This window comes from Streptomyces sp. enrichment culture (genome assembly GCF_964273255.1).
Lineage (GTDB): Bacteria > Actinomycetota > Actinomycetes > Streptomycetales > Streptomycetaceae > Streptomyces.
The window spans coordinates 570241-627039 of record NZ_OZ186835.1 but is presented as its reverse complement, the minus strand read 5'-3'; the positions used below and the strand labels follow the sequence as shown (position 1 = coordinate 627039).

Here is a 56799-nt window from a genome sequence, read left to right as displayed (position 1 = left end):
CCAGGCCGTCGACGCGCTCGACCGGGTCCACCCCGACGGCCAGCGGATGCTGTTCTCGGCCACCCTGGACGGCGACGTCGACCAGTTGGTCCGGCGCCACCTCCGCGATCCCGTCGTCCACTCGGTCGACCCCGCCGAGGGCACCGTCACGACGATGCGGCACCACCTCCTCGTCGTCCACGGCCCCGACCGCTACGCCGTCTGCACGGAGATCGCCGCCCGTGACGGCCGCGTCCTGCTGTTCCTCGACACCAAGCACGCCGTCGACCAGCTCACCCGCCACCTGCGCGCCTCCGGGGTGCCCGCCGGGGCCCTGCACAGCGGCAAGTCCCAGCCCCAACGCACCCGCACCCTCGCGCAGTTCAAGGACGGCCACCTCACCGCCCTGGTGGCGACGAACGTCGCCGCCCGCGGACTGCACATCGACGACCTCGACCTCGTCGTCAACGTCGACCCGCCCACCGACCCCAAGGACTACGTGCACCGCGCGGGCCGCACCGCCCGCGCCGGCGAGTCCGGCACCGTCGTCACGCTGGTGCCGGCGGGCGGACGCCGTGAAGCGGCCCGCGTCATCGCCGAGGCCGGCATCGAGGCGGGCGTCACCGAGGTGCGCTCCGGTGAGGCGGAACTGAGCCGCATCACCGGCGCCAGGACCCCCTCCGGGTCCCCGCTCGACGGCGGGCCCGCCGCCCCCCGGCCCAAGAACACCAACCGTCCCTTCCGCGGGCTCGGCACCAGCAAGGACACCTCGCGCGGCGGCGGCAGGCCGTCCCGCAAGGCGGGCGAGGCCCGCAAGCTGGCCGAGGCCCGGAAGGCGGCCCACGTGCGGCGCAACGGCTGAAGGGCCTGCCCCGCGAACACCGGCACGGCAGGCTGTGCCGGCACCACCCCCGAACCCAGGAGGCACCATGACCACAGAGCCCGTCCCCACCGAAGGTTCGGAGCCGGCCGCCCCCGGGACGCCCCCGCTGGAGCCGGACGGCGATGGCACCTACGACCTCAAGCGCAAGTTCCGTGAGGCCCTGGAGCGCAAGCGCGGCACGCAGGGGAAGGCGGCCGAGTCCGGCGCCGGCCCGAACGCCTCGAAGGTCCGTGGGGCGCACGGACCGGCCGCGAACCAGCGGTCGTTCCGGCGCAAGAGCGGCGGCTGAGCCGACCGGCCACGGAGGCCCGGGTGCGTACCCGGGCCTCCCCGCGGGTCAGCTCCGGTCCCGCTCCAGCCCCGCCACGAACCCGGCCCAGGCGCTCCGCGCGAACGCGAGGCACGGACCCCGGCGCTCCTTGGAGTCCCGTACGTGTATGAGGGCGGGGTCGGCGGCGACCTCGACGCACGCCCCGCCCTCGCCGCTGCTGTAGCTGCTCTTGAACCAGTCCAGCCGTGCCGGCCGTTCAGCGTTCATCGGTCTCCCAGCATCGTCTCGATCAGGGCCAGCGACTCCTCCGGGGTGAGTGCCTGCGCCCTGATGCTGCCGTAGCGTGCGGCAAGGGTACGTACCGCACCACCACCCACCCTGATCGCTCCGTGTACCGGGGACGAACCGGCGAGGATCCCGCCGGGGCACGGCCGGATATCCGTACGGCACACCATCCGCACCGGGACAGTCACCCTGCGTACGGCCCCGAGGGCTCCCCACGGTAGGGCGACTCGGTCACCCTCGGTGAGGTGAAACAGGAAATCGTCACCGCACCTGATGAACCGACGGTGGGCGCCGCTCACTTCCGCACCGTGTTCGCCGCCACGGCGCGCGGCGCGCACACCGCGCGCCACGCCGCCGAGCGGTGGCTGACGGACCGGCGGGGCGGGCCGGAGGCCGACGACGAGAGCACGGCCACGGCCCGCCTCCTCGTCGCCGAACTGACGGCGAACGCCGCCCTGCACGGCCGGGTCAGGGGCCGCCACGCACGCCTCGCCCTGACCCTGACGGCCACCACCCTGCGCATCGAGGTCACCGACGCGCGGGGCGAACGCCGACCCGTGCCCGTGTCGTCCGCGGGTGCCGACGGCGAGTCGGGGCGGGGCCTGCTCCTGGTCGCCGCCCTCGCGGACGCGTGGGGCTGCGAGCCCTGCCCGCCGGGCGGCAAGACGGTGTGGGCCGAATGCGCCCGGCGTGAGGGCTGACCGGCGTCAGTCGTCGTACGACAGGCCGTGCCCGGAGCGGAAGAGGATCCGGTCCGGATCGTCGGCCCGGGGGACGGGCACGGGCAGCCGGCCGCGCGGGTCGACACGGCCGGCGATCACCCGGGCGGCGGCGCGCAGTTCGACCTCGGTCCAGCAGTAGGAGGCCAGGGAGGCGGGGACGTCACCGAGGTGGGCGATGTCGTAGGGGTTGCGCACCGCGAGGTGGACGACGGGCACGCCCGTCGCGAGCAGCCGGGTCACCAGCGTGCGCTGGGTGCTGGTCGCGCCGACGTTGTCGGTGGTGACGATCACCGCGTCCCGGCCCCGCGCGGCGGACACCGCCTCGTCGATCTTCGCCGCGTCGGGGGTGCGGCCGGTGGCGAGGTGGGTGGTGCTGTAGCCCAGTTCGTCGAACGCCCTGGCCAGTTCCGGCACGGTGGTGCGGGTGCCGTCGGTCGGGAAGGCCGGGCCGGCGCCGACCACGAGCAGCTTGCGGTGCCGGCGCCGCAGCGGGAGCGTCCTGTCCCGGTTGACCAGCAGGGTGGTGGTGCGCTCGGCGATCCGGGCGGCGGCGAGGCGGTGCGCGCGGGCGCCGACCACCCGGTCGACCTCTCTGCGCGACACGTAGGGGCTGCCGCTGAGCAGACCGGCCTTGTCCTTCACCCGAAGGATGCGCAGCACGGACTCGTTCAGCCGGTCCTCGGTGATCTCCCCGCTGCGGACGGCGGCCAGGACGCCGTGGTAGGCGACGTCGATGTCCGGCGGGAACAGCAGCTGGTCGGCGCCGGCCTTGAGGGCGAGGACGGGCACGCGGTCGTCGCCGTACTTGGTGCGCACCCCCTGCATGTTGAGGGCGTCGGTGACGATCACGCCGTCGAAGCCGAGTTCGCCGCGCAGCACGCTCTGAAGGATCGTGGGGGACAGGGTGGCCGGGTCGTTGCTGGCGTCGAGCGCGGGCACCTGGAGGTGCGCGGTCATGATCGAGTCGACGCCGGCGGCGATGGCGGCCCGGAAGGGCGGGGCGTCGATGCGTTCCCACTCCTCTCGGGTGTGGGTGATGACGGGCAGCTCGGTGTGGCTGTCCTGCCCGGTGTCGCCGTGGCCGGGGAAGTGCTTGGCGCAGGCCACGACTCCGGCCTGCTGGTAGCCCGTCACCTGGGCGGCCACCATGCGGCCGACGTCGCGCGGATCGGCGCCGAAGGAACGGATGTTGATGATGGGGTTGGCCGGGTTGACGTTGACGTCGGCGACCGGGGCGAAGTTCTGGTGGATGCCCAGGGCGGCGAGTTCGGTGCCGGAGATGCGCCCGGCGGTGCGCGCGTCGGACAGCGAACGGCCCGCGCCGAGCGCCATCGCCCCCGGCAGCTGGGTGGCGCCGTCGCCGACCCGGACGTTGGCCCCGTGCTCCTGGTCGATGGAGATCAGCGACGGGACGGGGGTGGGCAGGGCGAGGGAGGCCCGCTGGATACCGTTCGTCAGGTCCGCGATCTGCCGGGGGTCGTGGATGTTGTTCGTCCAGCCCTGGAAGTAGATGACACCGCCGAGGTGGTACTTGGCGATGAGTTCGGCCACGGTGCGGACACCGAGTTCGCTGAGGTTGCGCTCCTGGTCGAACTGGCTGGGGGAGGTCGCCGACGAGCCGTAGAAGTACGGCACGAACAGCTGGCCGACCTTCGCCTCGGTGCTCATCCCGGAGAGGATCTTCTTCAGGCGCCGGTCGCGCCGGTGGGCGGCCGCGGGGGTGGCCGTCGCGCCCACGACACCCGTGGCGCTCGCGGCGACCACGGCCGCGGACGCGATCACTGTTCGTCTGGACGGGCTTCGGTCCTGCATGCGGGCATGCTCCTTCCAGCCTTGCTGGTCAGGGGAGTTGCGGGAATCACCAGGGGAGCCGAACAGCGCGCAACGTAGCCCGCGGATCCTGGGCGGGGCAAGAGGTCTAGACACAATAGGTCTAGACAAAGTGAGGCTGCTGCCGCCCCGCGCGTTGCGCGCCGCACCTCTGGCCGGATAACGCCTCGGCGATCACCGGCCCCCTCGGCCAGACTGGTTGCCTCACGCCACATGCGCACCGCCCCGCGGTGCACCGTGCCCGGGAGGCCCTGATGCTGTCGGACCCCACTCCGGACGAGGACGGCGCAGCGGCCCGGCCCGGAGAGCGACGGCCTCCCGGCGGCCGCGCCGGGCTGCGCGGCGACCTGCGGTCCGCCCTCCCCGACGCCACCGCGGCGGTGGTGGTCACGGCGCTCGTCTTCGCGCTCCTGTACGCGCGCATGGAATCGGGCGCCTCGGACACCGTCGCCGTCATGCCGTTCATGGACGATCCCCGCACCTACTGGATGTACCTGCTCAGCCAGGCGTTCGGCTGGTCGGCGCTGCTGTGGGCCTGGGGCACGGTCATGCTCGGTCTCCTGCTGCCGGGCCCCCGGCCGGCCCGCCTGCCCGTCTCCCGACCGGTCCTGGAGCGCTGGCACCGCACCACCAGCCTGTCGACGACGGCGCTGATGCTGGCCCACGCCCTGATGTTCGCGGCGGAACTCGTCCGCTACGAGTCCGAGGTGGGGTGGGCGAAGCGCCTGTGGGTGGCCTTCGCGGACACCTTCGTGCCCGGCTGGTACGACTCCGGCACCGGCCGGATCGCCATCCCGATCGGACAGGCCGCCCTCTACCTCGCGATTCCGCTGGGCCTGCTGTTCTACGTCCGCCACCGCATCGGAGCCAACACCTGGCGCCGGCTGCACCGCTTCGTCATCGCCGTCTACGTGCTGAGCGTCTGGCACACCCTGCTGTACGGGACCAACGTCTGGTTCGGAGCATGGCCGCGCACGCTGCTGTGGCTGCTGCAACTGCCGATCGCCGTCCTGCTGTTGCTGCGCCTGCTGAGACCGGCCCGGCGGGCCGAGCGGCTCGGCTCCCCGGGCGGAGGCGGGCGCGGGGGCCGGCCGGGCTGGTGGCTCCGGGCGGCAGGACGGGTCGCCGTCGCAGCCGTCGTCCTGGGGCTGCTGGCCGTCGTGGTGTCCGGCCGTGACGGCGGACGGGACCGGCCGACGCATCCGCCCGCCACGGCCCCGCACGAGCAGGCGACCGAATGACCGCCCCGGGGGGCCCGCGACGCGCAGGACCCGGGATGGGATGATGCAGGAACCGTCGCAGGAGTGCAGAGGGAGGACCGAGCCGTGCAGGACGCCCGCGCCCCGGCCGCGTCCGTCACCGCCGCCCTGCACGACGTGGCCGGCCTCGGCGGGTTCTTCGATCTGCGGGCCGGCGGCCCGGACGACGGCTGGCACCCGGTCGCCCGCTCCTACGCGACGGGTTTCACCGACCTCGCCGCGGCGGTCGCCCGCCTCCACCGCACCACCGAGCCGCGCGTCGACGTCTCCATCGCCCAGCTCGGTCACGCCGCCCGCCTCTGGTCACCCGTCCTGGCCTGCGCCGTCCTGCACGGCATCGTCCTCGACCTGGAGGGACTCCAGCGGGCCGACGACGGCCCCGCCCTGCGGCTGCCACGGCCCGCCGGCCGGTACGCCGACCGGCTCGACGACGGCCCCGCGCGCGCCCTGTACGAGCAGGTGACCGGCCACCTGTCGGCCCTGGCCGACGGACTGCGCGTCAAGGTCGCCCCACGCCTGCTGGACGGCAACTCGGCGTCCGCGCTGGCCGGAGCGGCCCACGCCCTGCTCGCCCTGCGGCCCGCCGTACGCGGACCGCTCACCGCTCTCACGACCGAACTGCTGGGCACCGGACGCCTGGCGGGCACCGGCGTCCTCACCGGCCCCGACCTGGCGTTCCGCCGCGTGAGCTGCTGCCTCTACTACCGCGCGCCGAACGGCTCGAAGTGCGGTGACTGCGGGCTGGCCGACCGCCCGCCCCGGCGGGCCGCGCGCCGCGATACGTCCGTACGCTGAGCGGCCGGCCGACGGCCGCCGCGCCGCACGGCGCTGCTCACGTGCCGCCGGTCCCGCCCGGTCACTCGGCAGCGGGCGGTGTGGCCGGGGCGGCCGGGGCGGCCGCTGGGCCCGGCGGTCCGGCGGCGGGCGCGCCGCCCGTGAAGGCGTCCAGGATGCGTTCGGCGGCCAGGGTCGCCGTCAACCCGCCGTCCCGCACCTGCTGTTCGAGCCCGGGGGCGAGGGAGCGCACCGCCGGGTCGGCGTGCAGCCGGTCCAGGAGTTCGTCCCGGACCATCGCCCACAGCCAGTCGACCTGCTGGGTCCGCCGCTTGGCGGCGAGCCGGCCCGTGGAGTCCAGCAACGCCCGGTGCTGCTCCAGCCGTTCCCAGACCGCGTCGAGCCCGGTCGACTCGCGCGCGCTGCAACTGAGCACCGGAGGCGTCCAGAAGGCGTCCTTGCCGTGCATCAGCCGCAGCGCCCCGGCCAGTTCACGCGCCGCCGCGCGGGCGTCCCGCTCGTGCGGGCCGTCGGCCTTGTTGACCGCGATGACGTCGGCCAGCTCCAGCACGCCCTTCTTGATGCCCTGCAACTGGTCGCCGGTGCGGGCCAGGGTGAGCAGCAGGAAGGAGTCCACCATGTCGGCGACCGCCGTCTCGGACTGGCCGACCCCGACCGTCTCCACCAGCACGACGTCGTAACCGGCCGCCTCCATCACCACGATCGACTCGCGGGTCGCCTTCGCGACGCCGCCGAGCGTACCGGCCGTGGGGGAGGGGCGGACGAACGCCGCCGGGTCGACGGCCAGACGCTCCATCCGGGTCTTGTCGCCCAGGATCGAACCGCCGGTGCGGGTCGACGACGGGTCGACGGCCAGGACCGCCACCCGGTGGCCCAGCCCCGTCAGCATCGTGCCGAAGGCGTCGGTGAACGTCGACTTGCCCACGCCCGGCACCCCGCTGATGCCGATCCGCCGCGCCCGCCCGCTGTGCGGCAGCAGCTCCGTCAGCAGCCGCTGGGCGAGCGCACGGTGCCGGGGCCGGGTGGACTCGACGAGGGTGATCGCCCGGGCGACGACCGCCCGCCTGCCGTCGAGGACACCCTTGACGTACGCGTCCAGATCGAGGGCCATCACGTCACCGGCTCACAGCTCGTCGTGCCCGAGGGCATCCGCCAGCCGCTCCACCAGGTCACGGGCCGCGTCCGGGATGACCGTGCCGGGCGGGAACACGGCCGCCGCGCCCATCTCCAGCAGGACGGGCACGTCCTGCGGCGGGATCACCCCGCCGACGACGACCATGATGTCCTCCCGCCCCTCCTCGGCGAGCGCCTCGCGCAGCGCCGGGACGAGGGTGAGGTGCCCCGCGGCCAGCGACGACACGCCCACGATGTGCACGTCCGCCTCCACGGCCTGCCGGGCGACCTCGCCCGGCGTTTGGAACAGCGGGCCGACGTCCACGTCGAAACCGAGGTCGGCGAAGGCCGTCGCGATCACCTTCTGGCCCCGGTCGTGACCGTCCTGGCCCATCTTGGCGACCAGGATGCGCGGCCGCCGCCCCTCGGCGTCGGCGAAGGCGTCCACCACCGTCCGGGTGCGTTCCACGGCCGGTGACTCCCCCGTCTCGTTGCGGTACACACCGGAGATCGTACGGATCTGCCCGGCGTGCCGCCCGTACACCTTCTCCAGGGCGTCGCTGATCTCACCGACCGTCGCCTTCGCCCGGGCCGCCCGCACCGCCAGCTCCAGCAGGTTGCCCTCCCCGCCGGCCGCCCGGGTCAGGGCGTCCAGCGCGTCGCGGCAGGCGGTCTCGTCCCGTTCCTCGCGCAGCCGCCGCAGCTTGGCGATCTGCTGGGCGCGCACCGAGGAGTTGTCGACCTTGAGCACGTCGATCTGCTCGTCCGTCTCCACCCGGTACTTGTTCACCCCGATCACCGGCTGCCGCCCCGAGTCGATCCGGGCCTGGGTGCGGGCGGCGGCCTCCTCCACCCGCAGCTTGGGGATGCCCGCGTCGATGGCCTGCGCCATGCCGCCGGCCTGCTCCACCTCCTCGATGTGCCGCCAGGCGCGGCGCGCGAGGTCGTACGTCAGCCGCTCCACGTAGGCACTGCCGCCCCAGGGGTCGATCACCCGGGTCGTCCCGGACTCCTGCTGGAGCAGCAGTTGCGTGTTGCGGGCGATGCGGGCGGAGAAGTCGGTGGGCAGGGCGAGCGCCTCGTCGAGGGCGTTGGTGTGCAGCGACTGGGTGTGGCCCTGGGTCGCGGCCATCGCCTCCACGCAGGTGCGGGTGATGTTGTTGAACACGTCCTGCGCGGTCAGCGACCAGCCGGAGGTCTGCGAATGGGTGCGCAGCGACAGCGACTTGGCGTTCTGCGGGTCGAACTGCCGCACCAGCTTGGCCCACAGCAGGCGGGCCGCCCGCAGCTTGGCGATCTCCATGAAGAAGTTCATGCCGATCGCCCAGAAGAACGACAGCCGCGGCGCGAACGCGTCCACGTCCAGGCCGGCCTCCCGCCCCGCCCGGATGTACTCCACCCCGTCGGCGAGCGTGTACGCCAGCTCCAGATCGGCCGTCGCACCCGCCTCCTGGATGTGGTAGCCGGAGATGGAGATGGAGTTGTAGCGCGGCATCCGCTGCGAGGTGTACGCGAAGATGTCGGAGATGATCCGCATCGACGGCTTCGGCGGATAGATGTACGTGTTGCGGACCATGAACTCCTTGAGGATGTCGTTCTGGATGGTCCCGGCCAGCTTCTCGGGCGGTACGCCCTGCTCCTCCGCCGCCACGATGTACAGCGCCAGCACCGGCAGCACCGCGCCGTTCATCGTCATCGACACCGTCATGCGGTCCAGCGGGATGCCGTCGAACAGCTGGCGCATGTCGTAGATCGAGTCGATCGCCACGCCCGCCATGCCGACGTCACCGGTCACCCGCGGGTGGTCGCTGTCGTAGCCCCGGTGCGTGGGCAGGTCGAAGGCGACCGACAGCCCCTTCTGCCCCGCGGCCAGATTGCGGCGGTAGAAGGCGTTGGACTCCTCGGCCGTGGAGAAGCCCGCGTACTGGCGGATCGTCCACGGCTGGTTCACGTACATCGTCGGGTACGGGCCCCGCAGATACGGGGCGACGCCGGGGAAGGTGTCCAGGAAGTCCAGGCCCTCCAGGTCCTGCCCGGTGTACAGGGGCTTGACGTCGATCCCCTCCGGGGTCTCCCAGAGCAGGTCGTCGCCGTCGGCGGCCTTCTTCACCGCCGCGCGCCACTCGTCGGGGCCGGCACCGGCGGACGGCGACCCCAGCCCGATCGTGGAGAAGTCGGGGACGGACATCAGGACACTCCCATGCGGTCGAGGGCTGCGGAGAGCACGGCGACGGCGTCACAGCCGGCGAAGACGTAGCTGTCGATGCCCGGGTACGCTCCCGGACGGCCCGCGAGGAACACGTGCTCGGCGCCCGCATCACGCAGCGCGGCGGCCGCGGTCGCGGCCTGCTCCTCGTACAGCGCGTCGCTGGAGCACAGGCACACCTCCCGCGCCCCGCTGTCCGCGAAGCCGCCCTCGGTGACGGGCTCGATGCCGCCGGCCTGGAAGAGGTTGGCGGCGAAGGTGAGCCGGGCGGTGTGCGCGGCGGCCGGGCCCAGGGCGGTCAGATGGATGCGCGGCCGGGCGCCGGTGGCGGCCAGGTGGGCGTCGGAGCGGGCCCGCAGCGCCTCGAACGCCTCGTCCCGCCGCACCCGCGGCAGGCCCCCGCCCGGCGGTTCGGGCACGGACGCGCGGACCACCGGCTTCTCGGCCAGGTGCGGGAACTCGCTGACCCCGGTGACCGGTTCCCGCCGCTTCGCCAGCTTCGCGCTGCGCACCGCCCAGGTCCCGGCGAGCCGTTCGCCGACCGTCCCGGAGCGCAGGGCGGCGGCCTGACCGCCCGCCTTCTCGATGTCCTGGAAGAACTCCCAGGCGGCGTGGGCGAGTTCGTCGGTGAGCCGTTCCACGTACCAGGAGCCGCCGGCCGGGTCGATCACCTTCGACAGGTGCGCCTCCTCGATGAGGATCGTGGAGGTGTTGCGGGCGATCCGGCGGGCGAACGCGTCCGGCAGACCCAGCGCGTGGTCGAAGGGCAGCACGGTCACGGAGTCGGCACCCCCCACTCCGGCGGCCAGGGTGGCGACGGTGGTGCGCAGCATGTTCACCCACGGGTCGCGGCGCGTCATCATCACCGGTGAGGTCACCGCGTGCTGGAGCTGCCCGCCCGCCCGCGGCTCCCCGCAGACCTCGGCCACCCGCGCCCACAGCCGGCGTGCGGCACGCAGCTTGGCGACGGTCAGGAACTGGTCGGCGGTGGCGGCGTACCGGAACTCCAGCTGCGCCAGCGCCTGCGCCGTGCTCAGCCCGGCCGCGGTGAGGTCGCGCACATAGGCCACCCCCGTCGCCAGCGAGCAGCCCAGTTCCTGCGCCGCGGACCCGCCGGCCTCGTGGTAGGGCAGCGCGTCCACGGTCAGCACGCGCAGACCCGGGTGCCGTTCGGCGCACCGCAGGGCCGTTTCCGTCACGGGCGCGGTGTCGAAGGCGCTGCCGGTGCGGGCCTCGTGGCCCAGGGGATCGGCCCCCAGGTTGCCGCGCACGGCGTCCGCGGCGACGCCCCGTTCCTCGTGCAGCGCCAGCAGCTCCCGCGCGGCCGGCTCGAACGCGGAGCCCGCCTCCAGCACGACGGGGGCCAGGTCGAGGAGGACACCGTCGAGGGCGTGACCGAGCGCGCCGAGCGGGAGGCCGGAGGGCTCGCCGACGGCCAGCCACAGGGAGGTGACCCCGTTCTCCAGGTCGGCGAGCACCGACGCCGGATCGGCCACCGTGTGGCGCTGCCGCACGTCCCAGCCGCCGACCCGGCTCCCCTCGGCCCGCCCGCCCCGCACGAAGGGCGGGAAGCCGGGCAGTCCCGGGTCGGGGGCGGCATCGCGCCGGGTGTACAGGGGACGCACCCGCAGGCCGTCCTCCAGCAGCGTGGACAGGGCGTCCTCCGCCTCGTCGTCCGGCGTCTCCCGGCCCGACCTGCGCAGCACACCGGCCACCAGGTGCTGCCACTGCTCGTGGGTCGCGTCGGGGAACTCGGCGGCCAGGCCGAGGCCGTCGTCAGGCAGGAGCGTCATGCTCGGATGTTAGGGCAGGCCGACAGGCGAGCAGCAGAGGGAACGTTGTGACCTTGTTCTCCCCGCCAGTGTGACGCGAACCGCTCCGGCGATCACCGGCCGCCCATGGCCTCACCTGCGCCTCACCGGCGTGCCGACAGGAGTGTCGGCGACATCCGTTGAGATGCCGCCGATCATGTCGTCACATGCGAGTCAAGAGCTGTGTCTGCCCGGCGTCACGCCCTCCTCACCCCGTCACCCGGGGTCCGCCGTGTTCCTTGCCCTGCGCGATCTGCGCTCCGGCCCTCCGGCCCCAGGCTCTTCTCCGGCCCCGCGGCCCTCCGCCATCGGGGTTCTCCGGTCCCGCGGCCCCCGGCCGCACGGCCCCGCCCCCACAGCCGGGGGCCGGTGGTGTGGCGGGTCCGGCCCACCCGCCGGACCCGCCACACCGGCTCCCCCTGGCTGCCGGCCCGCTGCCGGCCCCGTCGTACCGTCAGCGCCGCAGCGTCAGCAGGCCCGGACGGTAGGGCAGCAGGCCGTAGTCGCCGCCTGAGGCGGGGCTGCGGCCCTGGTACAGCAGCTGCAGCCGGCAGGGATCGACGGTCATGGTCTGATCGGGGCTGGTGCGGAGCAGCTCGCCGTGGCTGATGTCGTTGGTCCAGGTGGCGCCGCTGTTGGCCTTGCCGGCGAAGGGATTGCTCTCGGTCGCGGCCTGGGGCGTCCAGGAGCCGTTCAGACTCGTGGCCGTGAACGAGCGGAAGTAGCGGCCCTGCGAGCCGATCGCCTCGACGATCATGAGGTAGCGGTTCTGGCCCTCCAGCTTGTAGACCTGCGGGGCTTCGAACAGGTTGTTCGTCGTGTCGCTCATGACCACGGCCGAGGTCGAGCCGAAGCTGCCGGGGAAGTTCCCGATCGGCATGCTCGCCCGGTAGATGCGGCCGTTGTCGCCGGCGAAGAACAGGTACATGTTCGTGCCGTCACCGATGAGGGCCTGGTCGATGGGTCCGGTTCCGGAGTCGGGGATGCTCCCGGAGAAGAGCGTCTGCTCCGACGACCAGCCGTTGGGGTCGGTGGGGTTGTTCGACGTCCGGTAGGAGAAGGCGGTGCGGCCCCACTGGTAGGCGAGCACCCAGATGTCCTTCGGCGCGAAGTAGAACAGCGAGGGCGCCACGGTCGACGCCGACATCGCGTTCTGGCCGGCCGAGGCCATATCCGGCCAGTCGGTGAACAGGTCGAAGTTCATCGACCCCCACCGCGTCCCGGTGTCGTGCGTGGTCGCGTAGACGAGCTGCCGGCCGTTGTAGGGGGCGACGGTGAAGTCCTTGAGCGAGACCCAGCCCTGCCGGGGCTGCGCCAGCGCGCCCGTCGACGTCCAGCGGTAGCTCGACGGCAGCTCGCACGTGCCGGGTGTGCCGGGATCGCCGGCGCCGACCTCGACGAGCCGCCACTGCTGGTTGGTCCCGCCCCAGTCGTCGTACTGGACGATGTTCGCGTTGTCGGCGGTGGACCCGCCCTGCACTTCGAGCGCCTTGCCGCTGTGGCGCGAGATGAGCCGGACGTGGCCGTCCGCGCTGTCGGCCAGCCGCCACTGCTGGTTGGTGCCGTTCAGGTCGGACCACTGGACGATCGAACCGCCGTTGGCGGTGGACCAGTTGTGGACGTCCAGCACCTTGCCCGAGTGGCGGGACCTGAGGCGGTAGTAGCCGTCACCGGAATCGACGAACTGCCACTGCTGCTGGGCCTGGTCGTTCCGTGTCCACTGGGTGATGCGGGCACCGTCGCCGGTCGCCCGGTTGTACACGTCGAGCGCCTTGCCGCTGTTGCGGTTGACCAGCACATACGTGGCGCTCGTGTCGACGGTCGCCGCCTCGGCGGGCTGGGCGCCGAGGAACGTGGCCAGCAGGAGCAGTGGGGCGAGGACACCGAGTAAGCGTCTCGGACGGACCGGGGACAGGGGGCGTGACCACATCGAGGGGCCTCCTAGGGGACGGTGTGGGGGGACGCGGGCGAACCGCGGAGCGGCAGCCGTTCCGGGGCGGGGCGGATGTCGAATGTTTCGCAAGTGATCCCGGTTGTGTGACGCCACAAGCTAGGAAGCCGGCGCTCCGCGGTCAAGGTCTGCGACCGACCTGACCGCAAACAGTCCTTCCCACCCGGCGGATTCGTTAGCGGAGTTGACCGTAAACCGGCAGGTGGTGAGCTGTGTGGCACGAGGCTCCCGCGAGCGCGACTTCACGACCGGCTGTTCGAAAGTTTCGGGTCAGAGTCGGAAATTGATGAAGTCGAGGGGTTGACGAGGCACTGTCAATCACTCAATGATCCTGTCTGGTACACCGACCGTGTACCGAGATCTCGAACGGGCCTGCCCTGAGCGGGCCCCTGCGCAGCCCGAGCCGCACCACAGCCGTGCAACAGCCCGCACGGCCGCAGGACCGCCGCCGCCCGGCGCACCTCGGCGGCCGACCGGGCCCGTCCGTGCCGGTCGACTTCTTCCCCCCGGGTCCCATGACCGCGACGTCCGGTGATCCCGTCATGCCCTACCCCTGGAGGCACAGCCATGGGCTCCTCTGCCCTTGCCAGACCCCCTGTACGGCAGAAATTCCGCGCGGCGATGCTGGCGCTGGTCGCCGGCTCCGTCGGTCTGGTCGGCGCGCTCGTCGCGCCGCCCTCCGCCCAGGCCGCCGAGAGCACCCTCGGTGCCGCCGCGGCCCAGAGCGGCCGCTACTTCGGCGTCGCCATCGCCGCGAACAGGCTGAACGACTCGACGTACGCCTCGATCGCCTCCCGTGAGTTCAACTCGGTGACGGCCGAGAACGAGATGAAGATCGACGCCACCCAGCCACAGCGGGGCCAGTTCAACTTCACCAACGCCGACCGCGTCTACAACTGGGCGGTGCAGAACGGCAAGGAGGTGCGCGGCCACACGCTGGCCTGGCACTCCCAGCAGCCCGGCTGGATGCAGAACCTCAGCGGCGGCGCGCTGCGCCAGGCGATGATCGACCACATCAACGGCGTGATGGCCCACTACAAGGGCAAGATCACGCAGTGGGACGTGGTGAACGAGGCCTTCGCGGACGGCAGTTCGGGTGCCCGGCGCGACTCCAACCTGGAGCGCACCGGCAGCGACTGGATCGAGGTCGCCTTCCGCACCGCTCGGGCCGCGGACCCGTCGGCCAAGCTCTGCTACAACGACTACAACGTCGAGGACTGGACCTGGGCCAAGACGCAGGCGATGTACCGCATGGTGCGGGACTTCAAGCAGCGCGGCGTGCCGATCGACTGCGTCGGCTTCCAGTCGCACTTCAACAGCGGCAGCCCCTACAACAGCAACTTCCGCACCACGCTGCGGGAGTTCGCCGCCCTCGGGGTCGACGTGGCCGTCACCGAGCTCGACATCCAGGGCGCCTCGCCGACCACCTACGCCGCCGTGGTCAACGACTGCCTGGCCGTCTCCCGCTGTCTCGGCGTCACCGTCTGGGGCGTCCGCGACAGCGACTCCTGGCGTTCGGAGCACACGCCGCTGCTGTTCAACAACGACGGCAGCAAGAAGCAGGCGTACAGCGCCGTGCTGAACGCCCTCAACGCGGGCGGCGGCAACCCGGACCCGGACCCGGACCCGGAGCCCGGTGACGGCACCGCCATCAAGGGCGTCGCCTCGGGCCGCTGCCTGGACGTGCCCAACGCCAGCACGGCCGACGGCACCCAGGTCCAGCTCTACGACTGCAACAACCGCACCAACCAGCAGTGGACGCTGACCGGCTCCGGTGAGCTCAGGGTCTACGGCGACAAGTGCCTGGACGCCGCCGGCACCGGCAACGGCGCCAAGGTCCAGATCTACAGCTGCTGGGGCGGCGACAACCAGAAGTGGCGCCTGAACTCCGACGGTTCCATCGTGGGCGTCCAGTCCGGCAAGTGCCTGGACGCCGTGGGCGCCGGCACCGCCAACGGCACCCAGATCCAGATCTACTCCTGCTCCAACGGCAACAACCAGCGCTGGACCCGCGCCTGACACGTCCCGCGCGAGGACAGCACCGCTGAGCGTGAGGGCCGCCGCCGTCCGGGCGGCGGCCCTCACCGGCCGTCCGTCGTGCCGCAGCGGGCGCTGCCCGGCACCCCGAAGGGAACACGTCCCGTGCACCTCTACGACAACCCGGTGATCAGCGGGTTCCACCCCGATCCGAGCGTGTGCCGGGTCGGCGACGACTACTACCTGGTGTGCTCCAGCTTCGAGTACGTCCCCGGACTGCCGCTGTTCCACAGCAAGGACCTGGTGCACTGGGAGCAGATCGGCAACGTGCTGGACCGCCCCGCACAACTGCCGCTGCCCCTCCCCGGCGCCAAGGCGTCCGGCGGGCTCTACGCCCCCACGATCCGTCACCACGACGGCCGTTACTGGGTCATCGACACCAACATCGACGGCGGCGGCACCTTCGTCGTCACGGCCGAGCGGCCCGAGGGGCCGTGGAGCGACCCGGTGTGGATCGGCCTGCCCGGCATCGACCCCGACCTCGCGTGGGAGGAGGACGGCACCTGCTGGTGCGCCTTCTCCGGCCCCGCCGGGGGCATCAACATGGCCAGGATCGACCCCGTCGGAGGAGAGGTGCTGGAGGGGCCCTTCGCCACCTGGTCCGGAACCGGCCTGAAGTTCCCCGAGGCACCGCACCTGTACCGCATCGGCGACTGGTGGTACCTGCTCATCGCGGAGGGCGGCACGGAACGCGGCCACAGCGTGTCCGTGGCCCGCAGCCGCTCGCCGCGCGGCCCCTGGGAGGGCGCACCCGGCAACCCCCTGCTGACCCACAGCGGCAGCCCCCGCCCCGTCCAGAACACCGGCCACGCCGACCTGGTGCAGGCCCCCGACGGCAGCTGGTGGATGGTGCTGCTCGGTGTCCGTCCCCGCGGCTTCACCCCCGACGTGCACGTGCTCGGCCGCGAGACGTTCCTGACCCCCGTGGAGTGGGACGAGGACGGCTGGCCCGTCGTCGCGCCCGTCCCCGAACGGCACCCGGCGCCGGGCGGTGCCTGGCATCCCGTCCCCGCCCCGCCCGCCCGCGACGACTTCGACGGGCCGGCTCTCGCCCCGCACTGGATCTCGCCGTTCGCCCGCCCCGAGGGCTCCTGGTCCCTCACCGAGCGCCCCGGCCGTCTCACCCTCCACGCGACCGGCCCCACCCTGGACAGCCCCGGCCACACCTTCGTCGGCCGCCGCCAGCAGCACCACGACTGCCGCGTCACCGCCCTGCTCGACCCGGGCACCGGCCGCGGCGGCCTCTGCGTACGCCTGGACGAGGCCCACCACTACGAGATCGAGGCCGGGGACGGCGAGGTCCGCGTCGTCGCCCGCATCGGGCCGCTGCGCAGCACCGTCGCCCGGCAGCCCGGCCCGGCGGGCCCCCTGCACCTCACCGTTACGGTCCGGACGACCGGCCTCGTCCCCGCGTCACCCGGACTCACCGACGGCGGGACCACGGGCCCCGACACCATCGCCTTCCACCTCGGCGGCCCCGGCACCCCGGACGGCCCGCCGCTCGCCGAACTGGACGGACGCTACCTGTCCACCGAGGTCGCCGCCGGCTTCACCGGCCGGGTCATCGGCATGTACGCCACCGAGGGCACGGTCGCCTTCGACTGGTTCGAGTACGTCCCGGCGCCGACCGGATGACGCGCGCGTGCCCGGCGGGCGGACGCGGGCGGGCTCCGCCTCCCCAGGGGCCCGTCCGCGGCCGGTCCGGCCCCGCCCCAAGGCGCCTCCTGGGCCCCCGGGGGCCCTTCCACGCCTTGGGATAATCTGTCCCCATGCCCCCCCGACCAGCCGGATCGCGCCCCACACTGTCCCTGGTGGCCCAGACCGCCGGTACGAGCGTGCCCACCGTGTCCAAGGTGCTGCGCGGCGGAACCGACGTCTCGGCGGAGACACGCGCGAGGGTCATGGAAGCCGTGCGGGCCGTGGGCTACACCCGCCGGGGCGGGGCCAAGAGCGAGAGCGGGCGGGACGAGACCGCCCTGTCCCACGTACTCGACCTCGTCGTCACCCACTTCGAGGGATCCTGGGCGAACCTGCTGATCGCCGGCGTCGGCCGGGAAGCGGCCGCAGCCGGCCTCGACGTCGTGCTGACGCTCGCCGAACCGGACGGCGACTGGGTGTCGCGGGTCCTGCGCCGACGCACCCTCGGCGTGATCGGGACGCTCGTCGATCCCGCCTCGCACCAGTTCGGCACCCTCTTCGCCGCCGGTGTCCCCGTGGTGCTGATCGACCCCATGAGCACACCCCCGTCCGGGGTGTCGAGCATCGGCGTGGCGAACTGGGAAGGCGGCAGGATGGCCGCCGAGCACCTGCTGTCCCTCGGCCACGAGCGCCTGGGCGTGGTCGCCGGCCACGCCCGCCACCTCTTCAGCCGCGCCCGTGTCGACGGTTTCCGCGCCGCGGCCGACACGGCGGCGGCCGGCCCGGCCTCGGTGTCGGTGGCCCACGGCGGCTGGAACCGGGCCAAGGCGGCCACCGCCGCCCACACCCTGCTCGACGGCGACCCCGGCATCACCGGGCTCTTCGCCTGCGCGGACTCCATGGCACTCGGCATCTACGACGCCCTGGCCGCCCGCGGCCTGCGGATCCCCGAGGACATCAGTGTCGTCGGCTTCGACGACCTGCCCGAGGCGCAGTACATCACCCCCGGCCTGACGACCGTCCGCCAGCCCAGCACCGAACTGGGCGCCGCCGCGGTCAAGCTCCTGATCGAGCAGACCCGCGGCGAGGACGGCGGCGCCCGGTCACCCGCCCGCATGGAACTGGCCACCGAGCTGGTCGTCCGGTCCTCCACCGCACCCGCCCGGGCCACCACGGCACCACGCCGGTGACCCGCCGGGCGCGGCCCGGCCGCTCTCACCCCGGTGCCGTCGCCGCGACCTGGAGGACGAGACGGCTCGGCCGGGCGGCGCCGTGACGGATCGTGTACTGCGCCGCCGCGGGCCGCGCGGCCGTGCCGTCCGCATCGAAGGCGTTGCGCCCGGCCTCCCAGCGGGGTGACGAACTCGGGGCGATGTCCACGCGCACCCGGTGGCCCGGCAGGAACGTGTGCGCCGTCGACCACAGGTCCACGACCACCTCCAGCTCCTGACCCGGCACGACCGGCCGCCGCTCGCCCAGGCCCGTCACCGGGTCGACGGACAGGGCCGACGCCCGCTGCACACCGTCGGCGACGACCCGGCTGCTGCCGTCCGGGTGCTCGTCGCACAGCCGCACCACCACGTCCGCGTCCGTCCCCGTGGTCACGAGGTGGACCACGGCACGCACCGCGCCCAGCACCGTGAGGCCCTCCGTCAGCGGCCCGGTGCGCCACGCCACCACGTCGGGACGCGCCTGAACCTCCGTCTGGTCGGCGGGCCCCGCCGTGAACGGCGCGAACAGCAGCACCGCACCGCCGCGCGTCGGCACCGGGTCCGACGGGTCGCTGATCAGCCGCCGTTCACCGCTGCCGGCCGGCTCGGCGGCCAGCTCGCCCCCCGGGTTCAGGTACAGGGCGAGCGTCCGCGTGCCGGGCGGCGGGAACTCGTCCAGCGTCACCCACCGGTCAGAGCCCATCACGAACACGCGCACCGGCGGCCCCGTCGGCGCGCCCGAGCGCAGGACGGAGTCGAACCACCGCAGATGCCACGCGGTGAGGTCGCTGCCGTCGCCGAGGTCGTCGGCGGACGCGCCCGGGCCGAAGTCGGCGCCGGCGGCCCGGCCCGACAGGTCGTCGTGCGTCCAGGGGCCGACCAGCAGGCGGGGCACCGGCCCGCCGGTGTCCTTCGCGCGGCGCAGCAGCCGCCGGTACATCTCCAGGGTCGACCCGAGGAACACGTCGAACCACCCGCCGGTCAGCAGGACGGGGACACCGACCGCGTCGATCCGGTCGACGATCTTGCCCTCGCGGTGCCGGACCGACCCGAGCGGCTCCCGCAGCCGGTCCAGGCCCCACCGGACGATCGCCTCGGCGTCCCACCCGGGGTGCGGGGCCCCGGCCCGGAACGCGTCACCGGAGGCGATGGCCCGCTCGGTGGCCTCCCACCGCCGCTGCTCGGCCTCCCGTTCGCGGGCGGAACCGATGCGCGAGATCAGGTCCGGGGCGATCGCCCCGTGCGTCCACGTCAGGGTGCTCCCGATCTCCGGCACCCCGCCGCGGAACCGGAAACCGTCGAGCGCCGACAGCGCCGGCGTCATCGCAGGGGCGATCGCCCGCAGCGCCGGGGCGCCTCCCAACAGGGCGGCGAACTGGGTGTCCGAGGCGTAGGACGCGCCCCACATGCCGACGCTGCCGGTGCACTCGGGACGCGCCGCGAGCCAGGCCACGGCGTCGGCGCCGTCGGCCACCTCCTGCGCACCGGGCTCGAAGACGCCCTCGGAGCCGAAGCGGCCCCGCACGTCCTGGAGCGCGACGAGGTAGCCGGCGGCGACGAGACGGCCGACGTCCAGCAGCCCGTCGTGCTCCTCACGGGTCACGTCGTAGGGATGGCGGGTCAGCAGGGCCGGCCACGGCCCGGTCCCGTGCGGCAGCAGCAGCACGGTCCGCAGCCGGGTCCCGTCGCGCAGGACGCAGTCCGCCTCGCGGCGCCCGGCGACCGGGCCGGGCGCCGCGAGGGCCCGGTCGCCGCCGGTCCCACGGAGCACCGGATCCCGGGCGGGGCGCTCGCCGTCGCTCACCGCAGCGCGACCGCCGACCACGACGTCGGCGGCAGTTCGATGGTGAGCACGCCGTCGGCGAGGGCCGCGCCGGTGTTCGGGGCCGGGGCCACCCGGTCCGGCCGGGCGAGCGTGTTCTTCGCGTACACGTCGGAGTCGGCGAGCGTGACCGCCTCGGTGATGCGCGAGGAACCGAGGCTGCGCACGTCCACCGTCACCCGGGCGGTCTCCGCGAGGTCGCGGTTGACGAGGAAGACGGCGGCGCGGTCCTCGTCGACGGTCGCGACGGCGTCGACGAGCGGTGCCTCCCCGAAGCGCGCCGTGTCGTACGTCGGCGCCTCGATCAGGGGCAGGATCACCTCCCCGGAGGCGAGCCGGCTCGTGATGGAGAAGGGGTGGAACGTGGTCTGGCGCCAGGCCGGGCCGCCCGGCTCGGTCATGATCGGCGCGATCACGTTGACGAGTTGGGCGAGGGAGGCCGAGGTGACGCGGTCGCTGCGGCGCAGCAGCGTCATCAGCAGATTGCCGACGACGACGGCGTCCGCCACCGTGTAGGTGTCCTCCAGCAGCCGCGGGGCGTGCCGCCACTCGTCGTGGACCTTCTCGGTCTCCTGGTGCTCCTTCAGATACCAGACGTTCCATTCGTCGAAGGAGATGTTGATCTTCTTGTTGGAGCGTTTCTTGTGCCCCACGTGGTCGGCGGTCGCGACGACGGTGTCGATGAAGTAGTCCATGTCGACCGCCGAGGCGAGGAAGGACCCGAGGTCGCCGTCGTGCTCCTGGTAGTACGCGTGGCAGGAGACGTAGTCCACGTGGTCGTAGCAGTGTTCGAGGACGGTGCGTTCCCAGTCGCCGAAGGTCGGCATGGTGGAGCCGGAGGAGCCGCAGACGACGAGTTCGAGGTCCTTGTCGGCCCGCTTCATCGCGGCGGCGGTGCGGGCGGCCGTCTTGCCGTAGTCGTCCGCCGTCATGAACCCGGTCTGCCAGGGGCCGTCCATCTCGTTGCCGAGGCACCACATGCGCACGTCGTGCGGTTGTGGTGTGCCGTTGGCGATGCGCAGGTCCGACAGGGCCGTGCCGGACGGGTGGTTGGCGTACTCCAGGAGGTCCAGGGCGGGCAGGATGCCCCGGGTGGCCACGTTGACCGCCAGCATCAGCTCGGAGTCGGTCAGCTTCAGCCACCGGGCGAACTCGTCGAGTCCGACCTGGTTCGACTCCAGGGAGCGCCAGGCCAGGTCGCGGCGCACCGGGCGCTGTTCGCGGGGGCCCACGGAGTCCTCCCAGCGGAACCCGGAGACGAAGTTGCCGCCCGGGTAGCGGACGGTGGTACTGCCGAGCTCCCTGACGAGTGCGACGACGTCCATGCGGAACCCGTCCTCGTTGGCGGTCGGATGCCCGGGCTCGTAGAGGCCGGTGTACACGCAGCGGCCGAGGTGCTCGACGAACGAGCCGAAGGTGCGGCGCCGGACCGGGGCGATGACGGCCTGCCGGTCGAGCTCGATGTGGACGCGGGGCAATGCGGATCCTTTCGGGGGGCGCGGGGGTTCGCGGCCGGGCGGCGTCGGTCAGCGGCCTGCCCCTGCCGAGGGGCATGGCAGGGGCAGGCGCGGGACGGTCCTGTCGCGGGTCCCGGAGCGGGCCCGGTACGGGGGTCAGCCCTTCACGGCACCGGTGAGGCCGCCGACGATGCGCTTCTCGAAGACCGAGAAGAAGATCAGCGCGGGCAGCATGGCGAGGGAGGTGAAGGCGAGCACCTTCGCGGTGTCGGTGGAGTACTGGGAGGAGAACACCTGGACGCCGAGCGGCAGGGTGAAGTTGGCCTGCGAGTTGAGGACGTACAGGGGCAGCAGGTAGTTGTTCCAGCTGCCGACGAATCCGAGGATGCCGACGGTGACCACACCGGGCAGCGACAGCGGCACCACCATGCGGAAGAAGAATCCGATCCGGCTCATGCCGTCGATCGCGGCGGCCTCCTCGATCTCGTTGGGGATGGCCCTGAGGAAGGGCACGAGGATGATGACGGTCGTCGGCAGGCCGAAGGCGATCTGCGGGATGATCACGCCGAGCAGGTTGTCGACGAGGCCCAGGTCCTTGATGACGAGGTACAGCGGAGTGATCGCGATGACCATGGGGAACATCAGGCCGGCGGCGAACAGCGAGTACATCGCTCCCTTGAGCCTGAAGTCGTAGCGCGCGATGACGAAGCTGACCATCAGCCCGAGCGTGACGATGCCGATGGTGCTGGTGACCGCGACGATGAGGGAGTTGGCGAACTCCCCCCAGAACACGGACGACTTCAGCACGCCGACGTAGTTGCCGATCACCCAGGGGCGGGGCAGCGCGGCCGGGTCCGTGGTGATCTGCGCGTTGGTGCGGAAGCCGCCGAGCACGATGTAGAGCACCGGTGCGACGCAGACACCGACGAAGAGCAGCGCCACGAAGTAGGTGACGGGGCTGCCCCACTGCTGCGGCCGGTCGCGGCGGCCGGCGGACTTCGTCGGCTCCGGCGCGCGGGACGTCCCGGAGACGGCGGTCGTCGCACTCATCACACGGTCCCTTCGGTGACGGCGCCCTTGAGGTCGCGGCGCAGGACGAGGCGCTGGTAGATCAGCGCGACGATGAGCGAGATCAGGAACATCACGACCGCGACGGCACTGCCGTAGCCGTAGTTCCCCGCGTTGCGGCCCTGGGCGAGCATGTAGATCGCCATGGTCGAGGTGCCGGCGGTGCCCGACACGTACTGGCCCCAGATGATGTAGATGAGGTCGAACAGCTGCAGCGAGCCGATGATCGACAGGAAGGCCCAGATGCGGATCGTCGGTCCCAGCAGCGGCAGCGTGATGCGGCGCTGGATCTGCCAGTAGGAGGCGCCGTCGATCTGCGCGGCCTCGAAGATCTCGTCGGGGATCGACTGCAGGCCGGCGAGCATCAGGATCACCGCGAAGCCGATGTACTTCCACGTGATGATGCCCATCAGCGTCCAGATCGCCAGATCCGGGTCGGCGATCCAGTCCGCTTCCAGGGAGCCCAGGCCGATGCGGTGCAGCAGGTCGTTGAGCGCGCCGTTGCTCTGGAGCATCAGGCTCCAGCCGGTGCCGACGATGACCTCGGAGATGATGTACGGCACGAAGATCAGGACACGGATCGTCGAACGGCCGCGGATCCGCTGGTTGAGCAGCAGCGCCAGGCCGATCGCCAGCGGACCCTGGATGACCAGGGAGAGCACCAGGATCAGGCCGTTGTGCCACAGCACGTCGTGGAACGCGGAGTCGGTGAGGATCAGCTTGTAGTTGTTCAGGCCGACCCAGTCGGTGGGCTCTCCGTAGCCCTTCCACTGGTAGAAGCCGTAGTACCCGGCGAGCACCACGGGGAAGATCACGAACGCCAGGAACGTGATGACGGCCGGTGCGGACAGGACCGCGATCTCCAGTCGCGTCCGGGCACGGCGCCGGCGGTGTGCAGCCGCTCGCGGCGGAGCCGGGGGCACGGACGTGGCCGCGTCCCGGGCTCCGGGCGTGCCCTGCGACTGGCGGCCGTCGGCCGTGTCAGTGCCCAGGGTGTCGCTCATGTCTGCTGACTCAGCCCTTCTCGGCGGCGGCCTTGACGTCCTTGACGATGTCGGCGGACGTGCCCTTGCCGGCCATGAGGTTCACCACGGCGATGTTCATGGCGTTGCCGACGTTCTGGCCGTACACGGTGTCGAGGAACTGCATGGAGTACGCGGCCTTGTTGAAGGCCTCCAGGGCCGAGATGTTGTAGGGCTCGGTGACGACGCCCTGCGCCTGCTTGTTCACCGGGATGGTGTCGAAGGCCTCGGCGTAGGCCTCCTGCTGCTCCTTGGTGACGACGAACCGGAGGAAGCCCAGGGCCTCCTTCGGCGCGTTCTTGGAGAGGGAGTAGCCGCCGGCGCCGCCCATGATGGCGGTCGGGTCGCCCTTGCCGCCGGACACCGACGGGAAGGGGAACCAGCCCAGGTCGGGGAGCGGCTTCTTGTCCGGGGTCAGGTCGGCGATGACACCGGGGTTCCAGTTGCCCATGAGCTCCATGGCCGCCTTGTGGTTGGCGATCATGCCCGCCGAGGATCCGGCGCCCTGCTGCGACGTCGCCGTCAGGAAGCCCTTCTGGAAGGGCTCGGTGTCCAGGAGTTCGGCGAGGTCGTCGCCGGCCGCGGTCCAGCAGGGGTCGTCGAAGGTGAGCGACTTCGCGGCCTCCTGCATGACCTCCTGGCTGCACTCGCGCAGGGCGAAGTTGTAGTACCAGTGCGCCGCCGGCCAGGCGTCCTTGGCGCCGACCGCGATCGGGGCCACCTTGATCGCCTTCAGCTTCGCGACGGCGTCCTGGAGTTCGTCCATCGTCGTCGGCGGCGCGGTGATGCCGGCCTTCTCGAACAGGTCCTTGCTGTAGTAGATGCCCTCGGGCTGGGTGTCGAGCGGCATCGCGTAGACCTTGCCGTCGATCGAGACGCCCTCGAGGGCCGCCTCGCCCACGTTGCCCCGGTCGGTGTCGGTCAGTTCCAGTTCCTTGATCTGGCCGGCGTCGACCATGGCCTGCATCTTGCCGCCACCGCGCTGCAGGAAGATGTCGGGCGCGGAGTTCGAGTTGAGGGCGTTCTGCAGCTTGCCGTCGAGGTCCTCGTTCTGGACCGACTGGATCTTGATCGTCACGTCCGGGTGCAGCTCGTGGTAGGCCTTCGCGGCGTCCCGCCAGAACTCGGCCCCGCGCCCCTCCATCGCGTTCGTCCAGAGAGTCACCGTCCCCTGGCCGCCGGACGAACCGTCGCCGTCGTCTCCACCGGCGCAGCCGACCGCGGCGAGTGCCAGGCACAGGCCGATCGCGGCAGCCGTCGCGCTGCGGGTTCTCCTCGTCATCGTGGGGACTCCCTGCTCTGTTGTCAGTGGTCGAGCTGCTGACGTGCTGGATAGTTTGCGCAAACTAATGAATCGTCCGCGAGGTAGGAGCAAGGTGTACCGCCAGAAATGAAAGGTAAGCAACCAAGAGTTTTCGCAAGTTGCCCAATCGTTACCGACCCGGCCGACGCCGTCCGTGATGACGGACAGGCCCGCTGACAAGGCACTGCGTACCCCGCCGCACCCCGCCCCGGCCCCGGGGCGCCGCACGCCCGCCCGGCAGGCCGTCCAGGCGTCTTGACACCGTTTTCGGCGTCTCCCTACGGTGCGCAGCACGTCGAGCGAGAGCCGGTCCGGTCCACCCGCCCGCCCCCGGCGTGCCCCGCCCGCTTCCCACCGCAGCGAAGGAACCCCCATGCGGATCGCCGTCCCCCGGCAGCCGACAGCCCGGCTCTCCGACGCCTGGCGCCACTGCGTCGGCACCGGCCGGTTCGACCTCGCGCTGCGGCGCGACCACTACGAGTCGCTCGCCCTCGTGCAGCGGGAGATCGGCTTCCGCCACATCCGCGGCCACGGCCTGCTCAGCGACGGAACGGGCGTCCACCAGCCCTACGAACACGCCGGCGAGCGGCGCGTGCGCCACGCCTTCACCTACGTCGACCAGGTCGTCGACACCTACCTGGAGCTGGGCATCGCGCCCTTCCTCGAACTCGGCTTCATGCCCTCACAGCTCGCCTCCGGCGACGCCACCGTCTTCTGGTGGAAGGGCAACATCACCCCACCCCGCGACGAGAAGGAGTGGGCGGCCCTCGTCCGCGCCGTCGTCGGGCACCTGGTCGACCGCTACGGCATCGACCAGGTGCGCCGCTGGCCGATCGAGGTGTGGAACGAGCCCAACCTGGAGGCGTTCTGGTCCGCCGGCCAGGACGCCTACCACCGCCTCTACGAGGTCACCGCCCGGGCCGTCAAGGAGGTCGACGCCGAACTCCAGGTCGGCGGGCCCTCACTGGCGCCGGGCTACCAGGACGAGTGGATCGAACGCTTCGCCGAGTTCGTCGACACCCGTGACCTGCCGATCGACTTCGTCAGCCGCCACGCCTACTCCTCCGGCCCCGTCCAGCCCGTGCCGTTCGGCGCCCACCAGACCCTCATGCCGGCGTCCGCCCTGCTGGAACAGTTCGGCGCCCCCCGGCGGCAGCTGGCGGGCACCGGGCTCGCCGGACTGCCGCTGCACATCACCGAGTTCAACTCCGCCTACCGCCCGGACAACCCCGTCCACGACACCGCGTTCCACGCCGCCTACCTCGCGCCCGTCCTGGTGAACGGGGGCGACCTCGCGGACTCGTTCTCGTACTGGACGTTCTGCGACGTCCTCGAGGAAGTGGGCGTCCCCACCACGCCGTTCCACGGCGGCTTCGGTCTGCTGGCCCACCGTCAGATCAAGAAACCCACCTACCACCTGTACACCTTCATGGCCGCGATGGGGGAGCAGATCCTCGCCCGGGGCGAGGACCACCTGGTGACCCGCCACGACGACGGACGCGTCACCGTCCTGGCCTGGGCGCCGGCGGACCCCGGCGGCGGCGAACCCGTCGACGGCCACACCGTCCGGCTGTCCCTGCCCCTCGGCACCCCGGACACGCGGGGCTCCGCCTTCGCCCTGCGCCGCTCCGTGAGCGAGGACGCCGGCAACCCCTGGGCCGCCTGGCGCGAGATGGGCCGGCCGCTCGCCCCCGACCACCGCCGCCTGGACGCCCTGCGCGAGGCCGCCGAACCCGCCCGCTCCCACCGGAGCGTGCCCGTCACCGGCGGGAGGGCCGACGTGGACCTCGTCCTGGCCCGTCACGAGGTGACACTGCTGGAGCTCACCCCCGTCGTCGACGAGACACCGCAGTGGTGGAGCGACGACCGGCTGCTCGGCCTGGGGGATGCGTGACATCGCGCAGAGGACCACAGCCGTGACCGGAACACCTTCCTTCCTGCTGGAACACCTCCTCGAACGCCTCCGCACGGCCATACCGGCCGACGTCGTCGCTGTCGAACCGGTCACCGGGGGCCTCGCCGCCACCGCGGGCCTCGCACACCTCACCGACGGCACGTCGCTGTTCGTCAAGGCCTTCGCCGAGCCGCCGTCGGACGACGTCTTCGCCGCGGAGGCCGAAGGGCTCACCGTGCTGCGCGAGACGGGCGGCATCACCACACCCCGGATCGTCCACGCGGACCGCGACCTGCTCGCCCTGTCCGTACTGAGCCCCCGGCAGGACACCGTGGCCTTCTGGGAGCAGCTCGCGCACGCCCTCGCCCACCTGCACACCACCACGCGGCACCCCCGGTTCGGGTGGCACCGGGACAACTGGCTGGGCCGCCGCCGGCAGGTCAACACCTGGACCGACGACGGGTTCGAGTTCTTCGCCCGGCACCGTCTGCTGCGCTGGCTCCACGAGCCACGCGTCCGGGAGACGCTCGACGCCGCCGACCGGGCGGCCCTGGAACGCCTGTGCGACCGACTGCCCGAACTCCTGCCCGCCCGCCCCGCCTGCCTGACGCACGGCGACCTCTGGACGCAGAACGTCATGGCCGGCCCCGACGGCCGGCCCGCGCTGATCGACCCGGCCGTGTCGTACACGTGGGCCGAGACCGACCTCGCCCACCTGTGGACGACGGCGCCACCGCCCGAGGCACACGCGTTCTTCACCCGGTACGCCGAACTGACCGGGCTCGACCGCGACTGGCGCGCACGGATGCCGATCCTCCAGCTCCGTCAACACCTCGCCGTCATCGCCCAGTTCGACCCCGACTGGGGCGCCGCCGACCACGTCCGCGCCACCCTCGCCCCGTTCCGCCGACGGCCCTGAACCTCCGCCCCGAAGCCCCGCGGCCCGTAGCGGAACCGGCCGCCACCGCCACCGCCACCGCCCCACGCACCCTCTCCCGGCGCCGGCCGCGGGCGCGGTGGCGCGCCCCTTCGCCGGTGGTCACGAAGGGGCGCGCTGCCGGCGGTGGGACGCCGTCCGGGACGGATCAGGCCGACCCGTGACGCGGGTGGCGCGGGAGCCGCACGCGATCCACCGTCACTTCGCGAGGAAGTCGCGCAGTGCGGCGTTGACCTCGTCCCCGTGGGTCCAGAGCAGGCCGTGCGGCGCCCCCTCGATCTCGACGTAGTCGGCCTCCGGGACGGCCCGGTGGAACCGGCGTCCGGTGACGTCGACCGGGAGGATGTTGTCCTTGGTGCCGTGCAGGATCAGCACCGGCCTGCCGCTCGCGCGGACCGCCTCGACATCGGCGCGGAAGTCCTCGATCCAGGCCGGCACCACCGCGTACGCGGCGACCGGAGCGCTGCGGATCGCGGTGTTCCAGCCCCCGGTGACGGCCTCCTCGCTGATCCGTGTGCCGAGGTTCTCGCCCGCGCGAGCTCGGGGATGTACCCCGCCTGCTCACCGGAGGTGTCCGCCTCCACATCGCCCAGTGCCTCGGCCAGGTAGTCGGGAATGATGGGACGCCGCGGCGGCCATCCGCCGCCCGTCCCGCGGCGGACTCAGGGCGTGCCCTGCCGTGTCGTGCCCGGCAGCGGCGAGGCGCCCGGTGCCGCTCTCCAGGGAGATCTCGTCGAACGCCGCTGCTTCTCCGGGGGGTCCCGGACCCGTCGGCACTGCCGGGCGAGCGTGTCGGGCCGGCGCGGTGTCAGGGCGTCGACGGACGTCCACCGAGGCACGCAGTTCGGCTATGAGGGCGAAGACCAGGACGGCGTCCCGGGTGGTCATGGCGTGGACCGATCGGCGGGAGGGCGCCGTGGTAGCGGACGGTGTTCTCGCTGATCTGGAGGATCACGGGCCGCCCCGCGGCTTCGGCCCCGCTCACGATGGCTTCGGCGTGCTCGAGCAGCACCACGTTGACCGCCCCGACGCCGACGCCGACGCCGGCTCGGGACGCGGGGCCGACGATGGCGTCAGTGGGGCCCAGGGGCATGGACGTCCTCCACGGTCACGGTGGTGCGGATGAGTTGATGGAGGCCGGTGTCGACGTCGCCGGCCAGGGGGCAGGGGACGGCGGCGGCCGACAGGGCCACGGCCTCGCGCAGGATGTCGGGCCAGCGGCCGCCGGCGGCCAGGCCCGCCGCGAGCGCGGCGACACACGCGTCGCCGGCCCCGGTGGGGTTGCCGGCGAGCCGTTCCGGCGGCGCGGCGCGCCAACTGCCGTCCGGGGTCACGGCGTGCAGGCCCTCGGGACCCGCCGACACCACGACGGCACGGGCTCCGAGGACGCGCAGGCGCGCCACTGCGGCCGGGACGTCCTCGTGTCCGGTGGCGGCGGAGAGCTCCGCGGTGTTGGGTTTGACGACGTCGGGACCGGCGCCCAGCGCGTCGAGCAGCGCGGAACAGCTGGTGTCCAGCACGGTGACCGCTCCGGCCCCGGCGGCGACGCGGATCAGGTGCGCGTACGCGTCGGACGGCAGCCCCGGCGGCAGGCTGCCGCAGAACGCGACCACCTTGAAGCCGCGCACCAGCGACGCGAAGCGGTCGGTGAAGGCACCCCACTCCTGCGCGGTCACCTGCGGACCGCGCTCGTTGAACACGGTGGCGTCGCCGTCCTCGTGGGACACCACGGTGACGGTCTGCCGCGAGTCGCCGGAGACGGGGACGAGCGCGTCGCGCAGTCCCGCGGCGCGCAGGTCGTCCCGCAGCAGCGCACCGGTGGGGCCGCCCACGAGGCCGGTGACGACCCCTCGTCGGCGAAGTCCAGGACGGCGACGGCGTCGGCGGCCCGTGTCACGGGGGACGCGGGGTCGGCGGTGACGGCGCCGGTGGCCATGGTGCCCCGGACACGGTGCAGCAGGCCGAGCACCTCGGTGGTGGTGCCGGACCGGGTGATCGCCAGGACCCGGTCGTAGGGCCTGCCGTACGGGAACTCCGAGGCGGCGTAGGCGTCGGTCTCTCCGTGACCGCCGCTCTCGCGCAGGACGGCGTAGGACTGGGCCATGAACCAGGAGGTGCCGCAGCCGACGACGGCGACGCGCTCGCCTCGTCGCGGCAGGGCCGCCGAGTGCTGGGGCAGCGACCGGGCGGCCCGGCGCCACACCGAGGGCTGGGAGTATCGAAACAGGGAGGCGTGACAAGGCGTCAGCGGTGACGGCCGACGGCTCGCTCAGCCCGGGTGCGCTCCGGCGGACCGGGCGACCAGCGCCCCGGCGTTGCCCGCGAGCCAGGCGGTGACCACGTCGTCCGGCAGCCCGAGCGCGGTCAGCTCGTCCGCCAGCGGCCCGGTCGGCCCGGGATTGACCCAGGTCGAGGTGCCGAACAGGACCCGGTCCCGGGCCAGCCCCCGGGCGTGGTGGAGCAGCGGCTCCCAGCCCGATCCGGGCTTGGGCATGTGCCGGGGCCGGTGCGAGGAGAACTCCAGGTAGACCCCCGGATGCCGGGCGGCGGTGAGCAGCGTCTCGCGCACGTCGGGCCAGCCCGCGTGCCCGGCGACGAGCAGCAGCTCGCGATGGCGGCCCGCCAGCGCTTCGACCGTACGCCAGCTTCCGAGGCCGCTGGGGTGGCTCCGGGCGAAGTGGTGACCGGTGTGCAGCCAGACCGGCAGCCGCGCCGACGCCGCCGCGTCCCAGACCGGCGCGAACCGCGGATCGGCCGGATCGGTGCCGTCCAGGAAGGGGATCACGCACAGCCCGGTCGCCCCCGCCGCCAGCGACCGCTCCAGTTCCCGCAGTGCGGCGGTCGGGTCGCGCAGGGAGATCCCGGCCCAGACATGGATCCGGTCGCGTACGTCCCGGACGGTCTCCAGCAGCCAATCGTTGACGGTCCGGCCGTCCGGCAGCCGCTCGGCCGAGCCCATGGCGAACTCCGCCGTCACACCCTGCCGTCGGCGGTCCGCGAGATGCGCGGCCAGGTCGAAGGGCGGCCGGCCCGGGGGCAGGAGCACGTCCACCGCGTCCTGCCAGCACACGGCCAGCGCGTCGCGGTACGCGGTGTGCGGGGCGTCGAAGTACCGGCAGAAGGAAGCGGAGAACACGTCCAGGTACTCGGGGGCGTTCTCGCCCAGCCGGTTCAGGTACACCCGCCAGGCCGCGTCGTCGTACACCAGCGAGCAGGCGTCCACGACCGGCGGGCGACTCGGGGCGGCGGGGCCCGCCACGGCGCCGGCCGCCGCTGTTCCGTTGCTCGGCACGAGGCCGCACGACACGTTCACGAGCACTCCGTCGAGAGTCGAGAGTCGAAAGTCGGGAGTCGGGAGTCGGGAGTCGGGAGTCGGAAGTCGGAAGTCGGAAGGAAGGGGGGCGGGAGGAGGGAGTGGGGCGTCGGAAGCAGGGAGCCGGGAGAGTGGGGGCGGGAGTCGGACATCGGAGAGTCAGGGGCGGAGCGCGCCGTCCGCCCGTGGGCGGCCGTCCCGGACTCAGGGGGCGGCGCGGCGGGCCTCCCATTCGGCCACCAGCGCCTCGGTCTGCTCCACGTACCCGTTGAACAGCTCGGCCAGCGACGCCAGCCGGTCCCGCGCCTCGCCGCGCGCCACCGGGATGCCCGAGCTCAGCGTCTCGGCGAACTTGCGCATGTGGGCGTTGTTCACCAGCAGCAGGTGGTGGAGGTCGCCCACCGCCTCGTAGTCGATCCGCCTGCTGCCGGGACGGGTGGAGCGCCGTACCAGAGCCCACGCCTCCAACTGGCGGGCGGCCACGCTCAGTCCGCTCTTGGCCTGGCCCAGTTCGCGGGTCATGGTGTCGAGGTCCACCGGCTTGTTGCGCAGCAGGAGGTAGCCGAAGAGGCGGCCGGTGGCCTGCGGGAGGCCCCAGCGCTCCATCAGCGAGCCCATCTCGCTGATGAGGGACGCCTCGGCGTCCCCGACCCCCTCGGAGCCGGAGGCACCGAGGGGACTCGCGTCGGGAGTGATGTCGTCGTGGTCAGTCATGGTCTCGTTGGGTTCTCAGGCCTTCAGGAAGGCGACGGTCAGCCGGTTGACCTCGTCGGGACGGTCCAGATTGGCGACGTGTCCGGCACCGGGGATCACATGGAACTCGCTGTGGGGATCGCGTTCGCTCCACCGTTCCATCGCCGAGCGGATGTTACCGGTGCCGTCGTGCTCACCGCAGAGCAGCAGCTCGGGCTTCTCCACGCGGTAGCCCGGGGAAGGGTCGATCGCGCGGGTCATGCCGTCCCAGGTGGTGAGGAAGGAACGCCGCCCGTTCGCCGCGAACGCCTCGTGCAGATACTCCCGGGCCCGCGGACTCTCCGCCGACGCCCGCGCCATCGACCGGGTCAGCCGGCCGAAGGGGACCAGCCGCATGAGGAGGCGCGAGAGGGTCAGTGTGCGCTGTTCGCGCCGGGTGATGGGCAGGGTGCTGGACGTGGAGCCGATCACCACCAGCGCGGAGACCTCCTCCGGCCGCCGGCGCAGGTACTCCTGGGCGATGTTGCCGCCCATGGACTGGCCCAGCAGCACCACGGGCCGCGGCATCCCGGCCGCGTCCAGCAGCGCCGCCAGGTCGTCCGCCGCGTGGACCGTGCGGAACCTGCCGGTGCGGGAGGCGGACGCCCCGTGGTAGCGGACGTCCCAGCGCAGGGTGCGGTAGCCCGCGTTCACCAAGGCCGGGATCTGCGGGTCGAACATGCGGTGGTCGGCCCCGGCGCCGTGGGTGAGGGCGATTCCCGGGCGGTCCGCCGCGCCGGCCGTCCAGTAGTGCAGCCGCGCACCGGAGGTGTCGAGGCTGTGCGCCGTCTCCTCGACCCCGGACCCGGCGACCGTCCGGCGCGCGGGGCCGGTCATCGTCCGGGTCCCTCGTCGCGGCCGGCGGCCGACGCGGGCAGGGCGGGGTGAGGGGGCGGCGAGGCCGCCCGGCGGGGGTGCCGCAGCGCTTCGTTCATCAGAATCAGAATACTCTATCCGTCGCGGCCGCAAAGGCGGACGGCCGCACCGGCCGGCCGGCGGTCCCGGCGGAGACACCGGAGCCCTCAGCCGCCGGTGAAGCGGGGCTGCCGCTTCTCCGCGAAGGCGGCCATCCCCTCGCGGGCGTCGGCCACCGTGGCGTGCGTCCTGAGGTGGTACGCGTCCTGGAGCCGCAGCCCGTACTCCGCCGGCTGGCCCCAGCTGCGCTCCCGCAGTTCCTTGAACAGCCCCACCGACGCGGTCGGAAGCGCGGCGAACCGGCCGGCCAGCTTCGCCAGTTCGCGGTCGAAATCCTCCGGTGCGCAGAGCCGGTCGAACAGGCCCAGGTGCACCGCCTCGTCCCCCGACACCATCCGCCCGGTGAGGTAGATCTCCGTCGCCCGCGCCGGACCGGTCAGCCGGGACATCAGCACCACGTTCCCCACATGGCCGACGCCGGCCAGACAACTGCCGATCGAGGCACGGGTGTCCGCCAGCCGGAAGTCGGCGGCGCAGGCGATCTCCGCCCCGGCGCCCGCCGCCGCGCCGGTCAGCCCCGCGATCACCGGCTTCGGCAGGTGCAGGATCGCCTCGCAGACCCGCAGGTAGTGCGCGTCCGAGGTGATCGGGTCGAAGGGGGTGTCCACCCGGTCGCCCAGCCGCCACCGCCGTACGCTCTCCACGTCGTCGCCCGCGCAGAACGCCCCACCGCTCCCGGTGAGCACGACCGTGCGCACCCGGCGGTCGTCCCCCGCGCACATCAGGCCGAGCAGGAGATGGCGGGAGAGCGCCAGATCGAGACTGTTGCGGCGGTGCGGCCGGTCCAGAGTCAGCGTGGCGACCCCGTCCACCAGCGAGGCTCGCAGCGGTACGTCCTCCTTGCCGTCCACCCGGTCGGCGAAGTCCGCGAACGACTCGGTCGCCGCCCCCGCCCACTCGGCCGCGGACCCCGGGCCCGCGTCGGTCACTCCCTGGCTCATACGATCCTCTCCCTGCGTACGCGGATGCCGGCGGCCTCGCGGTCCCACGTCCCCGCCACCACGCCCTCGGCGCGCAGCGTGTGCTTGGTGGGCTTGCCGGTCGGCGTCTTGGGCAGCTCCGGCAGCACCCGGACGTAGCGCGGCAGCATGAAGTGGGCCAGCCGCTCCCGGAGGAACTCCAGCAGCGCCGCCGGGTCGACCGGCGCCGCCGGGTCGCGGTCCGACACCACCAGCAGCACCTCGTCCTCGCCCTCGTCGCCGGGGACCGCCACCGCCGCCGCCTCCAGCACCCCCGGGTGGGCCACCGCCTGGGCCTCCACCTCGAAGGACGAGATGTTCTCGCCGCGCCGGCGGATGGCGTCCTTCTTGCGGTCCACGAAGACCAGCCCGCCGTCCGGCGCGCGCCGGAAGGTGTCCCCGGTGTGGAACCAGCCGTTGCGCCACACCGCGGCCGTCTCGGCCGGCCGCCCCAGATAGCCGCTCAGGAACGACCACGGCCGGTCCGCCCGCAGCACCAGCTCGCCCGCCTCGCCGTCCGGCACCTCCCGGTCGTGGTCGTCGACCACCCGGGCGGTGATGCCCGGCCGGGGGCGCCCGCAGTGCATCGGGACCCCCGGGCGATGGTCCGGCGCGGACAGCACCGGACACGACACCTCGGTCATGTTGAACAGCGCGCGGACCGACACCCCGAACCGCCGGGAGAACTCCTCAGCCCCCTCGGTGAACGGGATGACGTAGGCGGCCCGCAGCGGATGCGCGGTGTCCTGCGGCAGCGGCGGCTGCTTGAGCAGATAGGTCGCCATCACGCCGAGCAGCGTGCAGAGGGTCGTCCCCGTACGCCGGATCAGCGGCCAGAACTCACCGGTGCTGAAGGCGGGCACGACCGTCACCGAACCGCCGTGCACCAGCATCCCGTACGCCCCGATCGTGCCGCCCGCGTGGAACAGCGGCAGCTGGAGCAGATAGCGGTCCTGCGGTCCGGCCATGCCGTGGAAGGCGGCGGTGCAACTGCTGTACAGGTGCGCGTAGGAGGAGACGACCCCTTTGGAGGGGCCGGTCGTCCCGGAGGTGTAGATGACGGTCTGCGGGTCCCACGGCTGCGGCGCGGGCACCGGCTCGGTGAACTCCGCCCGGTCCGCCCGCAGTCCCGTCTCCACCCGGTAGCGCGCGGAGAGCCGCCCGGCGAGCGCCGCCACCTCCTGTGGCGTGTCGTCGGGACCGGGCAGCAGCACCACCGTGCGCACCGACCCGGCCCGCTCGTCCGCCTGCGCCAGCCGGGCCGCCAGCGACGGCCGGCAGACCAGCACCGCGGCCCCGCTGTCGGCGATCACCTGGCGCAGGATCGCGCCCCGGTAGGCGATGTTCAGCGGCACCAGCACCGCGCCCGCCAGGTTGACCCCGTACCAGACGCGCAGCGCGTCCGGCCCGTTGGGCAGCCAGCTCAGCACCAGCTCCCCGGAGGCGACGCCCAGCGCCTGGAGCGCGGCGGCCGTCTCCTCGGTCTCCCGAAGGGTGCGCGCGTACGACCAGGTGTCGCCGTCCGGCATCAGCGCGTACGGCGCCGTCGGCGTGGCGGCGGCGCGGCGGCGGAGCAGGGGTCCGAGGACGCACTGCTCGGCCGTCGGCACGTCGGCGGACGCCGGATCGAGTATGTCCTCGCTCACGCGGTCTCCCCGGCCCCTGGGGCGGGCAGCACCTGCAACCGCAGCACACTGTGGTAGGGGCCCCCGTGCCAGACCGTCTGCCGTGCGGGCCGGCAGTGGTCCGCCTCGCCGACCGGACCCGGAAGGTTGGGATGCCGGTCCAGGTGGGGGAAGTTGCTGCTGGTGACGTGGACGCGCAGCCGGTGCCCGGGGGCGAAGCGCCACGCGGTGTCACCGAGCAGCAGATCGGCGTCGTACGGCTCCTCCTGCGGGGCGCCTCCCGCGCCCTCCAGCCGGAGACTGGCCTCGGCCACGAGCAGTGAACGCCCGTCCGGGCACACGTCGGTGAGCTTGGCGACCACGGCGGTGGCGGGCGCGTCCGAGCCGAAGCGGAGCCGCAGCCGCTGTCGGCCCACGACGTCCAGCGGCTCGGTGAGCGGCTCGGAGGTGTACAGGAGCACGTCCGGTCTGCTCTCCAGGTGCGCCTGGTTGAGAGGACCCGCCGCCAGCCGGCCCAGCTGGAGCACCCGCCCGCCGTGCGAGGGCACCGGGTCCTCCGGGTCGTAGGTGAACGCGTCCCGCCCCACGCCCCCGGGAGGCGGTGCGGACAGAAGCCGGCCGCCCTCCCCGTCGCCCTCCGGACCCGCCAGGTACCAGGAGGCGTCCACGGCCTCGGGTGGCGGCCAGCTCTCGGCCCGGTGCCAGGTGTCGTCACCGAAGAGGAAGTACCGGACGTCCCCGCCCGCGGCCTGTCCGGCGCCGTCACCGCCCGTGGCCGTGGCCTGCCCCGTGTCGGGTCCGGCCGGCCGCAGATGGCGGTCGAAGAAGTCCAGATGCAGATCGGCCAGCCGCGCGCCCTGCGCCGAACCGTACGGGCCCGTGTTCACCTCGCCCTGCACCTGCGGCAGCTGACCGGAGTGCACCCAGGGCCCGACGACCAGCTCGTGCCGCCCCGCCACCGGGTCCTGGGCGCGCACCGCACGGTGCAGTTCGATCGTGCCGTAGGAGAACACGTCGTACCAGCCGCCCACCGAGAAGGTGGGCACGCCGACGTCGCCGATGCGGTAGTCGGCCACCGTCGCCGTCTTCCCCGCGAAGACGTCCCGGAGCCGGCCGGGGAACCCCTCGAAGTCGAGGACGGCCGACAACGGCAGGCGGCGCAGCGGCACGTCGGGCGTGGTGAGGAGCTGCACGACCTCGGCGACGACCGCCGCGTCCACCGGATCGCCCGCCGCGGCCCGGCGCTGCACCCACTCCAGCGCCGTCAGACCGAGCCAGCTCGTGAGGTGGTCCAGCCGCAGGCAACCGCCCAGCTGTTCGGCGTCGAAGGCCGCGGAGGTCGACATCGCGGGCGCGATGGCCCGCAGGTGCGGCGGCTTCTCCATGGCGGCCAGCCACTGGACGATCGCCTGGTACGAGGTGCCCGCCATGGCCACGTTCCCGTCGCACCACGGCTGCCGCGCGGCCCACTCGACCGTGTCGTAACCGTCCGGGCCCTCCTGCGCCCAGTCCAGCGGGGCCCACTCGCCCTCCGAGGCGAACCGGCCACGGGTGTCCTGCACCACCGCCGCGTACCCCCGGTCCACGCACTGGGACGGGGTCAGGGTGGCCAGTCCCAGGGCGGACTTGCCGTACGGCGTGCGGAAGAGGACGGCGGGCGAGGGCGCCGCGTCGGCGGGCCGCCAGACATCGGCCCGCAGCACCGTTCCGTCGCGCATCTCCACCGGCACGTCGTGCTCGATGAGGGTGGTCCTGCCCATCAGCGGTTCTCCTCGGGGGCCGGTCCGGCGCTCCCGGCGCGGGAGCGGTTCAGATGGCGGGTCATGGCGTCACCGGCGGCGGCCCGGCTCGCCGAGGGCTCGACGCGGACCAGCGGGCCCACGCTCATCCGGGCCGGCCGGTCCAGCAGCCACGCGACGGTGTCCGCGACGTCCTCCGCGTCCAGGACCTCCTCCTCGGGAACGCCGAGGTCGCCGGGCCGGGCCGCGAGCCGGGTGGAGACCCAGCCCGGGGCGACGGCGACCGCGCGGACACCGAAGTCGCGGTTCTCCTCGTGGATCAGTTCGGTGAGCCGGTGCACGGCGTGCTTGCTGACGCCGTAGGCGCCACTGCCCGGCACCACCTCCGAGCCGACGCCCGAGCCGATGTTCACGACCCAGCCGTGGCCGCGTTCCCGCATCCCCGGCAACACCGCGCGGGCCAGCAGGAACGGCACGGTGAGGTTCACCCGCACCTGCCGCTCCCAGTGCCGCTCCTCGGTCTCGTGGACGGCGGCCAGCCGGATGGCGCCGGCGCTGCACACCAGCAGCCCCACCGGCCCCAGCGCGGCGGCGGTCGCGGCGACCGCTTCGGCGGGGGCGCCGGGCTCGGCGAGGTCCAGGGCGACCGGCAGCGCGGTCCCCCCGGCCTCGCGGATCGACTCCGCGACCTCCTTCAGCTCGGCCTCCCGCCGGCCGACCAGCGCCACGGCGCTGCCGCGGGCGGCCAGGCGGCGTGCGACCGCGGCCCCGATGCCCGAGGAGGCGCCGGCGACGAGGGCGACCGGAGGGCCGCCCGCCACTCCCGCGGCGCTCACCGCTGCTCTCCCCGCGCCGCATCCGACGGCGCGGCCTGAGCGGACGCCGGTTCCGGGTAGCCCGGCCGCAGCGGCGCCACGTCGCCGAGGCCGAAGCCGCCGTCCGCGCGCAGCACCGCACCGGTCGTCCGGGCGGCCGAACCGCTGAGCAGATGGCCGAGGACGGCCGCGACCTCACGCGGGTCGCCGACCCGTCCGGCCGGTATCCGGCTGATCCAGCCGCGCCGGTGCTCGGGGCCCGCCGCGTCACCCATCGGCGTCTCGATGATGCCGGGGGCCACGCAGTTGGCGCGGATGCCGTGGCGGGCCAGCGAGACCGCGAGGCACCGGATGTACTGCGCCATCGCCGCCTTGCTCGCCCCGTAGTACTCCAGCCCCGCGACCGGGCTGAGCGTGGAGCTGACCGAGGAGACCCCGACCACCGCGCCGGCCGTCCCCTCGTCCCGCCAGCGGGCCGTCAGGTACTCGGTGACCGCGACGAAGCCGTGCAGGTTCACGGCGAAGGTCCGGGCGGCGGAGGCGGGGTCGCCGCCGACCGCGCTGAAGCCCAGGTGCCCGGCCGCGTACAGCAGTGAGGTGACGCCGTCGGCCGTCCGCCAGGCGCGCTCGCCGAGCGATGCGGCGTCCTCGGCGTCGGAGAGGTCGCAGCGCAGCGCCCACGCCCGGCGGCCGCGGTCCTCGACGCCGGCGGCGACCTCCTCCAGCGCCGAGGTCCGGCGCGCCGCCAGCACCACGTCCGCGCCGCGCCCCGCCAGATGGAGGGCGGCGGCCCGGCCGATACCGCTGCTGGCCCCCGCCACCAGGACCGTACGTCCCAGGAGGTCCTGGCCGGTGACCGGCTCCGGGGCCGGATGCGAGGCCGCGGCGCCGCGACGCGGCGCGGGGACGGCGGGCGGCCCGGCGGGCAGCGACGGGATGTGGCCCAGCCCCGCGCCTCCGTCGGCCGGCAGTGTCTCCCCGACCAGGTACGAGCATCCCTCGGAGACCAGGAAGGCCACGCCGGCGGCCACGTCGGCGGCCGTGGTGGTCCGGCGCTGCACGAGATAGCGCAGCAGGCCGGCCTCGGCGGCGGGGGAGAGGCGGTGGCCCAGGCCGGGGGAGTAGCCGGTGACCACGGTGTTGCCGACGACGCCGCGCCCGGCGACCTCGGTGACCAGGTGCTGCCACCAGGCCCGGTCGGCGGCCAGCCGGGCGTGCCGGCCGGGGTCGGTCCCGGCGTGCGGCTCGCCCGTCGCATCGGTCACCAGGACCAGGCGGCCCCGGCCTGCCGACGCCATCGCCAGGGCGGCCGACCGGATGCGTGCCCGGTCCAGTCCCGGCGAGTGCTCCGCGCCGTACGCCTCCTCGCCGAGCAGCAACGCGCAGTAGGCGGCCGGAGCGGGTTCCGCGGTGCGGGTCCGGCCGGTGCCGGGGGCATCGGGGGCATCGGGGGCTTCGGGGGAGAGCCCCAGCGCGCCGAGCGCGTCGGTGAGCGCGTCGACCGGAGTGCCCGGCGCCCCGGTGGCGTCGACGACCAGACGGGCGTCGACCGGCGCCCGCAGCGGGTCCCCCGCCACGGCCGTCCCGGGCCGCGCCGCCGTGCTGTGTACGTGGGTCATGGCAAGTCGCCGCCTTCGTATTCGATGAGCATGCTGGTGGCGTCACCGCCCGCCCCGGAGGCGAGCACCAGCGCGCTGTCGCCCCCGGTCGCCAGGCCGCCCGCGAGCACCGGATCGCCCGGCAGCGCCGCGTACGGCGTCAGGGTGTTGGCGCTGGGCGCGATCCGGCCGTGACGCAGCATCAGGAGGCTGCTGAGGAGTTTGACCAGGCCGCCGGTCCCGGCGACGTGTCCGAAGACCGCCTCCTGGTTGGTCAGCCGCAGCCCGCCCTCGTACCCCGTCGCCTTCCGTATGCCGGCCAGCGCCTGGCACAGGTGGTCCTCGACGAACCGGTTGCCGTCCGCGTAGTCGTTGACGAACGCCAGATCACCCGGCCCGCGCGAGGCCGACGCGAGCGTGGCCAGCACGTCGCCCACCACGTTGTCGGGCGGGCCGGTGGCGACGGTGGAGGGGCCGTTGGAGCGCGAGGTGCGCAGATGCGCGCGGTACCGCAGCCCCGGCCGGTCCCCGGTCGCCGCCGGGTCCTCCAGGACGACGGCGAGGGCGCCCTCCCCGGTGGCGTTGCCGGTCTGGATCTCGTCGTGCGGCCGGACGTCGGAGGGGTCGTCGGACAGCGAGGAGGCGCGGTAGCCGCTGCGCCCGGTGTGGCTGGTGCCGGCCACGAACACCGGGTCCACGGTGGTGTCCACACCGACGACGACGGCCCGGTCGATGTCCCCGCAGCGGAACATCTGCTGGACCAGGTGGAGCGTACGCAGCGCCACGTTGCAGGAGCCCGCCACGCTGAGCGTCTGGCAGGGGAGCCGCAGTCCGGAGGCGACGGTGCCGATCACGCTGGGCGGGGTCCCATTGAGCCAGTACTCCATGCCGAGGGCGGCGACGCCCTTCTCCCGGGCCAGCTCGTAGTAGCGCTCGGTCTCGGGGAAGGCGAACTGGAGCGAGCAGGCGACCAGCGCGGTGCGCTCGGCGTCGAGGTCCGCGGCGGTCAGCCCGGCCTGCTCCAGGGCCCGGGCGACCGCGCCCGTGGCCATCAGCCCGGCACGCGACGAACGGCGTATCTGCCGCTGGGAAAGCGGTAGTTCCTTCTCCGGGTCCCACTGGCCGACCGTTCCGGCGATCCGGAGGGGGAGGCCGGGACGGTCGTACGGGGAGAGGCAGCTCGTCCCGTCGCGCACCACCCGCCAGAAGGTGTCCAGGTCGGTGCAGGCACCGCCGTCCGGCCCCGGCAGCACGAACCCGGCGCCGGAGAGCCGCAGCAGGGGTGTCTCAGCAGGCATCGCCACCTCCCAGCAGCAGCGCGCTGTTGACCCCGCCCACCTGGTAGTTGAAGCTCAGCGCCCGGTCGAACCGCAGGGCACGCGTCGTGGTTCCCGGCACCGGGTCGAACGAGCAGACCGGTGACGGGTCCGTGCAGTTGGCGGTGGGGCAGACCGCCCCCTCCCGCATCATCATCAGCGTCAGCGCCGTGCCCAGCACGCCGAGCGGCGCACCGCTGTGCCCGAAGCACGCCTCCTGTGAGCTCACCAGCACCTGTGAGGACCTGTCACCCCACAGGGACCGGACGGCGTTGGACTCGATCCGGGTGAACAGCGCGTCGCCCTCGCCGCCCCCGTTGACGTACGGGATCCGCGCCAGGGAGGTGTGGTCGCCCAGGGCGCGGCGGGCCGCCTCGGCCAGCGCGGTGCCGCCGGTGTCGATGGCCACCGCGCTGTTGAGCCCGGAGCGTGTCGTGGCCTGGCCGAGGACCGCCCCGTGCGCGCGGGCGCCGCGTGCGGCGGCGTGTTCCCGGCTCTCCAGGATCAGGGTGACCGAGCCGTCGCCGTAGTTCATGCAGTCGCCCGCCGCGTCGTAGGGGCGCATCGGCCGGTCGTGGCGCGGCGCGGCCGGCGGATCGTCGTTGTGCCGCACGGTGACGGCCTCGCGCTCGACGACCTCCCGCAACCGGTGTCCGTGCAGCACCCGTTCGGTGTCGAAGCGGTCCACCCCGGTGACGACGACGAGGTCGCTCTGCCCGGCGGCGATCATCGTGCGGGCGATGCCGAGCAGCACCGAGGAGGAGGCGCAGCCGCAGCTCACCGTGTAGTTGGCGCCGGTGGAACCGAGCAACGCGGCCTGGACCGGACCGACGTCGCTGGAGGTGCCCGCCACCAGGAGCCGTACGAAAAGGGACTTGGCCTCCCTCGGGCCGACCGTCGCCGGATCGGCGTCGTGCCAGGCGCGGTAGCTGTCGTAGTTGCTGTCCACCCCCGCCCGCGCGGTCAGCACGTCCGCACCGCGCAGCTCGCCCGCCGTGTGGTCGAGGCCGGCGTCCCGGCAGGCTTCGACCAACGAGACCATCCCGTAGAGGTGGACGTCGGCGTAGCTGCGCAGATAGCGGGAGGGGACGTCCGGCAGCAGTTCCTCGAACGCCTCCCGGGCCCCGCGTACGGTGCCGTGGTGGAAGCCGTCGCGCTCGACATGACTGGCCCCGGTGGCGGCCGTCGCCCAGACCTGCCCGGCCGTGCGCACCGGCTCGTCCGCCGCGCCGGGCAGACAGAAGCCCATGCCGGTGACCAGCGCGTCCCGGGGGCCGGGGACCCAGGGGCGCGCCGCCGGGGCGAACGGGTCCTCGGGCGGTGCCGGTTCGCCCCGCGCCCGGCCGTACTCCTCGCTCACAGAGCCCCCGCGTCCACGTTGACGGCCTGCCCGGTCATCCCGCCGGACAGGTCGGAGAGCAGGAACAGCACCTGCGCCGCGATCTCCTCCGGGCGCACCAGACGGCGCAGGATGGTGCTGTTGACCGCCCGCTTCAGATACCGCTCCCAGGTCAGGTCCGCCGGACCGTGGTGCTTGGCGATGGCTGCCATGAACGGGTCGCCGTACCGTTCGCCGTCCGTGGCGGCCGGGCTGTCGGTGAGCCCGGGGCAGACCGCGTTGACCCGCACGCCGAAGGCGCCCAGCTCGGCGGCGAGCGCCTGCGTCAGGCCGTTCAGTCCGAACTTCGACGCGCAGTACGAGGTGTTGGCGGGCAGCCCGCGCTTCCCGGCGATGGAGGAGACCATCACGATGTTGCCCTCGCGCCGCTCCATCATCCCCGGCACGATCGCACGGGCGACCCGGAAGGCCCCCAGCAGATTGATGTCGAGGGTGGCCATCCACTGGTCCTCGTCCTGGTCGCACAGGAACGCCTGGTTGCGGGCCTCGCCCGCGCAGTGCACCAGCCGGTCGACCGGGCCGAGCCGCTCCTCGGCCTCGCGGACGCAGGCGCGCACGCTGTCGGGGTCGGTGAGGTCGCCGGGGACCGCCACCGCCCGTCCGCCGTCCGCCTCGATCCGCTCGGCCAGCAGCCGCAGCTCCTTCTCGCTGCGTGCCATGAGCGCCACCCGGGAGCCGTGGGCGGCGAGCATCGTCGCCAGGACGGCGCCGATGCCGCTGCTGGCGCCGGTCAGGAAGGTGGTCCTGCCCTGGAGCAGGGTGGGTGCGAAGCCGCTGGTCATGCTGTGTTCTCCGCTTTCTCGGGGAGGTCCGCCGTCGCGGCTGCCGTGCTGGTTACGGGGATCCGGTCGGCCGGGGGCAGGACGCGGGCCGGCAGCCCGCCCGCGTCGACCTCCAGCACCGTGCCGGTCACCGAGGGGTTGTCGGCGGCGAAGACGACCGCCTCCGCCACGTCCTTCTCGTCGCACCAGCGGCGCAGCGGCACATGGCGCCGCAGATCGGCCATGTAGGCCGCGTGCCGCTCGTTCGCCGCCGACCGGCGGCGCAGTGCCTCACCGTCGACGACTCCGGGCGCCACCGCGCTGACCCGGATGCCGTACTCGCCCAGCTCGGTCGCCCAGGTGCGGGTCAGCGCCTCCACCCCGGACTTGGCGGCGCAGTACGCCGACTGCCCGTACGCGCCCCTGCGCACGGTGGAGGAGATGTTGACGATGGCTCCGGGCGTGCCGGCGGCCAGCATCGTCTGCGCCGCGTGCCGGCCGACCAGGAAGGTGCCGGTGAGCAGGGAGGTCACCACCCGTTCGAAGTCCTCCAGCGGGTGCGGGGAGAGCAGGGGAGGCCCGTCGGGCCGTTCCCTGACGCTCACCAGGCGGCGGGAGAAGTTGCTGCCCGCGTTGTTGACGCAGAGCCCGAGCGGCGGGGCGTCCTCGGCCAGCCGCTCGAACAGGTCGGCCACGGAGCGCTCGTCGGTGACGTCCGCCCGCACGGCGTGCAGGGCGAGCCCGTCGTCGGCCGCCGCCTTCACGGCCGCGTCCAGGCTCTCGGGGTCGCGCCCGCAGATCACGGTGTGCCGGCCCGCCGCGGCCAGACGCCGGGCGATGGCCGCGCCCAGGCCCCGGCTGCCGCCGGTGACCAGGGCGGTCCCGCGGACGGCGTCGTGCCGCCCGGAAAGTGATGGCTGATCAGACACGGAAGAGCAGCCCCCCGTAGTACCAGCCGGAGCCCACCGTGGGCGTGTAGCAGAGGTCACCGGGTGTCAGCCGGCCGTCGCGCGCCATCTCGGACAGCACGATCGGCACCGAGGCGCTGCCGGTGTTCGCCCGGATCTCGTAGTTGGTGACGAAGCGCTCCTGCGGGATGGAGAGCCGCTCGCGCACCGCGGCGTGCAGCTGACCCGTGCCGGGATGCGGTACGACCCAGTCGATCTCGTCCATTTTGACGCCCGAGCGGGCCAGCATCCGGGCGGCCAGGTCGGCGTGCGAGGCGGCGGCGATGGAGACCAGCTCGCGGCTGCTCTTGATCCACCCGTTGGGCGGGTGGGCGGTGACCGTCTCCCGGCCGGAGCCGTCGCTGATCAGCAGCGAGTCCCACAGCCCCGCGTCCGGCTCCGCGCCGCGCGAGAGCACGGCCGCGCCGGCCGCGTCGCCCACGATCAGCTCGCCCTTGCTGCCGGGGCGCACCCGGCGCGAGAACCGCTCGCTGGAGACGACCAGCGCGTGCCGCCAGGCGCTGTGCGTGCCGAAGTACGCCGCCGCCGTCTGCACGCCGTGCACGAACCCCGTGCAGGCACCGCACACGTCGAAGGCCAGCGCCCGGCCGGCGCCCAGCAGATGGGCGGTGTGCGGGGCCCACTCGGGGACGAACTGGCGGTCCGTCCAGTTGCTGACGATCACCAGGTCCAGCTCGTCGGGCGTGACGCCGGCCTGCTCCAGCGCCGAGTGGGCGGCGCGCACCGCCATGTACGCGGGGGTCTCGTCCTCGTCCGCCACATGGCGGCTGCGGACGTCGAGCCGGCCGATGACGGCCTCGTCCACCGCGTTGCCCGCGGGGTCCTCGGCGCTGCCGTTCTCGAGAAGGAGGCGTGGGTAGTAGTGCCCGAACCCGGACAGGCGCAGTCCGCTCTCGCGCCACAGGGAGGTCTCGTCGTCCATCTCTCGTCTTCCCGTACTGTGCGGTGGTGCCGGCCACGGCCCGGCGGAGGGGGATGAGGCCGGGCTCACGGGATGCGCAGGAGCATCGCGCCCCAGCTGAAGCCGCGGCCGATGCCGATGGCCGCGACGAGATCGCCGGAGCGGATCCTCCCGGCGCTCAGGTTCTCCGAGAGGCAGCTCGGGATGGAGACGCTGGAGGTGTTGCCCCGCTCCTGGATGTTCGTCAGGAGCTTGTCTCCCGGGATCTCCAGCGCCCGGCTCACCTGGTTGATCATGTTGAGGTTGCCCTGGTGCGGCACGAACCAGTCGATGTCGTCCACCGTCAGGCCGTTGCGCTCCAGGATCTCCCGGCCCACGTGGGTGAGCAGCTTCGGGCCGACCGCGCCGACCTCACGGCCGCGCATCAGCATCTTGTCGTTCTCGTCGATGTCGAAGGCGTCGAAGTACGAGCCGTCCGCGTGCAGCGCCACGTCCAGCAGTCCGCGTTCCGCGGTGTCCGCCGACCAGACCGCGGCGGCGGCGCCCGCCCCGAACAGCGCCGAGTAGCGGTAGTCGAAGTTCAGGATCGGGCGGGGGTTCTCCGCGCAGACGACCAGCGCGTTGCGCATGCCGAGCGCCGGGAGCATCGCGGCGGCGGTCGCGGTGCCGTACATGAAGCCGGCGCAGGCCACCGAGGTGACGTCGAAGCAGGTGGCGTGCCGCAGCCCGGCCTGCTTCTGCAGCGGCAGCGAGATGTCCATGTAGTTGTTGGTGGCGCTGGAGGGGTTGGTGCGCGGGCGGGTCGTCGAGGTCGTGCCGATGACGAGGTCGATGTCGTCGGGTCCCAGACCGGCGGCGCTCAGCGCGTCGTCCACCGCCCTGGCCGCCATCTCCACCGCGCGCTCCTTGTCGTCGGCCGGCCAGTGCCGACTGACGATCCCGGTGTTCTCGCGGATCCAGGCGTCGTCGATGCCCAGCGCGTCGAGCTGCTCGAAGTGGGCGTTGGTGATCGGCTCGCCGGGGAAGTAGTGGCCGATCCCGGCGAGCCGCACGGGGGCGATCGCGGTGGGCGGCAGGGGGCGCAGATGGGCTGTCGCCGGGTCGGGGACGGTCTCGGCGGTGGTGGTCATCGGTAGCAGCCTTCCGGGTCCATGGTGCGCAGGAGCGCGAGTTCTTCGGTGGTGACGGCCTTCTCGTCGTGCAGGAACGCGCTGACTCCCGTGGATCCGTCGGGGAAGTCCCACCCGGTCAGGTCGCGGACCGCCGCCTCGGGACCGTCGGGCAGGTCCGCCTCGGTGCGGCCCCGGCCGGGCACCGGCGCCAGCCAGCTCGTCAGCTCGAACGCGTCGCCGGCTCCGGTGCGGGTGAAGCGCCCGAACTGGCTGACCACGTCCCGGACCCGCCGGCCCGGACTGGTGAGGTGGGCCAGCCGCGGCACGTAGCGGCGGGCCGAGGCGGCCGCGACCACCACGCAGTCCACGGTCGAGGCGATGTCGTTGGCCCCGCCGGAGCCGGTGATCCAGCGGCCGTTCGGCAGCAGCGTCGTGTTGATGTTGGCGTCCGGGTCGATCTCCGCCGCCGACAGCACGCCCAGGCAGCGGGGGTTGGCGGCGACCGCGCCGCCGAGCGTCTCCGCGACGCCTGCGAGCATCTGCGAACGCTCGGCGTGACGCTGGCTGAAGAGGAAGACGTCGCCGGGCTCGGGGTCCATCGACTGCAGGCCCAGTTCGGCGGCGACCCGCACCTGGATGCCGTCGTCCGCCAGCAGCCGGGCCGCCAGCCACGCCGCCATGTGCGAGGTGCCGATCCCGGCGAGCAGCGTGTCGTAGCCGCGCTCCCGGACCAGGTCGGCGACGGCGCGGGCACCGAGCACGATGAGCTGCTCCTGCTCGGTGGGCGCGGCGGACGCGTCCACCGGCGGGGCGGCCTGCTCCGCGACGGCGCTGCCGCCCGGGGGAGCCGGGAAGAGCAGTCCGGAGCGGCGCCGCTCGCCCAGCTTCTCCAGGTACTCGGCGTGGCCCGACACCCCGCCGACCCACTCCTCGTACCAGGCGGCGGCGGTCTCCGGGGTCGTGCAGGCGCCGACGATGCCGGTGAGGAAGTCGTAGTCGTCCAGGTAGCCGTCGACCCCGGCGAGACGGCCGGTACGCAGCGACTGCGGGTGGGCGCCGAGCGGAGCCTCGCACAGGCCGAGGACACGGGCGGCGGGGATCACCACCCGGTCCGGCATCGCCGCGACGACCTCGTCGTCGACGATCGCCTCCACGGAGGCGAGGACGCCGTCGGTGGCGGCGTACGCGGCCCAGGGGCCCTCGCCCAGCGGGGGGCAGGCCACGATGTTGCCCCGGCTGTCCGCGACGACGCCGTGGAACAGGGCGAAGCGGGGGCGCAGCGGGCTGAGCAGGGCGACGGTGCGCTCCGGGTCCTCCGGGTGCGGCACCAGGTGGAGGCTGCCCTCCTTGCCGTGCCGGAGGTCGGTCTCGGCGAGCCTCGAGCCGGTGGTGGCGAACGGCTGGCCGAGTGCCGCGGCGATCAGCCGCTGGGTGTAGGTCAGCAGCGACCACATCTCGATCTCGAACGGCCGGCCCTCGGCCAGTTCGCGGTAGAGGCGGTTGGGGCGCGGCGAGGGGTAGGTGTCCCCGACGAAGCCGGTGATCACCTTGCGCACGGCGCCGGAGAGGGCGAGCGCGTGGGCGCTGGAGTGCACGGCGGTGGTGCTCACGGTCAGGCTGCGGCTGCCGGCGAAGGTCCGGCAGACCGCGTTGAGCAGGGCGTTGGGCCGCGACATCGTCGCCGCCGCGTGCAGGTGGTCGCCCTCGCGGACGAAGCGGCGTATCAGGTCGTCGGGGTCGGCGGCCAGGTAGGGGCCGGTCCGGTGGCCCGTGGCGGCAGGGTGTTCGGGCGTTGTGGTCATGCGTGCTCCAGGGCCATGACGGAGGTCTGCGAGCCGAAGGCGAAGGACAGCGAGACCGCCAGGTCGAACTCGGTGTCGCGGGGCCCCTCGGCGACGTGGTCGTGGTCGCACTCGGGGTCCGGCGTGCGGTGGTTGGCGGTCGGGGCCAGCCGCTGGTGGTGGAGCATCAGCGAGGTGGCGGCGACGTTGATGATTCCGGCCATGCCGAAGGTGTGGCCGTAGATGGGCTTGTTGGAGCCGTGCGGCGGCAGGTCGGCGTCGTCGCGGTGCGGCAGCAGCCGGCGCAGGGCACGGCTCTCGGCGAGGTCGTTGTACCGGGTGGCGGTGCCGTGGCCGCAGACGTACCCCACCTCCTCGGGCTTGCGCCCGGCGTCGTCGAGCACGGCCGCGACGACCGAGGCGGTGACGTCTCCGGTCAGATCCATGCTGGTGGCGTGGTCGGCCTCGTTGAGCGCGCGGTGGCCCAGGATCCGCGCGTAGATCCGGGCGCCGCGCTCGCGGGCGGAGGACTCGCGCTCCAGGCAGAGCGTCATCGCGCCCTCGCCCAGGGCGAATCCGCGCCGGTCGCGGTCGTAGGGGCGGACGGCGGAGGCGGGGTCCTCCTCCTCCGGGGAGAGCACCCCGTCCCCGAGGCCCAGGTAGCAGCGGGCGACCTCCGGGGTGATCGGGAACTCGTGGCCCCCGGCCAGCACCACGTCGGCGCTGCCCGAGCGCAGCTCGCGCAGTGCGAGGCCGATCGCGTGGTGGCCGCCGACGCAGGCGCTGCTGACCGTGGTGACCAGGCCCTTGGCCCCGACGGCGATGGCGGCCAGCGTGGCCGGGCAGCCGGCGAGACCGCGGAACATGGCCGTCGCCTTGCCGGCGTACGGGTCCTGGTCGGGGCCCGCCGTCATGGTCTCGGCCCACCAGGACAGCGGGCCGCGGGAGGAGGACTGGACGATGCCCATCCGCTCCGGGGCGACCTGGCCCCGGGCGATCCCGGCGTCCGCGAGCGCGTCGCCGACGGCCGCCATGGTGGCCAGGATGTCGCGGTTGTACTTGGCGGCGTGCGCCGGATCGAGGTCCGGCAGCCGGACCGCGGTGTCGAACGCACCCAGCTGCGCGGCCGCGTGGACCGGCAGCCCGGCAGCGGCGAACGCCGGCTTCTCCAGCCGGCTCACCTGGGGGGTTCCGGTGGAGACATGCCTCCAGAAGGCGTGGACATCGGGGGTGCCGGGCAGCACGCACCCGATGCCGGTCAGCACGACGGGATCGGAGAGGTCCGGGGAGAGGTCTCGGCTGCTGTCCATGAGGCGAAGCTAACCGCTCCTACACGAGCCTCGATATGGCCGTCAAGTACTCATACTCGGCCGGTTCGATGACTCCCGGTACTCGATTTTCCGCCGGATCCGTCAACCCCGTGCGGTAGACGCGCCTACGCACGAAAGCGGCCCGGGCACCTCCGCGAGGGGAGGGACCGGGCCGCTTCGGGCGTGGAAGGGCGCGCTGTTCAGGCGTTCTTGACGTCCCGTCGGCCGACCGCGTGCGTACCGGCGGCGACGACCAGGACCGAGAGGACCAGCAGCAGCGCGACCCCGCCCCACGGAACGCCGTTGACCAGCGGGTCGTTGCCCAGCGCCCACTCCCACGGGGAGATGTTCGACAGCGGCTCCAGAGCGTCGGACATCGGCGCGATGGCGTGCAGCAGATAGCCGACGACGAGCACACCGGCCGCCACGCCCAGCGCGGGACCGCGTCCGAAACCGAATCCGACGACGGCGTAGGCGACCCCGGCGTGCAGGACGGCCAGCAGGCCGACCGTCAGCGTCACGGCGGCGACCCCGCCCCCGGAGACGTCCATGTCGAAGGCGACGACCGAGCCGTGGACCGACAGCCAGACCAGGAGACTGGTGACGACCAGACCGAAGGCCACGCAGAGGAAGCGCACCAGGAAGACCGTGCGGCGGGCCACCGGCAGCGCCAGCAGCAGTTCGAGCCGCCCGGCCTCCTCGTCGCCGCCGGTCAGGGCGGCGGTCGCGGTCACGGCCATCAGACCGAGGAGCAGCGGCAGCAGGACCGCGTACAGGTTGCCCTTGAGGTAGCCGCTGGCGCTGCTGATCTGGTCGATCCCGAAGGCCGTGGCCACCTCCGGCGAGACGCCGGAGGCGAAGTCCTCCAGCGCGCCGGACTTCTCCATCGAGGGCCAGGCCCCGGCGACGGAGAGCGCGAGCAGGACCAGCGCGGCCGACCAGGCGATCAGGGTGCGTTTCTGGATCTGTACTCCGCGCCGGAAGATCTCCGAGCTGGGCGACGACATGTGTTTCCCTTCCGGCCGGCCCGGGGGAGCGGCCTTGGTGACTGAAGACCCGTGGCGGTGACTGCGGCGGTCACCGCACGGGGGCGGAGCCCGGGGACGGCTCGTCGGCCGCGGTGCCCCGACTGCCCGGGACGTCGCTCTGGTAGTACTCCAGGAACGCCTCCTCCAGGTCCGGTTCGGGCGCCGTGAGCGTGGTGATCCGGTGCCCGGACAGGAGCTTCAGGAGCGGGTCGGGCGATCCGGTCCAGGCCAGGCTGACCTCCTGACCCCCGGGCCTGCGCCGTTCCACGTCCGACGCCCCGTCCAGGGAGGTCAGCGCGGCGAGCGGGACGTCCTCGTCCTCCGCGAAGGTGATGTGGAAGCGCTGCGCGGCCCGGCGGCGCAGCTCGTGCGTCGGGCCGGAGGCGGCGAGTCTGCCGCCCTGGAGCACCGCGACCTGGTCCGCGACCCGCTCGACCTCGGAGAGGATGTGCGAGGAGAGCAGCACGCTCTGCCCGTTGTCCCGGGCCTCCTCGACCGTGCCGAGGAACACCTGCTGCATCAACGGGTCGAGCCCGTTGGTCGGTTCGTCCAGGACCAGCAGTTCCGGCTTGGCCATGAAGGCGCCGACCAGGCCCACCTTGCGGCGATTGCCCGTGGACAGTCCCCGGACCTTGCGTGACGGGTCGATGCCGAACCGCTGGACCAGCTCGTCCCGGTAGGCGGTGTCGGTCATCCCCCGGAGCCGTCCCCAGGACGCCAGGGTCTGCCCGATGGTCAGCCGCTCGTCCAGCCGCAGTTCGCCGGGCAGGTAGCCGATACGCCCCCGCACCTCGGGCCGGTCCGGGTCCTGGCCGAGGACCCGGACCACGCCGGACGTGGGCCGGGACAGGCCCATGAGCATGCGGATCGTGGTGCTCTTGCCCGCTCCGTTGGGGCCCAGGTATCCGTAGACGACGCCCTGGGGGACCGTCAGGTTCAGCCGGCTCAGCGCGGTGAAGTCACCGAACTTCTTGGTGACGTCCGTACATTCGATGAGAGGGGTCACGTTTCTTCTGCTCTCCTCTTGCGCCCACGGCTCGTGCGTCCACGGCCGGCCGGTGTGGCGGGCGACGGGGGTGGAGGGTGGGGGGTCGGTATCCGCCGTACGGCACGGCACGTACAGCACATTCAGTGTTTACTGAATCTGATCAACAGGCTATCGGGGTGGCTCACATGCCGCAACGAAACGCCTGGCCCCGTGGCGCGAAACGTTCAGGCCGCGGCGGCGTCAGGAGCGGCGGTCCGAGGGCGGGGAGGGCTCCCGGTTCGCGGCGGAGGCCGCCTGCCACCAGTAGCCGTTCTCCACCCCGAGCGCCGCCGTGCGGTCCAGGTGCCCGGAGTCCCGCAACAGCCGGACTCCCGCAGCCAGGAGGGCCGGATCACCGGCGGCCACCGACGCCGCCAGCGCCTGCGCCTCGGCGAGCGCGTCGCCGTCGGGAACGGTGCGCTCCACCGCGCCCAGCCGGGCGAGTTCGTCCGCCCGCAGGCGCTCACCGGGGATCAGCAGCATCCGGGCGGCCACTCCGCGTCCGGCCCGGCGCAGCAGCGAGTGGACCGCGCCGCCGCCGGGCACCGCGCCCACCCCCAGCTCCGGCAGGCCGAACAGCGCACCCTCGCCGGCCACCACCAGGTCGCAGGACAGGGCGAGTTCGAGGCCGCCCCCGAGGGCGTACCCCTCGACGGCGGCGACAAGGGGGAAGGGAGCCTCGTGCAACGCCGCGAACACCGTGCGGAAGTGGGCCCGCCGCACCGCGCGGCGCGACAGGTCGTGCCAGTCGGGTTCACCGGTGTCGGCGCCGCTGGAGAAGGTCCCGCCGGCCCCCGTGAGCACCAGTGCACCGGGCGCCGCCGTACCTTGTCGGCCTGTCAAATCGCTCAATCGCTTCGCCAGTTGCTCCAGCATCGCGGTGGACATCGCATTGCGGCGGTGCGGCCGATGGAGCGTCAGCGTGACCACCCGCCCGCTCCGCTCGACGAGCAGGGGGTCCTGCTCCGCTGCGGGTGCCGTCTCGGAGAGGTTCATCCGCAGGGCCTCAGCATCCTGAACAGCTCCTTGCGCCCGGACACGCCCACCTTGTGGAAGACCCGGCTCGCGTAGTTCTTGACGGTCTGCTGCGTGAGGCACAGCTCCTGGGCGATCTCCTCGTTGGAGCGGCGGCGCAGTAAGAGGCCGAGGATCTCCTCCTCGCGTCCGCTCAGCTTCCACGTGCCGCACACGCCGGTGTCCCGGGCCGGCTGCGGGGGCTCGTCGGTGCCCAGATGCCAGAAGCTGCGCCCGCTCAGCACGTCGTGCAGTCCCTTGACGATGGACTCGGGCGGGCACGACTCGTGCACGAACCCCGCGGCCCCGCCCCTGATGCACTCCACCACGCTGCGCGGCGCGTTGTCCCTGCTGTAGAGGATGACCCGGGTTCCGCTCCAGTAGGACCGGTTGCCACGGACCTCCGGCCACTGCTCGTACTCCACGAGCGCCACGTCGGGCCGGCCGCCGGGGAGGGTGTCGACAGCGGTCGGGTGGGGACAGCCGCCCAGAACGGTGACGTTCGGATCGCCCCGGAACAGGTCGAGGATCGCTTTGCGTATCAAAGGTGACGAGTGCAGGACGATCAGCCCGCGTCCGCCCGTCTCGGCCATACCAGAACCCCTCGTACTCCAACGGCGCCGGTCGGGCGCCCTGTCGTTCGGCATATTGCGAATGTGTTGAACCGTACTGGCGAGATGCTGCCCACCCCGCCGATGGCAAGACCGCACCGGTGCGGTGTCGGAGCGGCGTGGAAGTGGAGCCGCTGAGGCTCGCGGGCACGCGACGTCTTGTTTCGGGGGATGCTGCCGGGTAATCAGGCGGGAAGAAATTCCGGCCCGGCAGTTATTGCTGGCGCGTAGACAGTCTGCGTACGAATAAAAATCCCTATGGGAGACGCTTCCGTGCCGTGCTCGGTTCCACTTTCAAGGACTTTCGATTCCAGTTTTCGGTGGGGACGTTAAGGCTCTGTGACATCCTCGGGAACAGTGGACCGGCGTGTGTGCGTGGCGGTGCGGCAGGCGCAACCTGCCCGGATGGCGGTGGTCCGGCGTGACGACCCGCCTCGTCACGCGGATAAAGCCTGACCGCGAAGGGTCATGTGGCTGAAGCACGACTTCCCCCTGATGGCGCATTGCGACCCGGTGGTCGCTGAAGGCCGCACGGGGCGAACCGCTGCGAGAGTTCGGGCCCCGAATCCGGCTCGATAGTAACCTCCGGATCCTCCACTGTCACGCAGCGGACTATTGCCCGGCAGTCAAGAATGCCCGCCGGGAATTGACGTATCCTTTGATCGGCTTCGCACTTTCCGCATGTTTTCGGTTGCCGAGAGATATTTCTGGCATGTCCGCTTTTGCTGGTGAGGCGTGGTCGGCCGTCCGTGGCCCTCGGCGGTCGAGGCTTGCCCGAGGCCCTGTGATTCGGCCAGCCCGAGCAGGCGCCTGCGGGCCGCACCGGCCGCGGGGCCGGCCGTTGTCCGTGGTCGTGCCGGGCCGAAGGGAAGCCGAGCAGCACCTGGGCAACGGCCAGGCACAGCAGTTCGGCGTCCGTGAGTTTCGGGGGTCGCCCGATCCGGCGACGAGGGACCACATGGTCGTCGATGAACACGTACAGTGCCGCCAGAAGGACGTCCAGGCTGGTAGTCACACACGAGCCAACGGGCGCCCTTCGCCATTGCGACCAGCACAAACTTCGGACTCACTCATCTAGTCGTAGGGGCGGTGCTCGATGCTGAGGTCGACGTAGTGGAAGCGCTCTGGTTCCGGCACCCGGCCCTTGGCCGCGATCTCCCACGGGTAGCGCAGGTCGATCACAGTGCAGATGCCGAGCCCCAGGAACCTCTCCCAGTCGGCGCCCTGGAGCTTGCCGAGCGAGTCGGAGCGGTAGAGGGCCTGCCACGGCACGGTGCGACTGTCGGAAGCGCGGTAGCCGCCCAGATCGCGGAAGTTGTGCAGACGTTGGAACTCGACATGCCGCTTCATCGGCTCTCTCCCTCATGCCTCGGCATCGTTCGTGACAGGCCGCCAGTTCCCGGTTGCTCCGTGCGGTGCTCCCGGTGATCTCCTCGCCGAACCAGTCCGGTGGTACGAATTCCCGGGCCGTCCCGATGTCGGCGAACTCCACTTCGACCACGACGACTTCTTCGCCCTCGGCGGTCATTCGCCGCTGGCCACACGCCTGGTCAGCCGGGTGCGTACGGTGCTGGGCGAGGAGCTGCCGATCCGTACCGTCTTCACCTCGCCCACGCCGGCCGCACTCGCGGGCTGGCTCGCCGACCAGGGCGACCGGCGGCCGAAGGCCAGGCCCGCGCTGCGGCGCATGCGCAGGCCCGACGGCGTGTGAGCCGCCGTACGGCCGCCCGGTGACGGCCGGGCCCCCGCGGACGAGCGGAGGCCCGGCCCACCGAAATCGCCCATGACGGTCTCTCCACGGGAGCCCTGGGCACCGGAGAAGTGAGGAGGTGCAGGGCGCTCGGTGGGGTGCCTCGCACGGGCCGCAGCGGACGGCTGGTCAGGCGACGTGCGGCAGGAACGGGCTCGGAACTCCGCTCCACGTGACGCTCAGGGCTTCGCGAGCGCGGGTGCAGGCGACGAAGAGTAGGCAACGCTCCCGCAGCAGGTCGGCTTCGTGCTGCAGAGCATCCGCCTCGCGCTGCGTGATCTCCCGGGCGAACGGGACGGCGCCCTCGCCGACGCCGAGGACGGACACCGCCCGGAACTCCAGCCCTTTCATCGCGTGCATGGTCGCCAGCCGCACCCCCTCGGTGCCCTGCGCGGTCTGCCCCTTGACGCGGAGCACCGGTATGCCGGCGGCCTTCAGCTTCTCCTCCGCGGCGTCCAGGGAGAGGTTGAAGCGTGCGCACACGCCGATCTCGTGCGGGGCCAGACCCTCGTCCAGCAGGCCCCGCACCCGGTCCACCAGGGCCTCGGTCTCCTCCTGACGGGTGGCGTAGCCCTGCGCCTGGGGGCGGCGCCCGTGCAGCAGCGAACGGTACCCGGCGAGTGAGTCCGTGCCGTCGCCCTCGAGCGCGTCGACCGTGACGGGCGCCAGGAGCCGCGCCGACCAGGCGAGGATCTCCTCGGTCGACCGGTAGTTGACGCGCAGGCGGAAGCTGCGGCCGGCCGTGGCGATGCCCAGCGACCCGAGGGACACCCGGGAATCGTAGATCCGCTGGTGGGGGTCGCCGGTGATGAACAGGTCATCGGGCCCCGGGGACACGGCGGCACGCAGCACTCGCCACTGCGCGGGGTGCAGATCCTGTGCCTCGTCGATCACGACATGGGCGTAGGGGGCGGGTCCCCCGGCGAGGAGATCAGCGGCGCGTGCGCAGATCCCCAGGTGCGTGGTCTCACCGCGGTCCCGCAGCAGCCGTTCGAAACGCTCGACGCCGCTCCACACCTCCCTGCGGCGCGCAGGCCCGAGACCTGTGCCGCGTCCCCGGCGGCTCGCGCCGAGGTAGGCGCCGAGGTCGCGGAGGTCCTGGCCGAGGACGACGTGACGGTACTCCTGCGCCAGGAAACGGGCGGTGAACGGCAGGTCGAGCTGCTTGACGACCTTCTCCCACAGCTGCCGCTGCTCCCGGTCCCCGATCGGTTTCGGCGTAGTCGCCGCCGCCCCTCGCAGCACGCCGTGGGCGAAGGCGTCCACGGTGGTCACGTCGACCCGCGCCAGCAGTTCCTCGTCCTCGTCGAGCAGCAGGCCGAGCATGTCGCGCAGGCCGGCGGCGAGCGCGTTCGTGTACGTGGTGAGCAGCACACGGCTGTCGTCGGAGCGGCCCAGCAGGTGCTTGACGCGGTGCAGGGCGGCCACCGTCTTGCCCGTTCCGGGACCGCCGGTGACCTGGACAGGGCCCCCGAAGGAGGTCCGGTAGGCGACCCGTCGCTGCGAAGGGTGGAGGAAGACCCGCCAGGCGGCGAACGGCTTGACCAGGGCCTCCTCCAGTTCCTGCGGGCCCGTCACCAGACGGATACGCGCAGGGGTGTTGGCGATCACCGTGGCCAGGTCCTCGACCGGCTCGGCGGGCGCGTCGGCGGGCCGGCGGACGGCCACGACGTCCCGGTACACCTCCTCCGGGCTGAAGCCTTCGGCGAGGTACTGCAGCACCTCCAGCTGATCCTCCGGGAGGAGCGTGGAGAACGCCTCCAGCTGGGCCTTGCTCGCCAGGGAGCGCGCGGCGCGCAGCACCTGGTCGTCGATGCCGAGCTCACGCAGCGTGCCGTCCGAGACGTGCTCGAAAAGCAGCCGGGAAGCGGAGTGGGACGCGGTCTCGTACACCGGGGTCAGCTCGTCGAGGGCGACGGCGTTGCGCACCTCCAGGGCCCGGGTCGCGGAGTTCGCGCTGTAGAGGCGCTTCGCGGCCCAGGTGTAGGCGTCGTCGTGCGGCAGCACGTTGACGAGCAGGAAGACGTCGCTGCCGTCGTCGGGCGCCAGGACGACACCGCGCCAGAAGTCCGTGATCCGGATGGTGCGCATGCGTTTGTCACGGGCGTTCTCGACGGACTCCAGATGGAGTCCCTTGTCGGCGTTGAGTTCGGCGGTGCTCATGGTCTGGAACTTCGCCATGGCCTTGCGCACTCCGGCCCGGACCGGTTTCTCGAGGGTGTCGTAGCCGTCCCAGAAACTCTGGGCGAAGGCGAGCCGGGGCATACGGTGGCTTCCTTTCCGTCCAAGTGATGGTCACGGTCACGCGCGGGAGAGGGCACAGGCCAGCTGTTCGGCGAGGTCACGCAGGGCCGACATGAGCTGCCGCGGTTCACAGGAGAGGTCGATGCTGTGCTGGTACAACCGCACTCCGCGCCCGTCCGGCCCCACTGCGGTCCTGCGCACCTCGTGGAAGCGCGTGGGCAGCTGTCCGGCCGCGTACACCAGGTGGGCCTCGGGCAGACCGAGCACGGTGGCGTATGCGAGAGCCTGGTAGAGGTCGGCGTTGAGGCGGCCGTCGCCCTTTTCCAC

The 56799-nt window shown here is 72.9% G+C and carries 46 protein-coding genes and 4 pseudogenes (2 of these 50 cut by a window edge); 11 read left to right on the top strand and 39 right to left on the bottom strand.

Annotated features, from left to right (window positions below; all coding sequences use genetic code 11):
- Together ACSU53_RS02790 and ACSU53_RS02785 are read left to right on the top strand one after the other, a co-directional pair.
- Positions 1 to 841, top strand: partial view of a DEAD/DEAH box helicase gene (locus tag ACSU53_RS02790; RefSeq protein ID WP_437024565.1) — the 3' portion only. The gene continues 515 nt to the left of window position 1, outside the view; only the last 841 of its 1356 coding nucleotides appear in the window; the start codon falls outside the window, past its left edge; its stop codon occupies positions 839 to 841.
- 67 nt (positions 842 to 908) lie between these two features.
- Positions 909 to 1151 (top strand): DUF5302 domain-containing protein, encoded by a 243-nt coding sequence (locus ACSU53_RS02785; protein ID WP_437024564.1) that lies wholly within the window; start codon positions 909 to 911, stop codon positions 1149 to 1151.
- A gap of 48 nt (positions 1152 to 1199) precedes the next feature.
- Here ACSU53_RS02785 and ACSU53_RS02780 read toward each other — a convergent pair whose 3' ends face one another.
- Entirely contained in the window at positions 1200 to 1400 is a 201-nt protein-coding gene (locus ACSU53_RS02780; protein ID WP_437024563.1) for a DUF397 domain-containing protein, read from the bottom strand.
- A gap of 263 nt (positions 1401 to 1663) precedes the next feature.
- Here ACSU53_RS02780 and ACSU53_RS02775 point away from each other — a divergent pair, with 263 nt between their 5' ends.
- Complete coding sequence (locus ACSU53_RS02775) at positions 1664 to 2119, top strand: ATP-binding protein (protein ID WP_437024562.1); 456 nt, start codon at positions 1664 to 1666, stop codon at positions 2117 to 2119.
- Positions 2120 to 2125: 6 nt separating this feature from the next.
- Here the strand turns inward: ACSU53_RS02775 and ACSU53_RS02770 are convergent, their stop codons facing one another.
- The gene (locus ACSU53_RS02770; RefSeq protein WP_437024561.1) at positions 2126 to 3952 is read right to left on the bottom strand and encodes a glycoside hydrolase family 3 protein; all 1827 of its coding nucleotides are present in this window, start codon (positions 3950 to 3952) and stop codon (positions 2126 to 2128) included.
- A gap of 272 nt (positions 3953 to 4224) precedes the next feature.
- Between ACSU53_RS02770 and ACSU53_RS02765 the strand changes: the two genes are divergently transcribed.
- Together ACSU53_RS02765 and ACSU53_RS02760 are read left to right on the top strand one after the other, a co-directional pair.
- A complete protein-coding gene (locus ACSU53_RS02765; protein ID WP_437024560.1) occupies positions 4225 to 5211 on the top strand; it encodes a ferric reductase-like transmembrane domain-containing protein in 987 nt (328 codons plus the stop codon).
- 84 nt (positions 5212 to 5295) lie between these two features.
- Positions 5296 to 6024 (top strand): (2Fe-2S)-binding protein, encoded by a 729-nt coding sequence (locus ACSU53_RS02760; RefSeq protein ID WP_205078495.1) that lies wholly within the window; start codon positions 5296 to 5298, stop codon positions 6022 to 6024.
- Positions 6025 to 6085: 61 nt separating this feature from the next.
- Here ACSU53_RS02760 and meaB read toward each other — a convergent pair whose 3' ends face one another.
- The 4 genes from meaB to ACSU53_RS02740 all read right to left on the bottom strand — a co-directional run bounded on the left by meaB (position 6086) and on the right by ACSU53_RS02740 (position 13084).
- The gene (gene meaB / locus ACSU53_RS02755; protein WP_360598035.1) at positions 6086 to 7135 is read right to left on the bottom strand and encodes a methylmalonyl Co-A mutase-associated GTPase MeaB; all 1050 of its coding nucleotides are present in this window, start codon (positions 7133 to 7135) and stop codon (positions 6086 to 6088) included.
- A gap of 12 nt (positions 7136 to 7147) precedes the next feature.
- A complete protein-coding gene (gene scpA / locus ACSU53_RS02750) occupies positions 7148 to 9325 on the bottom strand; it encodes a methylmalonyl-CoA mutase (protein WP_437024559.1) in 2178 nt (725 codons plus the stop codon).
- Complete coding sequence (locus tag ACSU53_RS02745; protein ID WP_437024558.1) at positions 9325 to 11136, bottom strand: methylmalonyl-CoA mutase family protein; 1812 nt, start codon at positions 11134 to 11136, stop codon at positions 9325 to 9327. The genes scpA and ACSU53_RS02745 overlap by 1 nt, the downstream gene beginning before the upstream one ends.
- 472 nt (positions 11137 to 11608) lie before the next feature.
- Positions 11609 to 13084 carry a non-reducing end alpha-L-arabinofuranosidase family hydrolase gene (locus ACSU53_RS02740; protein ID WP_437024557.1) on the bottom strand — a complete coding sequence of 492 codons (1476 nt, stop codon included), beginning with the start codon at positions 13082 to 13084 and terminating at the stop codon, positions 11609 to 11611.
- 588 nt (positions 13085 to 13672) lie between these two features.
- Here ACSU53_RS02740 and ACSU53_RS02735 point away from each other — a divergent pair.
- The 3 genes from ACSU53_RS02735 to ACSU53_RS02725 all read left to right on the top strand — a co-directional run bounded on the left by ACSU53_RS02735 (position 13673) and on the right by ACSU53_RS02725 (position 17970).
- Positions 13673 to 15124, top strand: a complete 1452-nt coding sequence (locus tag ACSU53_RS02735; protein WP_437024556.1) for an endo-1,4-beta-xylanase — start codon at positions 13673 to 13675, stop codon at positions 15122 to 15124.
- A 123-nt stretch (positions 15125 to 15247) separates the two neighbouring features.
- A complete protein-coding gene (locus ACSU53_RS02730) occupies positions 15248 to 16777 on the top strand; it encodes a glycoside hydrolase family 43 protein (protein ID WP_437024555.1) in 1530 nt (509 codons plus the stop codon).
- A gap of 134 nt (positions 16778 to 16911) precedes the next feature.
- Complete coding sequence (locus ACSU53_RS02725; protein WP_437024554.1) at positions 16912 to 17970, top strand: LacI family DNA-binding transcriptional regulator; 1059 nt, start codon at positions 16912 to 16914, stop codon at positions 17968 to 17970.
- Between the two features lie 25 nt (positions 17971 to 17995).
- Here ACSU53_RS02725 and ACSU53_RS02720 read toward each other — a convergent pair whose 3' ends face one another.
- From ACSU53_RS02720 to ACSU53_RS02700, 5 genes are all read right to left on the bottom strand, one after another.
- On the bottom strand, positions 17996 to 19795 hold the full coding sequence (locus tag ACSU53_RS02720; RefSeq protein WP_437024552.1) for a CocE/NonD family hydrolase: 1800 nt from the start codon (positions 19793 to 19795) through the stop codon (positions 17996 to 17998).
- A complete protein-coding gene (locus ACSU53_RS02715; protein ID WP_437024551.1) occupies positions 19792 to 21291 on the bottom strand; it encodes an alpha-N-arabinofuranosidase in 1500 nt (499 codons plus the stop codon). Before ACSU53_RS02715 ends, ACSU53_RS02720 begins: the two co-directional genes overlap by 4 nt.
- Before the next feature lie 135 nt (positions 21292 to 21426).
- Entirely contained in the window at positions 21427 to 22320 is an 894-nt protein-coding gene (locus tag ACSU53_RS02710; protein ID WP_360598046.1) for a carbohydrate ABC transporter permease, read from the bottom strand.
- A complete protein-coding gene (locus ACSU53_RS02705) occupies positions 22320 to 23342 on the bottom strand; it encodes a carbohydrate ABC transporter permease (RefSeq protein ID WP_437024550.1) in 1023 nt (340 codons plus the stop codon). The genes ACSU53_RS02710 and ACSU53_RS02705 overlap by 1 nt, the downstream gene beginning before the upstream one ends.
- A 10-nt stretch (positions 23343 to 23352) precedes the next feature.
- Entirely contained in the window at positions 23353 to 24642 is a 1290-nt protein-coding gene (locus ACSU53_RS02700) for an ABC transporter substrate-binding protein (protein WP_437024549.1), read from the bottom strand.
- Positions 24643 to 25036: 394 nt separating this feature from the next.
- Here ACSU53_RS02700 and ACSU53_RS02695 point away from each other — a divergent pair, with 394 nt between their 5' ends.
- A complete protein-coding gene (locus tag ACSU53_RS02695; protein ID WP_437024548.1) occupies positions 25037 to 26557 on the top strand; it encodes a GH39 family glycosyl hydrolase in 1521 nt (506 codons plus the stop codon).
- Positions 26558 to 26579: 22 nt separating this feature from the next.
- On the top strand, positions 26580 to 27476 hold the full coding sequence (locus ACSU53_RS02690; RefSeq protein ID WP_437024547.1) for a fructosamine kinase family protein: 897 nt from the start codon (positions 26580 to 26582) through the stop codon (positions 27474 to 27476).
- A 216-nt stretch (positions 27477 to 27692) separates the two neighbouring features.
- Here the strand turns inward: ACSU53_RS02690 and ACSU53_RS02685 are convergent.
- The 26 genes and pseudogenes from ACSU53_RS02685 to ACSU53_RS02560 all read right to left on the bottom strand — a co-directional run.
- Positions 27693 to 28022 (bottom strand): annotated as a pseudogene (locus tag ACSU53_RS02685) (alpha/beta fold hydrolase); the annotation flags it as partial.
- Between the two features lie 367 nt (positions 28023 to 28389).
- Positions 28390 to 28587 (bottom strand): annotated as a pseudogene (locus ACSU53_RS02680) (class II fructose-bisphosphate aldolase); the annotation flags it as partial.
- Positions 28568 to 29326 carry a 1-phosphofructokinase family hexose kinase gene (locus tag ACSU53_RS02675; RefSeq protein WP_437024546.1) on the bottom strand — a complete coding sequence of 253 codons (759 nt, stop codon included), beginning with the start codon at positions 29324 to 29326 and terminating at the stop codon, positions 28568 to 28570. The pseudogene ACSU53_RS02680 and the gene ACSU53_RS02675, both read right to left, overlap by 20 nt.
- 11 nt (positions 29327 to 29337) lie before the next feature.
- Positions 29338 to 29742, bottom strand: a pseudogene (locus ACSU53_RS02670) (SIS domain-containing protein); the annotation flags it as partial.
- A 21-nt stretch (positions 29743 to 29763) separates the two neighbouring features.
- On the bottom strand, positions 29764 to 30807 hold the full coding sequence (locus ACSU53_RS02665; protein WP_360598051.1) for an amidohydrolase family protein: 1044 nt from the start codon (positions 30805 to 30807) through the stop codon (positions 29764 to 29766).
- A 204-nt stretch (positions 30808 to 31011) separates the two neighbouring features.
- The gene (locus tag ACSU53_RS02660; protein ID WP_164333805.1) at positions 31012 to 31521 is read right to left on the bottom strand and encodes a GbsR/MarR family transcriptional regulator; all 510 of its coding nucleotides are present in this window, start codon (positions 31519 to 31521) and stop codon (positions 31012 to 31014) included.
- A 15-nt stretch (positions 31522 to 31536) separates the two neighbouring features.
- Complete coding sequence (locus ACSU53_RS02655; protein ID WP_164333806.1) at positions 31537 to 32376, bottom strand: alpha/beta fold hydrolase; 840 nt, start codon at positions 32374 to 32376, stop codon at positions 31537 to 31539.
- A gap of 185 nt (positions 32377 to 32561) precedes the next feature.
- Positions 32562 to 33455, bottom strand: coding sequence for an enoyl-CoA hydratase/isomerase family protein (locus ACSU53_RS02650; protein WP_164333807.1), 894 nt, complete (start codon positions 33453 to 33455; stop codon positions 32562 to 32564).
- On the bottom strand, positions 33452 to 35119 hold the full coding sequence (locus ACSU53_RS02645; RefSeq protein ID WP_437024545.1) for an ATP-dependent acyl-CoA ligase: 1668 nt from the start codon (positions 35117 to 35119) through the stop codon (positions 33452 to 33454). The genes ACSU53_RS02650 and ACSU53_RS02645 overlap by 4 nt, the downstream gene beginning before the upstream one ends.
- The gene (locus tag ACSU53_RS02640) at positions 35116 to 36858 is read right to left on the bottom strand and encodes a CocE/NonD family hydrolase (RefSeq protein ID WP_437024544.1); all 1743 of its coding nucleotides are present in this window, start codon (positions 36856 to 36858) and stop codon (positions 35116 to 35118) included. The genes ACSU53_RS02645 and ACSU53_RS02640 overlap by 4 nt, the downstream gene beginning before the upstream one ends.
- Entirely contained in the window at positions 36858 to 37673 is an 816-nt protein-coding gene (locus ACSU53_RS02635) for an SDR family oxidoreductase (RefSeq protein WP_360598058.1), read from the bottom strand. The genes ACSU53_RS02640 and ACSU53_RS02635 overlap by 1 nt, the downstream gene beginning before the upstream one ends.
- Positions 37670 to 39271: an SDR family oxidoreductase gene (locus tag ACSU53_RS02630; protein ID WP_360598060.1), complete on the bottom strand. Its 1602-nt coding sequence runs from the start codon at positions 39269 to 39271 to the stop codon at positions 37670 to 37672. Before ACSU53_RS02630 ends, ACSU53_RS02635 begins: the two co-directional genes overlap by 4 nt.
- Positions 39268 to 40548, bottom strand: coding sequence for a beta-ketoacyl synthase (locus tag ACSU53_RS02625; protein ID WP_437024543.1), 1281 nt, complete (start codon positions 40546 to 40548; stop codon positions 39268 to 39270). The genes ACSU53_RS02630 and ACSU53_RS02625 overlap by 4 nt, the downstream gene beginning before the upstream one ends.
- Positions 40538 to 41926 (bottom strand): beta-ketoacyl synthase N-terminal-like domain-containing protein, encoded by a 1389-nt coding sequence (locus tag ACSU53_RS02620; RefSeq protein WP_164333307.1) that lies wholly within the window; start codon positions 41924 to 41926, stop codon positions 40538 to 40540. The genes ACSU53_RS02625 and ACSU53_RS02620 overlap by 11 nt, the downstream gene beginning before the upstream one ends.
- Positions 41923 to 42747 (bottom strand): SDR family NAD(P)-dependent oxidoreductase, encoded by an 825-nt coding sequence (locus ACSU53_RS02615; protein ID WP_164333308.1) that lies wholly within the window; start codon positions 42745 to 42747, stop codon positions 41923 to 41925. Before ACSU53_RS02615 ends, ACSU53_RS02620 begins: the two co-directional genes overlap by 4 nt.
- Complete coding sequence (locus tag ACSU53_RS02610) at positions 42744 to 43655, bottom strand: SDR family oxidoreductase (protein ID WP_164333309.1); 912 nt, start codon at positions 43653 to 43655, stop codon at positions 42744 to 42746. The genes ACSU53_RS02615 and ACSU53_RS02610 overlap by 4 nt, the downstream gene beginning before the upstream one ends.
- Entirely contained in the window at positions 43648 to 44616 is a 969-nt protein-coding gene (locus tag ACSU53_RS02605; protein ID WP_164333310.1) for a ketoacyl-ACP synthase III, read from the bottom strand. The genes ACSU53_RS02610 and ACSU53_RS02605 overlap by 8 nt, the downstream gene beginning before the upstream one ends.
- Before the next feature lie 65 nt (positions 44617 to 44681).
- On the bottom strand, positions 44682 to 45725 hold the full coding sequence (locus ACSU53_RS02600; protein ID WP_164443994.1) for a ketoacyl-ACP synthase III: 1044 nt from the start codon (positions 45723 to 45725) through the stop codon (positions 44682 to 44684).
- Complete coding sequence (locus ACSU53_RS02595; protein ID WP_164333312.1) at positions 45722 to 47509, bottom strand: CoA-transferase; 1788 nt, start codon at positions 47507 to 47509, stop codon at positions 45722 to 45724. The genes ACSU53_RS02600 and ACSU53_RS02595 overlap by 4 nt, the downstream gene beginning before the upstream one ends.
- Complete coding sequence (locus tag ACSU53_RS02590) at positions 47506 to 48798, bottom strand: beta-ketoacyl-[acyl-carrier-protein] synthase family protein (RefSeq protein WP_382555598.1); 1293 nt, start codon at positions 48796 to 48798, stop codon at positions 47506 to 47508. The genes ACSU53_RS02595 and ACSU53_RS02590 overlap by 4 nt, the downstream gene beginning before the upstream one ends.
- A gap of 200 nt (positions 48799 to 48998) precedes the next feature.
- On the bottom strand, positions 48999 to 49805 hold the full coding sequence (locus ACSU53_RS02585) for an ABC transporter permease subunit (protein ID WP_437024542.1): 807 nt from the start codon (positions 49803 to 49805) through the stop codon (positions 48999 to 49001).
- A 70-nt stretch (positions 49806 to 49875) separates the two neighbouring features.
- Complete coding sequence (locus ACSU53_RS02580; RefSeq protein ID WP_437024541.1) at positions 49876 to 50832, bottom strand: ATP-binding cassette domain-containing protein; 957 nt, start codon at positions 50830 to 50832, stop codon at positions 49876 to 49878.
- A 222-nt stretch (positions 50833 to 51054) separates the two neighbouring features.
- Positions 51055 to 51849 carry an enoyl-CoA hydratase/isomerase family protein gene (locus ACSU53_RS02575; RefSeq protein WP_437024540.1) on the bottom strand — a complete coding sequence of 265 codons (795 nt, stop codon included), beginning with the start codon at positions 51847 to 51849 and terminating at the stop codon, positions 51055 to 51057.
- Positions 51846 to 52460 (bottom strand): LuxR C-terminal-related transcriptional regulator, encoded by a 615-nt coding sequence (locus tag ACSU53_RS02570; protein ID WP_391640079.1) that lies wholly within the window; start codon positions 52458 to 52460, stop codon positions 51846 to 51848. The genes ACSU53_RS02575 and ACSU53_RS02570 overlap by 4 nt, the downstream gene beginning before the upstream one ends.
- A gap of 871 nt (positions 52461 to 53331) precedes the next feature.
- A pseudogene (locus ACSU53_RS02565) lies at positions 53332 to 53493 on the bottom strand (IS982 family transposase); the annotation flags it as partial.
- Between the two features lie 59 nt (positions 53494 to 53552).
- Positions 53553 to 53828 (bottom strand): tyrosine-protein phosphatase, encoded by a 276-nt coding sequence (locus ACSU53_RS02560; RefSeq protein ID WP_437024539.1) that lies wholly within the window; start codon positions 53826 to 53828, stop codon positions 53553 to 53555.
- 31 nt (positions 53829 to 53859) lie between these two features.
- On the opposite strand from ACSU53_RS02560, the gene ACSU53_RS02555 reads away from it, so the two are divergent.
- Entirely contained in the window at positions 53860 to 54189 is a 330-nt protein-coding gene (locus ACSU53_RS02555; protein WP_164443987.1) for a phosphopantetheine-binding protein, read from the top strand.
- Between the two features lie 168 nt (positions 54190 to 54357).
- Here the strand turns inward: ACSU53_RS02555 and ACSU53_RS02550 are convergent, their stop codons facing one another.
- Positions 54358 to 56493 (bottom strand): UvrD-helicase domain-containing protein, encoded by a 2136-nt coding sequence (locus ACSU53_RS02550; RefSeq protein ID WP_382963172.1) that lies wholly within the window; start codon positions 56491 to 56493, stop codon positions 54358 to 54360.
- A 36-nt stretch (positions 56494 to 56529) separates the two neighbouring features.
- A protein-coding gene (locus ACSU53_RS02545) for an McrC family protein (protein WP_437024538.1) crosses the window boundary here: on the bottom strand, positions 56530 to 56799 show its 3' portion. The gene runs 984 nt beyond the window's last position; only the last 270 of its 1254 coding nucleotides appear in the window; its start codon lies beyond the right edge, outside the window; the stop codon is at positions 56530 to 56532.

What these genes read in the sequence shown, in the direction of transcription:
- meaB (WP_360598035.1), bottom strand. Translation starts at nt 7,135, where the DNA reads ATGGCCCTCGATCTGGACGCGTACGTCAAGGGTGTCCTCGACGGCAGG.
- ACSU53_RS02575 (WP_437024540.1), bottom strand. Translation starts at nt 51,849, where the DNA reads ATGAACCTCTCCGAGACGGCACCCGCAGCGGAGCAGGACCCCCTGCTC.
- ACSU53_RS02700 (WP_437024549.1), bottom strand. Translation starts at nt 24,642, where the DNA reads ATGACGAGGAGAACCCGCAGCGCGACGGCTGCCGCGATCGGCCTGTGC.
- ACSU53_RS02560 (WP_437024539.1), bottom strand. Translation starts at nt 53,828, where the DNA reads ATGAAGCGGCATGTCGAGTTCCAACGTCTGCACAACTTCCGCGATCTG.
- ACSU53_RS02660 (WP_164333805.1), bottom strand. Translation starts at nt 31,521, where the DNA reads ATGACTGACCACGACGACATCACTCCCGACGCGAGTCCCCTCGGTGCC.
- ACSU53_RS02785 (WP_437024564.1), top strand. Translation starts at nt 909, where the DNA reads ATGACCACAGAGCCCGTCCCCACCGAAGGTTCGGAGCCGGCCGCCCCC.
- scpA (WP_437024559.1), bottom strand. Translation starts at nt 9,325, where the DNA reads ATGTCCGTCCCCGACTTCTCCACGATCGGGCTGGGGTCGCCGTCCGCC.
- ACSU53_RS02600 (WP_164443994.1), bottom strand. Translation starts at nt 45,725, where the DNA reads ATGACCACCACCGCCGAGACCGTCCCCGACCCGGCGACAGCCCATCTG.
- ACSU53_RS02655 (WP_164333806.1), bottom strand. Translation starts at nt 32,376, where the DNA reads ATGACCGGCCCCGCGCGCCGGACGGTCGCCGGGTCCGGGGTCGAGGAG.
- ACSU53_RS02710 (WP_360598046.1), bottom strand. Translation starts at nt 22,320, where the DNA reads ATGAGTGCGACGACCGCCGTCTCCGGGACGTCCCGCGCGCCGGAGCCG.
- ACSU53_RS02705 (WP_437024550.1), bottom strand. Translation starts at nt 23,342, where the DNA reads ATGAGCGACACCCTGGGCACTGACACGGCCGACGGCCGCCAGTCGCAG.
- ACSU53_RS02615 (WP_164333308.1), bottom strand. Translation starts at nt 42,747, where the DNA reads ATGACCAGCGGCTTCGCACCCACCCTGCTCCAGGGCAGGACCACCTTC.
- ACSU53_RS02570 (WP_391640079.1), bottom strand. Translation starts at nt 52,460, where the DNA reads ATGGCCGAGACGGGCGGACGCGGGCTGATCGTCCTGCACTCGTCACCT.
- ACSU53_RS02590 (WP_382555598.1), bottom strand. Translation starts at nt 48,798, where the DNA reads ATGGACAGCAGCCGAGACCTCTCCCCGGACCTCTCCGATCCCGTCGTG.
- ACSU53_RS02695 (WP_437024548.1), top strand. Translation starts at nt 25,037, where the DNA reads ATGCGGATCGCCGTCCCCCGGCAGCCGACAGCCCGGCTCTCCGACGCC.
- ACSU53_RS02765 (WP_437024560.1), top strand. Translation starts at nt 4,225, where the DNA reads ATGCTGTCGGACCCCACTCCGGACGAGGACGGCGCAGCGGCCCGGCCC.
- ACSU53_RS02625 (WP_437024543.1), bottom strand. Translation starts at nt 40,548, where the DNA reads ATGCCTGCTGAGACACCCCTGCTGCGGCTCTCCGGCGCCGGGTTCGTG.
- ACSU53_RS02725 (WP_437024554.1), top strand. Translation starts at nt 16,912, where the DNA reads ATGCCCCCCCGACCAGCCGGATCGCGCCCCACACTGTCCCTGGTGGCC.
- ACSU53_RS02780 (WP_437024563.1), bottom strand. Translation starts at nt 1,400, where the DNA reads ATGAACGCTGAACGGCCGGCACGGCTGGACTGGTTCAAGAGCAGCTAC.
- ACSU53_RS02595 (WP_164333312.1), bottom strand. Translation starts at nt 47,509, where the DNA reads ATGACCACAACGCCCGAACACCCTGCCGCCACGGGCCACCGGACCGGC.
- ACSU53_RS02735 (WP_437024556.1), top strand. Translation starts at nt 13,673, where the DNA reads ATGGGCTCCTCTGCCCTTGCCAGACCCCCTGTACGGCAGAAATTCCGC.
- ACSU53_RS02745 (WP_437024558.1), bottom strand. Translation starts at nt 11,136, where the DNA reads ATGACGCTCCTGCCTGACGACGGCCTCGGCCTGGCCGCCGAGTTCCCC.
- ACSU53_RS02640 (WP_437024544.1), bottom strand. Translation starts at nt 36,858, where the DNA reads ATGGGCAGGACCACCCTCATCGAGCACGACGTGCCGGTGGAGATGCGC.
- ACSU53_RS02650 (WP_164333807.1), bottom strand. Translation starts at nt 33,455, where the DNA reads ATGAGCCAGGGAGTGACCGACGCGGGCCCGGGGTCCGCGGCCGAGTGG.
- ACSU53_RS02630 (WP_360598060.1), bottom strand. Translation starts at nt 39,271, where the DNA reads ATGACCCACGTACACAGCACGGCGGCGCGGCCCGGGACGGCCGTGGCG.
- ACSU53_RS02550 (WP_382963172.1), bottom strand. Translation starts at nt 56,493, where the DNA reads ATGCCCCGGCTCGCCTTCGCCCAGAGTTTCTGGGACGGCTACGACACC.
- ACSU53_RS02605 (WP_164333310.1), bottom strand. Translation starts at nt 44,616, where the DNA reads ATGGACGACGAGACCTCCCTGTGGCGCGAGAGCGGACTGCGCCTGTCC.
- ACSU53_RS02585 (WP_437024542.1), bottom strand. Translation starts at nt 49,805, where the DNA reads ATGTCGTCGCCCAGCTCGGAGATCTTCCGGCGCGGAGTACAGATCCAG.
- ACSU53_RS02770 (WP_437024561.1), bottom strand. Translation starts at nt 3,952, where the DNA reads ATGCAGGACCGAAGCCCGTCCAGACGAACAGTGATCGCGTCCGCGGCC.
- ACSU53_RS02740 (WP_437024557.1), bottom strand. Translation starts at nt 13,084, where the DNA reads ATGTGGTCACGCCCCCTGTCCCCGGTCCGTCCGAGACGCTTACTCGGT.